Raw genomic sequence first — 50180 nt, 5'->3', positions numbered from 1 at the left:
GCCCGCGGACCCGACGAACTACCTCATCGTGCTGGTCGACGCGGTCGCGTCGAAGACGGGCGAGCTCGCGGACGACGTGGCCGAGGCGGACGCCGACCTCCAGGCGAACGTCGAGGAGTACCTCCGCGAGATGGCCGAGCAAACCTACGACCTGGAGTCTCGGCTCGAGGGACGGGACGACACCGTCTCGCTGGTGCTGGCGACGCTCGATTACGATCAGGTCCTCCTGACCAACCAGCTTCGGCGGCTGCGCGCCGAGCACGAGGAGGTGCTCCCGCCGGAGGCCGACGAGACGGTCGACGACCTGCTCGCGCTGTTGCGCCACTTCGCGGCCACCCGCGAGTACTTCAAGACGCTCTACTTCAGCCAGGAGTTCGCGGCGCTGTCGAAACACCTGATCTACGTCTCGCTACCGACGATCCTGCTCGTGTCGTTCGTGCTGCTCCACACCGGCGATTTCCCGGACACCCACACGGCGACGACCGTCGTCACCACGGTCTCGATGGCGCCGTTCATGCTGCTGTCGGCGTACGTCCTCCGCGTGGCGACCGTGACGCTCCGGACGCGGTCGACCGGCCGGTTCGCCTTCGAGCGCGACCGCCCCGACGACGTACTGGAACTCGACGGTCCAGACCGATAGCCGACGGTCGTGTCACGGCCCGCGGACGTATCGCGGCCGGCGACAGCTCCTTCGGCAGCTCGCGGCCGCGGGGGTGCCGGCGGCCCTGTGAGCGGGCCGCACACGAGGGGGCTCCCGAAACGGTTTAGGAGGATGCTCGCACACCTTCGGTATGCCGACGGATCCCGATACGGGGTACGACCCCTCGCTGGGTCGGAAGTTCGTTTTCGTCACCGGAGGTGTCATGTCCGGGCTCGGCAAGGGAATCACCGCCGCCAGCACCGGCCGACTCCTCGAGAACGCGGGCTTCGACGTGACGGCGGTCAAGATCGACCCCTACCTGAACGTCGACGCCGGAACGATGAACCCCTACGAGCACGGCGAGGTGTACGTCCTGAAGGACGGCGGCGAGGTCGACCTCGACCTGGGGAACTACGAGCGGTTCCTCGGCGTCGACATGACCTCCGACCACAACGTCACGACGGGCAAGACCTATCAACACGTCATCGAACGGGAGCGCGCCGGCGACTACCTGGGCAAGACGGTCCAGATCATCCCCCACGTCACCGACGACATCAAGCGTCGGATCCGCGAGGCCGCGGAGGGCTCCGACGTGTGCATCGTCGAGATCGGCGGAACGGTCGGGGACATCGAGTCGATGCCGTTCCTCGAGTCGCTCCGACAGTTCTCCCACGAGGAGGACGAGGGCGACGTGCTCTTCACCCACGTCACGCTCGTTCCCTACTCGCAAAACGGCGAGCAGAAGACCAAGCCTACCCAACACTCCGTCAAGGAGCTCCGAAGCATCGGCCTCCAGCCCGACATCCTCGTCGGGCGCGCGGACGACGAGCTGGACCCGGACGTGAAAGAGAAGATCGCGCTGTTCTGCGACGTGCCGACGGAGGCGGTCTTCTCGAACCCGGACGTGGAGGACGTCTACCACGTCCCGCTCGTCGTCGAGGACGAGGGCCTCGACGAGTACGTGATGGAGCGGCTGAACCTCGCCGACGAGGCGCTCCCGAAGGCGGAGCGGTCCACGCGGTGGCGCGAGCTGGTGACCCGCGACCGCGAGACGGAGATCGACGTGGCGCTGGTCGGCAAGTACGGGCTGGAGGACGCGTACATGTCGATCCACGAGGCGCTGAAACACGCCGGCATCCACACCGAGACCGAGGTGAACGTGCTGTGGGTCGACGCCGACGAGATGGCGGAGAAACACACCGAACGCCTCCAGCAGGCGGACGGCATCGTCGTTCCCGGCGGGTTCGGCTCCCGCGGCACGGAGGGGAAGATCGAGGCGATCCGGTACGCCCGCGAGCACGACGTTCCCCTGCTGGGGCTGTGTCTCGGCTTCCAGCTCTCCGTGGTCGAGCACGCGCGCAACGTCCTCGGGATGGAGGGCGCCCACTCCGCTGAGCTGGACGAGGAGACGCCGTACCCCGTCATCGACCTGCTGCCCGAGCAGTACGAGACGGAGGACATGGGCGGCACGATGCGGCTCGGCGCCCACGTGACCGACATCGACGAGGGAACGCTCGCCCACGAGGTGTACGGAGCCGACTCCTGTACGGAGCGGCACCGGCACCGCTACGAGGTGAACCCCGAGTACATCGACCAGCTCGAGACCGAGGGGCTGGTCTTCTCCGGCCGCGCGGACAACCGGATGGAGATCCTCGAACGCGAGGACCACCCCTTCTTCTTCGGCACGCAGGCGCACCCAGAGTTCCGGTCGCGGCCCGACCGCGCGAGCCCCCCGTTCGTGGCGTTCGTGGAGGCGGTCCTCGACATGGCGGAGACGAAACAGAACGGCAACGCGAGCGGACCAGTGGACGAACCCAACGAGGTATCCTTATAAATGGTTGACGCGGAGGCATTCATCGACGAGGCGGTCGCAGAGATACGCGAACAGATCGGCGACGCGAACGCGGTGATCGCGCTGTCGGGCGGGGTCGACTCCTCGGTCGCGGCGACGCTCGCCTACGAGGCGGTCGGCGACCAGCTCACCCCGGTGTACGTGGACACGGGCCTGATGCGGAAAGGCGAGACGGAGGAGATCCGCGAGACGTTCTCCTTCATGGAGTCGCTGCGGGTCATCGAGGCGGCGGACCGCTACTTCGACCGGCTGGCGGGCGTCACCGACCCCGAGGAGAAGCGGAAGGTCATCGGCGACCAGTTCATCAAGGAGTTCGAGCGCGAGGCGCGCGACCTGGACGCGGACGTGCTCGTGCAGGGGACCATCTACCCCGACCGCATCGAGTCGGAAGGGAACATCAAGTCCCACCACAACGTCGGCGGGCTCCCCGAGGTCGTCGACTTCGAGGCCATCGTCGAGCCGGTCCGCGACCTCTACAAGGACGAGGTCCGCGAGGTCGCCCGCGAACTCGGCCTCGAGGAGATAATCTCGGAGCGCATGCCGTTCCCCGGGCCGGGGCTCGCGGTCCGCGTCGTCGGCGAGGTGACCCGCGAGAAGGCCGACGTGGCCCGCGAGGCGTGTCACGTCGTCGAGGAGGAACTGGAGGAGTACGAGCCGTGGCAGGCGTTCGCGGCCGTGCTCGGCAAGGCGACCGGCGTGAAGGGCGACAACCGCGTCCACGGCTGGGTCGTGGCGGTCCGCTCCGTCGAGAGCCGCGACGGGATGACCGCCCGCGCACAGGAGATCGACTGGGCGACGCTCCAGCGCATCCAGAGCCGGATCACCGGCGAGAACGACAACGTGGCGCGCGTCCTCTACGACGTGACCCACAAACCGCCCGCGACCATCGAGTACGAGTGATGGCGGGAGCCACCACCCGCGCCGTCGTCGCCGGCCCCGACGAGCACGGCCTCGGCGACGCGCTCGAAGCCGAGGGCGCCGCCGTCACGCGCATCGAGGCCGAGGTCTCCGCGAGCGCGCTGGAGGAGGCGGGCATCGCGGACGCCGACCTGCTCGTCCTGACCGACGTGGAGGAGGCGACCGGCATCCCGGTCGCGAAGGAGCTAAACGCGGACGTGCGCGTGGTCACCTACGCCGACCGCTCGCTGCCGGAGTTCGTCGCCGCGGTCGCGGATCTGGCGGTCGATCCCGCCCTGCTCGACGCCGAGACGGTCGCCGAGGAGCTGCTGGCGGACGGCGACGCCTGATCGGGGGAGCGCGGTTGGGTGCCGTCGCAGTTCGGTGCGGTCGCAGTTCGGTGCGGTCGCAGTTCGGTGCGGTCGCAGTTCGAGGGATGTCCGTCTCTTCCGGAAGAAAGTATTTGAGACTGCAATAGGGAGTCCCGTCATGATCAGGCGGCTTCTCTCGGCGATTCTCGGGGCGATCGTCGTGCTTCCGCCGGTCGTTCTCGATCCGTGGAACTACGGATACGTCTGGGTCGCCGTCGGCGGCGCGGTCGTCGGGCTGGCGGTGGCTCAAAGCTGGTGGCAGTGGGAGCTTCGCACGCCTGCGGTCCTCGCGGCGCTCTGGCTCGTACTCGTATACTGGCACGTCCTCACCTGGCAGCCGCCGGAGTCGGGGCTCGGGGCGGGAGCGTTTCCCCCACAGCGCACGCTCGTCTACGCGTGGCCGGGCCTCCTCTTCGTCGGAGGTCTCGTCGCCGTGATGGAGCGGAACCTCCGACTGATGAATCGGAACGAGTGAGCGGTCCTTCCGCATCCGGTCAGCGACCACGTTCGTGGCCATCCGTTCGGTTTGGTTCATTTCGCGTCGCCGTCCGCGGAGGACGCCCGCGCGCAGCCGCCAGCCACCGAGGTTTTACGCGCCCGCCTCGTCGGTCACGAAGTGAACGAGAACGACGTGCTCGCGAGCTGGGCGGATCGCGCGGGCGAATACTCCCCCGACTACTACGCCCACTACGGCGCGGACGAGCGCAGCGAGCGCGTCCGCGCGCACCTCGCGGAGCGCGTCGACGCCGACGCCGCGGTCCTCGAAGTCGGCTGTAGCGCCGGCCGCCACCTCGAACACCTCCGCGAGGCCGGGTACGCGGACCTCCACGGCATCGAGATCAACGAGACCGCCTTCGACGTGATGGCCGACGAGTACCCCGACCTGTTCGCGGCCGGGACCTTCCACGCGGCCGCGGTCGAGGACGTGCTCCCGGACGTCGAGGACGACCGCTACGGCGCCGTCTTCTCGGTCGAGACGCTCCAGCACGTCCACCCCGACAACGCATGGGTGTTCGACGACCTCGTCCGCGTCGCGAAGGACCTGATCGTCACCGTCGAGATCGAAAAGGGCGAGGGGGGCGGACCGTCACCTTCGGCGGACACCGCGGACGACGCGAACGTCAACTACGTCGACGACGACGTGCCGCTCTACTACCGCGACTGGGCGTCGGTGCTCGGCGACCGCGGCTGCGAGCAGATCGCGGCCGAGACCGTCGGGAACGACACGCTGCGCGCGTTCGAGCCGCCGGCCGCCGACGACTGACCGACACGCTCACTCGGATCGTGCCTCGTCGTACCGCTGAACCAGCGCCCCGACGTACCAGAACTTCAGCAGGACGGACCCCAAGCCGCCGAGCGCCGCCCGAACCGGGTTCCCGCGGTAGGCGGCGAGGAACGCGTACGCCGTCACGGGGAGGTTGAGCAGGTTGAGGACGCTCGGATAAGCGGTCGCGAGGACCGGTTCCCCGCGCTCCTCGGTCCACCACCGCTCGGCGAGCACCACCCGCGTCATCCACGCGTCGTCGTCCGCCGGGGGCGAGAACAGGACCGGGTTGACGACGGTGAACCCGACCGCGGCGGCTGCCAGGTTCCAGTCCCGCCGATAGACCGCGTAGAGGAGCGCCGGGAGGACGAGGACCCGGCTCCAGCCGCTCTTCGGGTTCGAGTGCCGTTCCCAGAACGCGTCCGTCAGTTTCGCCACCGCTCCCATACGCGGTCATCGGGACCGGTTCACAAATAGCTGCGGCCGGCAGCGCCGACCGCCGGGCGACCGCGGCGGGAGCGCAGTCGGTCGCCGCTACTTCCCCCACTCGGCGACGCGCTTCGGGCGGTCCGAGACCGCCATCACGTCGAGGTCGTCGCCCGCGTGGTCGAGGGCTTCGAGCGCGGCCCTCGCGCTCGCGTGCGTCGAGAAGTAGGTGATCTCCTCCTCGACGGCCACCTCCAGCAGGTCGCGCTGACGGGAGACGATGAGGTCGAGCTCGCCGGCCTGCGCGGCCTCGATGAGGTCCGTCGCCTCGCTCAGCTCGAAGTGCTCCGCGTAGCCCTCGACGAGCGCCTCGCCCGCCTCGGTGTCGGGGTCGGGGAACTCCTCGGCGGAGAGGTCGACGACCGCGGTGCCAGACTCGGGGATTGGCTTGCCGGTCGCGTCCTGCGCCTTGCCGTACGCCTTGCCGAAGGAGGTCGCGGTGCCCATCACCTCGCCGGTGGACTTCATCTCCGGGCCGAGCCGCGGGTCCGAGCCCGGCAGGCGGTCGAACGGGAGCACGACCTCCTTCACGCTCAAGTGCTCGGGGATCTGCTCGTCGGCGTCGATGTCCGCGAGCGACTCGCCGGCCATCACGCGCGCGGCGAGCTTCGCGATGGGGACGCCCGTCGCCTTCGAGACGAACGGGACCGTGCGCGAGGAGCGCGGGTTCGCCTCCAGCACGTACACCTCGGCCTCCTCGGCCGGGTCGTGGACGCCCGTCACCGCGAGCTGGACGTTCAGCAGGCCGACCGTGTCGAGTGCGGTCGCGATGTCCTCGGTTACCTCGCGCACGCGGCCGAGGGTCTCCTCCGAGAGCGAGCGCGGCGGGATGACGCACGCGGAGTCGCCGGAGTGGACGCCCGCGCTCTCGACGTGCTCCATCACGCCGCCGAGCAGCACGTCCTCGCCGTCGGAGACGGCGTCCACGTCGAGCTCGACCGCGTCCGCGAGGAACTGGTCGACGAGGATGGGCTTGTCCGGCGAGACGCGCACCGCCTCGTCGATGTACGTCTCGAGCTCCTGGTCGTCCTCGACGACGCGCATCGCGCGCCCGCCGAGCACGTAGGAGGGGCGCACGAGGACGGGGTAGCCGACCTCGTGGGCCAGTTCCAGCGCCTCCTCGCGACTGGTCGCGGTGCCGCCGACGGGCTGGGCGATGCCCAGCTCGTCCATCAGGACGTTGAAGCGGTCGCGGTCCTCCGCCAGGTCCATCGCCTCGACGGAGGTCCCCATGACCTCGCAGTCGAGCCCGCGGCGGTCGAGTTCGGCCTCCAGCGGTTCGCCGACGTTGACGGAGGTCTGCCCGCCGAACTGGACCATCACGCCGTCCGCGCCCGTGGACTCGACCACGTCCGCGACCTCCTCGGCGGTGATCGGCTCGAAGAACAGGCCGTCCGAGGTGTCGTAGTCGGTCGAGACCGTCTCGGGGTTGTTGTTGATCACGTGCGCGTCGATGCCCATCTCGCGGAGCGCGCGGACGGCGTGGACCGCGCAGTAGTCGAACTCCACGCCCTGCCCGATGCGGATCGGGCCGCCGCCGACCACGACGACGCTCTCCACCTCGGGGTCGATGCGGAGCTCGTCGTGGTACGCCGAGCCCGCGCTCGCGCCGCCGTCGCCCGCGAGGTACTCCGGCAGCCGCGAGGAGTAGTAGTACGGGGTCGTCGCCTCGAACTCGCCGGCGCAGGTATCGACCTGCTTGTAGCTGCGGTCCGGCACCGTGGCCTCCACGTCGTCGACGGTCGTGGCCCCCTCGCTGCCCGCTCCGCCCTCGCCGCCGGCCGCCGCGGCCGCCGCGGTCGCCGCGCCGGTCGCCACCTCCGCGGCCGAGGACTCCCCGGTCGAGGCGCTCGCGGCGACCTCGGCGTCGGTGAACCCGGCCTCCGCGGCCGTCACAAGGTCGCCCTCCGCGGCCGCCTCGGAGGCGTCCGCGACGGTCTCGAACCGCTCGACGTACCACTCCTTGATCCCCGTCAGGTCGACCACCTCGTCGACCGAGAAACCGCGGTCGAACGCCTCGAAGATGGCGTACGGGCGGTCCGGCGTCGGCGTCTCCAGGTAGTCGGTCGCCAGCTCCTCGTCGCTCACCTCGTCCCACTCGACCGCGGGGTCGTACTCCGAGGAGCGCAGCGCCTTCAGCAGGCTCTCCTCGAAGGTGCGGCCGATGGACATCGCCTCGCCGGTCGACTTCATCGCGGTGCCCAGCTCGAAGTCCACGTCGTCGAACTTGTCGATGGGCCAGCGCGGCACCTTCGTGACGACGTAGTCGATGGCGGGCTCGAAGGCCGCGGTCGTCTCCCCGGTGATCTCGTTGTCGATCTCGTGGAGGCGCTTGCCGAGCGCGACCTTCGCGGTGACGCGGGCGATGGGGTAGCCGGTCGCCTTCGACGCGAGCGCGGAGGAGCGCGAGACGCGCGGGTTCACCTCGACGACGCGGTACTCGCCGCCCGGCGTGCCGTCGTCGCGCCACGCGAACTGGATGTTACAGCCGCCCTGAATGCCGAGTTCGCGGATGACGCCGAGCGCGGCGTCGCGCATCTCCTGGTGGCCGTCGTCGGGGATCACCTGCGACGGGGTCACGACCGTCGACTCGCCGGTGTGGATCCCCATCGGGTCGAGGTTCTCCATGTTGCAGATGATGATACAGGAGTCGTCGGCGTCCCGCATCACCTCGTACTCCAGCTCGACCCAGCCCGCGATGGACTCGGTGATCAGCACCTCGCCGTTCCGTGAGAGGCGCAGCCCCTTGCGGACGCGCTCGACGAGCTCGTCGAACTCCTCGACGACGCCGGAGCCGGAGCCGCCGAGCGTGTAGGTCGTCCGCGCGATGACGGGGAGGCCGCCGACCTCGTCGACCGCGGCCTGCACGCGCTCGCGGAACGCCGCCTCGTCGAAGTCGGTGACGGACTCGCCCTCGGAGAGCGAGATGGTCGTCGACGCGGGGACCGGCTGGCCGATGTTCTCCATCCGCTGGCGGAAGAGGTCGCGGTCCTCCGTCGCGTAGATGGTGTCCAGCGGCGTGCCCATGATCTCCACGTCGTGCTCCTCCAGAATGCCCTGCTCGGCGAGCTCGGCGGTGACGTTGAGTCCGGTCTGGCCGCCGAGACCGGCGATCACGCCGTCGGGCTGCTCCTCGCGGATGATCTCCGCGATGGCCTCGGGCGTGATGGGCTCAATGTAGACGCGGTCGGCCATCTCCGGGTCCGTCATGATCGTGGCGGGGTTGGAGTTGACCAGAACGACTCGGGCCCCCTCCTCCTGGAGGGCGCGACACGCCTGCGCGCCGGAGTAGTCGAACTCCGCGGCCTGTCCGATCTGGATCGGTCCGCTTCCGATGAGGAGGATCGTGCGGTCCTCGGACGCCGTACCGTCCTGAGACCCCTTCGAGTCGGTCATCACCTCTCCGTGGTGCGCACATCGTAATAAGGTCGGCGAAAGAGTGCGAATCTCGCAGGAAGATTTCGAATTTCGCAAGGTATGGCGTGACGTAGCACGCTCGACGCGGTATCGAGGCGACTGCGAGGCCGAACGCGGTGATCAGGCGTTGACCGCGGGCTCGTACCCTTCCCAGCGGAGGAGGTCGGCCGCGCGGTCGGCGTCCGCGAGGAGGACGCCCCGCGTCGCCGGGAGGTCGTCGGTCGCGAACTCGCGCGGGACCGCGAGCGTCCCCTCGGGAACGTCCTCACCCCCGGAGACCGGGATGTGGCTCCGGTCGACCTTCATCACGAGGGGGGCGTCGAGTCGCTCCACGCCCTCGCCGGTCGCGTAGAGCTGTTCGTTCACGCGCTCGTGGTCCTCTCGCCGAATGACGGCCCGGTCGCCGTCATGCGGTTGCACGTACAACTTGCCGAGGTAGTAGCCGCTTGAGAAGCGTTCAAACATGCTGTGCGTGTTAATCTCTCACACGACCAGACATAAGCCTTGCCGGCAATCCTTATGTCGACGCGCGAGTCGACCGGTTCCCTCGAGGCGGGAGGCCGCCACCTCTTTTATGCGCATGCCGGGCGAGTCGGCAAACGATGTACGACAACATCCTCCTGCCGACCGACGGAAGCGAGGGCGTCGAGCGTGCGACCGATCACGCCATCGAAACCGCCGAGCGCTACGACGCGGCGCTCCACGTGCTGTACGTCGTGGACAGCGACGTGGTGAACGCCTACTCCGGCGACGAGTTCGTCCACGAGTTCGAGGGCGTCGAGCAGACGCTGGAGGACACCGGGCTGGAGGCCGTCGGCGACATCGCCGAGCGCGCGGCGTCGGCCGGCGTCGACGAGGTCGTCACCGAGGTCGTCCACGGCGACCCGCACGAGGAGATCCTCCGCTACATCGGCGACGAGGACATCGATCTGACGGTGATGGGCTCGAAGGAGCGCTCCGGCGACTACCGACGGATGCTCGGCTCCGTCACGGAGCGCGTCGCTCGCGGGTCGAGCAGGCCGGTGACCATCGTCAAGACGAGCGTCGCGTAGCGCGGTCCGGAACGAACCCGCCGGAAGCGCCGGCGTTCAGAACACCGCCAGCGCGCCGCCGACGAGCAGGATGGTGACCACGAGGCGGCCGAGGCTCCCGAGGAACGTCGCGACCGCGAACTTCCGATAGTCGCGCTCCAGCACCGCGAACGCGTAGATGGAGATCGTGTCGGGGAAGAAGGGGACGCACAGCGCGAGCGCCAGTCCGGCGTAGCCGTACCGACGCGCGACCGTCACCGTCCGCTTCTGTGACCACTCGACCACGTCGAACCGCGACCGCTCCAGCCACCGGATCACCGGCCCCGCACGCTTGGCCTCCTGGCCGAGGTGGAACGCGAAGAGGCTCCCGAGCGCCTTGCCGGTCGCGCTCACGAGCATGATCAGCCCCAGCACCGCCCAGTAGGGGAGCCCCAGATCCAGCGGCGCCGCCAGCACCACCTCGCTCGGTCCGGGCAGCGCGAACGCGATCAGGAAGGAGTAGACGAAGATGACCCCGAGTCCGCCCCAACCGGTTGCCGACTCGACGGCGCTCTGTGAGACGGCGACGACCGTCGACCAGAGGTTCTCGAGCGCGGCCGCGGAGAGCAGGGAGTCGGCCGTCCCGGCGGCGAGGAGTCCGTCGAGGGTCGCGGTCGCCGGGGGACCGGAGAGCGCCGCTATCGTCGAGAGGGCGTCGAGCGTCGCGGTCGGGAGGAGGGTACCCACACCCATTCGTTCCGAGCTACCGGGCGCGCGCTGTTAAACTTGTTCGATACCCGTCCGGTACCGCAGCCCTCGGCGGTGGCCTCGGGATCAGGCGAGCCCACCGAGCACGTTCCCGACGGTGTACGCGACGAGTGCGGCCGCCATCCCGACGAGGAGCATCTCGGTACCGCCGGCGTACCACCGACGCGTCGTCACGAGGCTCCGGCTTGCGCCCACGAGGAAGAACGTCAGCGCGGTGAACGCCACCGAGAGCCGGAAGGCTCCCTCGACGCCGAGCGCATAGGGAACGAGCGGTGCCGCCCCGGCGACGACGAACGACAGAAACGTGACGGCAGCGGTCGCTCCAGGAGATTTCCCGTCCTCGAGCCCCTCGGCCGCGTTCTCGGCCCCCGCCGGCGTCTTCCCGGCAGCGTCCTGACGGGAGCGCCGATAGTCCAGCTCCGAGCGCCGGCTCAGGAAGTTGCTCATCCCCATGGAGAACCCGTCGGCGAGCAGGTTCGCGACGCCGAGCACCAACACGATGGCGGGAGAAAGCGACGCGCCGGCGACGCCGGAGACGACCGCGAACGTCGTCACGATCCCGTCGTTCGCGCCGTAGACGACCTCCGCGAGATACCGTCCGGAGGTGTCGGGGTCGTCGCCGAGGAGTTGCGCGATCATCACGAAGCCCGTCGCGCCTCGGGCACTTAACGCTCCCCTCGACTCGCACGCGCGGAACGACGGGGCGTCGGGACCGGGCCTACTCGTCGACCGCGACGGACTCGATCTCGACGTCGCGCTGCGGCTTGTCGCGGCGGTCGGTCGGGAGCGAGCCGATCTCCTCGACGACGTCCATGCCGTCGATGACCTGCCCGAAGACGGCGTGCTTGCCGTCGAGGTGCGGCGTCGCGTCCAGCGTGATGAAGAACTGCGAGCCGTTCGTGTTCGGGCCGGAGTTGGCCATCGAGAGGATCCCCGGACCGTCGTGGGTGAGGTCGTCGTGGAACTCGTCGTCGAACTGGTAGCCGGGGCCACCGCGGCCGGTCTCCTCGGGGTCGCCGCCCTGGATCATGAAGTCGTCGATGACGCGGTGGAAGACGATGCCCTCGTACAGCGAGTCGCCGCGGACCTCGCCGCTTTCGGGGTCCTCCCAGGTGTTCGTGTCGACCGCGGGCTCAGCGTCCGCGGCGGGGTCGTGACGCGCGAGGCCGAGGAAGTTCTCGACCGTGCGCGGCGCGCGGTCCTGGAACAGCTCGACCGTGATGTCGCCGTGGTTCGTCGACAGCGTGACCTGCGGATTGTCGGGGTTGGAAACCTCTCGTGCCATGAGCGACGGGAGGCGCGCCTGGCGGAAAACCCTACCCATCGTGACTCGCACGGTCGCTCGTCTCGCGGTTTCCACACCGACCCGACCGAACGCGCAGGCCTTTTGTCCGCTGACGGGCGATAGGCGGGAAATGGCTTCCACCGCGACGCTGACGGCCCTCGCGACCCTCACGGGGCTGGCCGTCGGCTTTCTGTTCGCCTTCCTCCGCGTACCGATCCCGGCCCCGCCGGAGCTGCCTGGGATCATGGGAATCGTCGGGATCTATCTGGGGTACAAGCTCGTCATGCGGCTGGACGTGGGGTTCGACCTGCTGGAATCGCTCGGGCTCTGATCGGCGGCGCGAACGGGGGTCCCGTTTCGGACCGCACCGACAGCGAACGGACACCCTCTTGTAGCCCCGCGGTCTCGAACGGACGGACATGTTGATCGCAGGCACCGTGGTCGCGGACGCGGACACGGTCATCGAGGACGGCGCGGTTGTGACGGAGGGGTCGCGGATCGCCGCCGTCGGGGAGCGGGCGTCCCTCGTCGAGACGTACCCGGACCACGAGCGGCGCGAGGTCGACATCGTCGCGCCGGGGCTGGTGGGCGGGCACGTCCACTCCGTGCAGTCGCTCGGGCGCGGGATCGCCGACGACACCGCCCTGCTCGACTGGCTGTTCGACGCGGTCCTCCCGATGGAGGCAGCGATGGACGCCGACGCGACGCGCGCGGCCGCGGAGTTGGGGTACCTGGAGTGTCTGGAGTCGGGCACCACGACCGTCCTCGACCACCTCTCGGTCCACCACGCCGAGGAGGCGTTTGAGGCCGCCGTCGAGACGGGGATCCGCGGTCGGCTCGGGAAGGTCCTGATGGACCACGACTCCCCCGAGGGGCTCGAACAGGACGCCGAGGCGGCGCTCGCGGAGAGCGAGGACCTGATCCGCGAGTACCACGGCGCGGCCGACGGGCGCGTGCGCTACGCGATGACGCCGCGGTTCGCGGTCTCCTGTACGGAGGCGTGCCTCCGCGGCTGCCGCGAGATCGCTGACCGGCACGACGGCGTCACGATCCACACCCACGCCAGCGAGAACGAGGACGAGATCGCGGTCGTCGAGCGCGACACCGGGATGCGCAACGTCCTGTGGCTCGACGAGGTCGGCCTGACCGGGCCGGACGTGACGCTCGCCCACTGCGTCCACACCGACGAGGCCGAGCGCGAGGTGCTCGCGGACACGGACACCGTCGTCACGCACTGTCCCTCCTCGAACATGAAACTCGCCTCGGGGATCGCGCCGGTGCAGGACTACCTCGACCGCGGGATCACGGTCGCGCTCGGCAACGACGGCCCGCCCTGTAACAACACGCTCGACCCATTCACCGAGATGCGGCAGGCGAGCCTGCTCGGGAAGGTCGACGCGCGGGAGCCGACCCGGCTTCCGGCTTCGACCGTCCTCCGGATGGCGACCGAGGCGGGCGCCCGCGCGGCCGGCTTCGAGCGCATCGGCGCGCTCCGCGAGGGGTACCGCGCCGACCTGATCGGCCTCACCACGGACCTGACGCGTGCGACGCCGCTTCACGACCCGCTCTCGCATCTGGTGTACGCCGCCCACGGCGACGACGTGACGTTCACGATGGTCGACGGCGAGGTCCGCTACGCGGACGGCGAGCACGTCGGCATCGACGCGGCCGCGGTCCGCGAGCGCGCGACCCGCCACGCCCGGCGCGTCGGCGAGGAAGCGGGCGTGCTCTGAGGGCGCCGCACCCGCTGCCGGTGATCCGGACCCCGGCCCCGCGACAGCAACCGATAAGGCCCGTTCGGCCGCCGATCGATACATGCAGGTAGACCTCGGCAACGCCCTCGGCACGACGCCCGGGCTCTCGGAGGGGACGCTCGACCGACTCGACGACCGCGTGGCCGACGCCCACGAGCGGATCGCGGCCGGGCGCGCGGACCGCGAGTTCGGCTACGCGAGCCTCGCGCTCCCGGAGACCGCGGACCCGGACGCGATCCGTGCCGCAGTCGAGCCGTTCGGCCGTCCCGCGGCCGTGATCAACGTCGGCATCGGCGGGAGCGCGCTCGGCGCGGCGACCCTCTCGAACGCGCTCGACTCGGAGACGGACGCCTACTTCCTCGACAACGTCGACCCGGAACACGTCGCGGACCTCCTCGCCGACCTCCCGCTCGAGGACGCCGTCGTCAACGTCGTCTCCAACTCCGGTACGACCGCGGAGACGCTGGCGAACTTCCTCGTCGTGCGCGAGGCGATGGCCGACGCGGGCGTCGACTGGACCGAGCGCACGTTCGTCACCACCGGCCCCGAGGGGAACCTCCGCCGACTGGCCGAGAGACACGACCTCCCGGCGCTGGACGTGCCCGCGGGCGTTCCCGGTCGGTTCTCCGCGCTCTCGACGGTCGGGCTCGCCTGCGCCGCACTCCAGGGCCACGACATCGAGGCGGTACTGGCCGGCGGCCGCGACGCGATGGGCGGGCTGTCGGGATCGCTGTTCGAGACCCCGGGATACGCCTACGGCGCGGCGACGTACGCGCTCGCGGAGCGCGGCGCGGCGACGAACGCGGTGATGCCCTACGCCGAGTCGCTGGAGACGTTCGCCGAGTGGTTCGCCCAGCTGTGGGCCGAGAGCCTCGGCAAGGACGGAGTCGGCCAGACCCCGGCCCGCGCGCTCGGTGCGACCGACCAGCACTCCCAACTCCAGCTCTACCGCGCCGGCCCGCCGGACAAGCTCGTGACGATGGTCCGGCCGCGCGAGCGCGCGGACCGCGCCATCCCCGAGACGGACCTCGAGGGACTCTCGTACCTCGGCGGCGCGTCGCTCGGCGACCTGCTCGACGCCGAGTTCGAGGCGACGGAGGCGAGCCTCGCGGCCGCGGACGTACCGAACGTCCGCGTGGAGGTCGACCGCGTCGACGAGCGCTCGCTGGGCGAACTGCTGTACGGGATGGAGGCCGCCTGCGTGCTCTACGGCGAACTGGCGAGCGTGGAGACGTTCACCCAGCCCGCGGTCGAGTGGGGGAAGAAGGCGGCCCGCGGCCTGCTGGGCGGCGGCGACTTCGCGGAGGCCGAAGCGGTCGCCGAGAAGCGTGAACTGCTGATCGGGGAGTAGTTCCGGAGCGCCTATACGCCGCCTCGCCCAACCGAGTGGCAATGACGCAGGCGGATGAGGGCCCCGACGCGGCCGCCGGGACGGCGTCGAGCGACGCCGCGGAGGACGCGCGAGTCGGTGGCCCGGAGTCGGAGGAACTCGTCACCGACCCCGCCGCGGCGGCGTTCCGGCTCGGGCAGGCCGTCCTCGTCGTGCTGGGGGCGTTCTTCGCCGCGGTCGCGGTGACCGGGTGGGGGACCGATGCGCTCGTCGGACTCGGCCTGCTGACGCCGGACACCTCGCTGTACACGGTCGCGGGGACCGTCCTGCAGTTCCTCGGGTTCGGGATCGGCGTCGCAGGCTTCCTCGCGCTCGTCGACGAACCCGGCCTGATCAGGGTCCGCGCGCTCGACCGCCGGGACGCACTGTTGACCGTCGGCGGGGTCGTCGTACTGCTCGCGCTCCAGTTCGTGCTGCTGTACGCGCTCCAGGTTCTCGGACTTTCCACCGGCGAGAATCAGGCGATGCTCCCCGGCCGCGAGGACCCCACCTACTTCCTCTACATGGTGGTCGTCTCGGTGCTCTTCGTCGGCCCGGCCGAGGAGCTGCTGTTCCGGGGCGTCGTGCAGGGGCTGCTCCGGCGGGCGTTCGCCGCGTGGCCGGCCATCCTCATCGCGGGCGCCTTCTTCGGGCTGATCCATGCCCCCGCAGTGCAGGGCGGGCAGGTCGAAACGCTGCTGTACGCCGTCGTCGCGACGCTGCTCGGCTGTCTGCTGGGGTACCTTTATGAACGCAGCGGCAACCTCGCCGTGCCGGCGATCGCACACGGACTCTACAACGCGACGCTGTTTGGGATCCAGTACGCGGCGGCCGTCGGGCTCTGAGTCAGTTCGCGGGGGGACCGACCCGTCAGGCACCCTCGACTAGCCGCTCCAGATGCTCCGGCGGGACGGCGCCGCTCGCGGCGTACCCGTCGTAGACCCACGTCGGGACGCCGGTGACGCCGGCGCGCTTCGACTCCTCGAAGGCCGCCGCCAGCCGGTCGTGCCACTCCTCGTCGGCGACCGCCTCGCGGATCTCCTCGGGGTCGAGGCCGGCGTCCGCGGCCACGTCCGCGATCACGTCGGGGTCGCCGATGTCGCGGCCGTCCTTCCAGAGGGCGTCCAGGAGCGCCTCGTCGAACGCCCGCCAGGACTCGGGATGGGTCTCGCGGACGTACAGCGACGCCTGTTGGGTGTTCCACGAGTCCACGTCCTTGCGGAGCTCCTGAGCCATCTCGGCGTCGTAGCGCTCCTGCAGCTTCCGGACGTTCTGGCGCGCCTGTTCGTAGTACTCGTCGTCCTTGCCGTCGGCGGCGGTCACGTCGACCTCGCCGTCGGGGCCGCGCTTTCGTCCGCGGAGGTCGAAGGGGTGCCACTCCAACTCGAGCGGCTCCTCGCGCTCCTCCTGATAGCGGTCGAATGCGATGCGACCGAGGTAACAGAACGGGCAGACGTAGTCGGAGTACACTTCGAGCGTGGTCTCGCTCATGTCTCGAAAAGGGGGCCGACGCCGGAAAAGGCGTTCGTGGTCGGCATCTCGCGTGCACGACCGCGAGACCGAACGGCCACGAGAGGCACGGGAAGCGACAAGCCCGTATCACCCGATCGAAGGCCGAAATCGGCGGGACCGAAGTTGGACCACGAAGGGTCGTGGCGGTCGCACAGCGACTGTCGCTCGTTCGGACCGCAGGACTGTTATACGACGGCGGCCCAGTTACAGGGAAGATGACGCCCTCCCCCGCCACGACCCGTCGGGCGGTGATAGCCGGCTCGCTCGCCGGACTCGGCACCGCGAGCGCTGGGTGTCTCGGTCGCGTACGCAACATCGCCGGGCGTGAGGGGAGCACACAGATGACCCTCGACGTGTACACGACGCCCGCGGACGCGGACCCGCACGGAATACGCGTCGCCCGCCACCTCGAGGAGCACCTGCGCGCGGTCGGCATCGCCACCCGTGTGAACACGATGGCGGAGGCGGACCTCTACCGTCGGGTCCTTATAAATCAGAGCTTCGACATTTACATCGGGCAGTTTCCCGCGCACCAACGGATCGATCCCGACGCGCTCTATCCCTTCTGTCACTCCGAGTTCAACCCGGAACCGGGGTGGCAGAACCCCTTCGGCATCACGGACCTCACCATCGACGACCTCCTCGAGGAGCAGCGCGGCGCGACGCCCGAGGACAGACCGGCCGTCGTCGACGACCTTCAGCGCGAGATCGCCCGTCAACAGCCGTTCGTGACGGTCGTGTTCCCGGACGCCCTCACCGCGGTCCAGCGAGGACGGTTCGAGGGATGGCGGCGTGACGAGCGAGTCTCGAAACCGATGCGGCTGCTCTCCCTCTCGCTATCGGGGGACGACGAAGGGGCGAGCGGGACGGGAGACGGCGAGACGACCGGGGACGATGGGTCGGAGCGGACCGAGGAGGCGACCGCGGAGACGACCACGGAGACGACCGCGGTGGACGGGCCCTCGGCGGACGCCACGCTCCGGCTCGTGACGACCGATCCCCGCGTCGCGGAGAACAGGAACCCGATCGCGGCGGAGTACCGCCGGGACGGCACGTACACCGAACTGCTGTACGACTCCCTGATCCGGACCCGCGGTGACGACCGGATCCCGTGGCTCGCGCGGGACGTGTCGTGGCTCGACGAGCAAACCGTGCGCGTTTCGCTCCGAGAAGCGACCTGGCACGACGGCGAACCCCTCACCGCCGCGGACGTGGCCTTCACCTACGCGTTCCTCTCGGACACCTCGATGGGGACCGCGGACGCGCCGATCCCCGCGCCGCGCTTCCGCGGCCGGTCGACGCTCGTCACAGGGGCCGAGGCCGTCGACGACCGGACCGTCGACGTGACGTTCGCGGACGCCCACCCCCAGGTCGGCCTGCGGGCGCTGACGGTTCCGATCCTGCCGGAGCACATCTGGAGCGAGCGGACGGAAGTCGCCGCCATCGCGGGGATCGAGGTCGACGAGCAGACGACTGACGCGCTCGTGTGGGACAACCCCGAACCGGTCGGGAGCGGTCCGCTCCGGTTCGTCGAAGCGTCGCCCGGCGATCGGGTCGTCTTCGCACGCAACGACGACCACTTCCTCGACCGCGGTCCCGAGGGGGTCCCGGCGGACCTGCGAGGGAAGCCGGCGTTCGACGAACTGCTGTTGAACCTCGTCCCGTCCGACATCGCGGCGGTCGAGCACGTCGCCGACCGCCGCGCCGACGCCACCGTCTCGAACCTCGGACCCGAGGCAGTGCCGCGGATCGGGCGCGAGGCCGACGCGACGCTTGTGAGCCGGCAGTCGTCCGCGTTCTACCACGTCGGGTTCAACGTCCGCAACGAGCCGCTGTCGAACCCGCGCTTCCGCCGCGCGGTCGCCGGCCTGATCGACAAGGCCCACGTCGTCGACGAGGCGTTTCAGGGGTACGCACAGCCCGCCGCCTCGCCGCTCGCGAACGCCGACGAGTGGCTCGCCGATGACCTCCGGTTCGACGGACGCGACCCGGAGACCCCCTTCTTCGGGACGGACGGCGCTCTCGACGTGGAGGCGGCCCGGGAGGCGTTCCGTGAAGCGGGGTATCGCTACGACGACGAGGGCGTGCTGCTCGTGAGGGAACCGTGATCGAGCGGTACGCGGTGCTGCTGTCGGTCGTGACCTACCTCGCGATCTCGACGGTCTCGCTGTGTCTGATCGTCGGCGTCGCGACCATCGGCCCGGGCCGGCTCTATCGGCTTCGACAGAACGCGTTACCCCGGATCCGAGAGCTCAAACCGCAGATCATCCTGCTTGTGTCGGTGCTCCTCGTCAGCGCGGTCGCCCGCGAACGGCTCCAGGTCGTCTCGCAGCTGTACGGACTCTACCTCACCGGCGCGATCTTCGCGTTCGAGGGGGAGTTCGTCGCGTGGCTACAGGCGACGTTCGCGACCCCGCTTCGCACCCTCTACTTCTCGTGGGTGTACGTCTACGGCTACGTGTTCCTGCTGGTGTTCCCGTTCGTCGCCTACGGCGTCCTCGAGGAGTCGACCACGCTCAAACGCCTGATGACGGCGTACGCGCTCAACTACGCCATCGGGTTGGTCTGTTACACCGTCGTCTACGCCCACGGGCCGCGCAACATTATGCCCGACATGGTCCAGCCGCTGCTTTTCACGTTCAATCCGGACGTGCTGGCGCTCACGAGCCAGATCAACGAGAACACGAACGTCTTTCCGTCGCTGCACACCTCCCTGTCGGTCACCGTCGGGCTGTTCGCGCTGTTGACACGTCGCGAGTACCCCGGATGGGCCGCGATCGCCACGCCGCTGGCGCTCTCGGTGGTGATCGCGACGATGTACCTCGGGATCCACTGGCTCGTGGACGTGATCGCGGGGATCGCGTTGGCGGTCGGCTGCGTGTTCGCCTCTTACCGGTTCATCTCGCCCGCGGCCGGCGAGACGACCGAGGACACGGCGTCGGCCGTGGAGTGACGGGCGGCGTCACGGGGTCGTCACAGTCGCGACGCCCGGTGATCACTCCGCGCCGACCGGCCCGAACTCGTCGACTGGCATCACGCTGTAGTCGACCGAGAGGGTGTCCTTCGTCGCGCGGATCCGGCCGACGAACGAGGAGATCTCCTCGAGTCGACCCTCCAGCACGAACAGCTCCATGCAGTAGTGGGTGCCGACGTGGCTGTGGAAGTTGGCCGCTACGAGCGACTCGTGTTCGTGGCGGAGGTGCATCATCCGCTCCTCGACGCTCGTCGTCTCGTAGTCGAAAAGCACCGTGACGACGGCCATCAGCTCGCGGTCCTCCAGCTTGGCGTCCTCGAACTCCCCGAGCAGGTTGCGGGAGGCCTCGCGGACCACCTCGCTGCGGCCCGTGTAGCCGTGGTCGTCCGCGAACCCGTCCAGTCGATCCAGCAGTTCCTCCGGCATCGAGACGCTGACGACGGTCATGTATTAACATTTACGTCGTATATTGTTAATCCTTGTGGTCTATACGCTCTCGAGACGCTATCTGTTCACAAGACCGCGGACGGAGGGACGTTGTCGGCGACGATTGCCGGACGAGTCCGGGAGGAAACCTTGAAACCGGTGCTCGCCGACGTGAACAGTATGTCACGCCGCACGCAGATGGACATGAGTCGCCGGACGTACCTGCAGATCACCGGCGCGTCGGCCGCGACCGGACTGACCGCCACCGCCGGCTGTATCGGCGGGGGCTCCGCCGGAACGATCACGCCGGGGACCGCCCCCGGGTTCGCCCCGTTCGAGATGAAGCAGGACGGCGAGCTCGTCGGGTTCGACGTGGACCTCATCGAGGCGGTCGTCGCGGAGACCGACTACGAGCTGGGCTCGTGGGAGGAGTTCGAGTTCGACTCGCTCATCCCCGCGCTGACGAACGACCGGATCGACGTGATCGCGGCCGCGATGACGATCACCGAGGACAGACAGGAGACCATCTCCTTCTCGGACCCCTACTGGCAGTCCGACCAGTCCGTGCTGGTCGCCGAGGGCGGCGACTTCCAGCCCGAAGGGTGGGAGGACTTCGACGGCCGCACCGTCGGCGCGCAGTCCGGGACGACCGGCGCCGACCAAGTGCAGTCGAACCTCATCGATCCCGGGATCATCTCCGAGGACGACTACTCCTCGTACGACAACTACGTGTTCGCGGTCGAGGACCTCGAGAACGGCAACATCGACGCGGTCGTCATCGACCTGCCCGTCGCCGAGACGTTCGCGTCCCAGCGCGACGTGGAAGTGGCGTTCGTCGAGGAGACCGGCGAGGAGTTCGGCTTCGGCGTCCGGCAGGACGACGACGACGTGCGCGAGGCGCTCAACAGCGGGCTCGCGACCGTTCGCGAGGACGGCACCTACGAGGAGATCACCAACCGCTGGTTCGGACAGGAGTAGGCGATGAGCGCCACGTCGACGCTCGCGCTCGTCGCGGCCGACAGCCCCGCGTCCGTCGGAGCTGTCGCGACCGCCCTCACGGCGCTTGTGGACGGCGGCGCGGCGCCGCTGCAGATCGGCGAACTCGAGGACTGGGCGTTCGTGTTCAGAAACGCGGACTACCTCATCGGCGGCGCGCTGATGACGGTCGGGCTGACGGTCGCGTCGATCCTGCTCGGCTTCCTCGTCGGCTTCCCGGCGGGCGCGGTCGAGACGTACGGGGAGGGGCTCCCGAAGCGGCTCGTCGAGAGCGTCGGCGTCGTCCTGCGCGGGACGCCGATCGTGGTGATCCTCGTGTTCATGTACTTCGTGCTGGGAGTGCCGTCGATCGACCTCGGCGTGGTAACGCTCTCGGGCGCGGTGATGTCGGGGATCCTCGGGCTCGGGCTCCGCAGCGCGGCCTACCAGTCGCAGATCTTCCGCGCGACGCTCGGCAGCGTCGACGACGGCCAGCTGGAGGCGGCACGCGCCGTCGGCATGTCGCAGCTCGAGGCGATCCGCCACGTCGCCGTGCCGCAGGCGCTCCGCCGCTCCGTGCCCGGGTTCCAGAACGAGTTCACCATCGTCCTGAAGGACACGAGCATCGTCTTCGCCATCGGACTGGCCGAGCTGCTGACGCGCAGCTACGACCTGTTCGTCGAGCGGACGACCGCGGTGCTCGAAGTCATCATCTTCATCAGTGCCATCTACTTCGTCCTCACGTTCACGACGAACCGCGCGCTCGACTACCTCGGCGAGTATTACGCGATCCCCGGAGGTGAGTCGGCGTGAGCGACGCTGACTCGAACCCGGACGCCGACGCGAACGCCGATGCCGACGCGAACGACGCCGCCGAGTCCGGCGACCGCGACTACCTCCGCGTCGCGGACATCTCGAAGTGGTACGGCGACGAGCAGGTGCTCGACGACGTCTCCTTCGAGATGGACCGCGGCGACGTAACCGTCCTGATCGGCCCCTCGGGGTCGGGGAAATCGACCATGCTGCGCTGTGTCAATCGGCTCGCGGAGGCACAGGAGGGCGAAATCTTCCTCGACGGCGAGGAGGTGACTGCGCCCGACGTGGACGTCGACGAGCTCCGGCGGGAGGTCGGGATGGTGTTCCAGGACTTCAACCTGTTCGCGCACCTCACCGCGCTCGATAACGTCGCGCTCGGCCCCCGCCGAGTGCTCGACCTTTCCGAGGCGGAGGCGGACGAGCGCGCGCACGCCCAGCTCGAGCGCGTCGGACTCGCCGACCAGACCGACTCCTACCCCGCGGAGCTGTCCGGGGGACAGAAACAGCGCGTCGGCATCGCCCGCGCGCTGGCGATGGAGCCGAAGCTGATGCTGTTCGACGAACCCACGAGCGCGCTCGACCCCGAACTCATCGGGGAGGTGCTGGAGGTGATGCACGACCTGGTCGCGGACGGGATGACGATGCTCGTGGTGACCCACGAGATGAGCTTCGCGCGCGCGGTCGCCGACGAGATCGTCTTCCTCGACGAGGGCCGCGTCGTGGAGCGTGGCCCCCCCGAACAGCTGTTCGATAACCCCGAGAAGGAGCGGACCGCCCGCTTCCTCGACCGCATCGCGAGCCACGACTGATGGCCGACTCCACCCGCCCCGCGAACGTGAGCGACCCGGGGGAGGCGATCCCCTCCGCGGGGCGTCTCCTCTTCGTCGCCGCGGGCGTCGTCTTCTGGGGCTGGCTGCTCGCGACCTGGGTGAACCGCTGGCTCGGCGGGCCCGTGGTCCCCGTCGGCGAGCCGTTCGTCGCGCCCGGGACCGTCGAGAGCGCGCTCGCCGCCCTCCCCCTGCTGTCGGCGTACGCCACCGACCTGGCCTTCGTGACGCGCATCTCGCCGGAGATCGCCCGCGGCATCTGGCTCACGGTCGTAATCACGGTCGTCAGCCTCGCCGTGGGGTTCTTCATCGCCGTCCCGCTGGCGGTCGCGCGCGTCTACGGCCGGCTCACGGCGTACGTCTCGCTCGTCTACACCGAGCTGCTGCGCGGGACGCCGCTTTTGGCCCAGCTGTTCGTGCTCCACTTCGGGCTGAACATGGGTCAGTACGTCCCGGTCGCGCTCTCGGACGTGTTCGCGCGCAACGTCGTCTGGGTCGCCATCCTCGGGTTCGTGCTCAACGGCGCCGCCTACCAGGCCGAGTACATCCGGGGCGCCATCGAGAGCGTCGAGGAGGGCCAGCTCACGGCCGGCCGCGCCATCGGCCTCTCGAAGGTCGAGACGATCTACTACGTGGTGCTCCCGCAGGGGCTGCGCTACGCGATCCCCTCGTGGACCAACGAGTTCGTCTACCTGATCAAGTACTCCTCGCTGGCGGCGTTTATCACCGTCCCCGAGCTCTACTACCGCGCGTTCGAGATCGCCTCGGACACGTTCCGGTACCCGATGATCTTCGCGGTGACCGGCCTCGCGTACCTCTGTCTGGTGTTGACGGCCACCGAGCTGATGGCCCGCGTCGAGGACCTGGTCGCGATCCCCGGCGTCGGCGGCGACAGAGAGCGGTAAGGAGTTCGACGGCGGTGGCCGAGCCGGTTGGGGGCGTTCGGGCCGACTCTGGCGTTCGGGCCGGCTGACGCCCACGCGATCGGGCCGCACTCGTCACCACACCCCGTAGAACGTGCCGAGAACTGCCGTGGAACGGTGTCAGTAGCTCGGCGACTCCTCGACCTCGCCGTCCCGCGCGTTGACGACGCGCGCCAGCGTGAACAGCGCGTCCGAGAGTCGGTTGAGGTAGGTGACGACCTCCTCGTTCGTCTCCTCCGTCCGCGCGAGCGCGACCGCGCGCCGCTCCGCCCGCCGCGTCACCGCGCGGGCGTGATGCAGCGCGGCGCCCCCCTCGCCCCCACCGGGGAGAACGAACGACCGGAGCGGCTCCAGCTCCTCGTCGAAGCCGTCGATCCAGTCCTCGAGCCGTTCGGTGTGTTCCGGGCGCACGCGCGGGTCGTCCTCGTCCGGGTCGGGGTTCGCGAGGTCCGCCTGGACGATGTGGAGGTGGTTCTGCACCGCCTCGAGCACCTCGTCCACGTCGTCGTAGCCGGTCGGGCGAACCGTTCCGAGGAGCGCGTTCGCCTCGTCGACGGTGCCGTAGGCTTCGATCCGCGGGTCCGTCTTGGAGACCCGCTCCATCGTCCGCAGGTCCGTCTCGCCGGCGTCCCCGCGGCCGGTGTAGATCGTCATGCCAGCGTGCGCTCCACGTACTCCACGATGTTGGCGCTCTCGCACATCGTCACGCCGCGGTCGCCGTCCACGAGAACCGGCACGCCCCGCTGCCCGCTCACGCGGCGGACCTCGTCGCGCTCGGAGTGAAGCGCCTCGACCCACTCGGTGTCGTAGTCGACGCCCGCCGCCTCGAGCGCGTCGTGGACCTTCTCGCACCAGGGACAGCCGTCCAGCGCGTACAGAGTGATCGCCATGCCTGACGTTGGGCCAGCGTCGGCATGAAGGTTGGCCACGGGCGCGACCGACGGGACGAACCTAGTGCCGTCAGGGCTCTCCGCCGCCCAGCTCGCGTCGACGCTCCTTGTACCTGTCCGGAAGGAGGTCGACCGCGGTCACCTCCTCCAGGGCCTCGTCCTCCATCCGGCGGTACTCGGACCGGTTCGCGGGCGGCTGGTACGTCTCGAGCGCGTCGAGGACCGCGGTCGCGGGGATCGTCGACCCCTCGTCGGTGCCGTTCGCGGCCAGGTGGTTCCAGACGGCCTCCTTGGCGACCCGCTCCAGCTCGGCGCCGGTGTACCCCTCGGTTCGCTCCACGAGCTCCGCCCAGTCGCGCTCCTCGAGCGCCGGCGTCGCCTCCCGCCGCCCGAAGTTCACCTCCAGGATGGCGCGCCGCGCCTCGGCGTCCGGGCGGAGGAACGGGATCGTCAGGTCGAACCGCCCGGCCCGCTTGAGGGCGGGATCGATCTTGTGCGGCTCGTTGCTGGCGCCGATCCAGATCACCTCGCCCTCCAGCTCCGGGTCGGACATGAACTGCAGGATGCGCGCGAACAGGCGCTGGTCGACGCCGCTGCCGGTCCCGTCCCCGCGCTGGCCGAGGCTCTGGTCGATCTCGTCCATGAACACGACGACCGGCTTCAGCGAGCGGATCAGCTCCAGCGCCCGCGAGAGGTTCCGCTCGGACTCGCCGACCCACATCGAACGGATGTCGCCGAACTCGGCGAAGTTGACGCCGCAGGCGTTCGCGAACGCGCGGGCGACCATCGTCTTCCCGGTGCCGGGCGGACCCAGGAACAGCAGACCGTTCGGGAGCGAGCGCCGGACCATCTCGGAGTCGCCGGCCTCGTCCAGCAGCTCGGAGATCGTCAGCAGCTTCCGGCGGACCGGCTCCAGCCCGCCGACGGCCGCGAACGCCTCCTGCGGGTCCGTCGACGGGTCGGGCTCCGTGACCTGCAACAGCCCCCCGCTCTCCTCGGAGAGCAGGTCCCGCTTCGCCTCCGTCACGTACTCCATCGTCAGCTCCCCGTCCCGTTCGGATCGGGCCTGTAAGACGAGGTTCTCGAGGCCGACCCTGTCGAGGCCCGACGTCCTGTTCGCCAGCGTCGCGAGCTTCTCGTCGATGCGGTCGCCGAACTCGTCGCTGAACCGGACCGGTTCGGCGGCCGCGTCGATGCGCACGCCGGGCATGTGGTCGACGCGCGACCCCGTGAAGAGCGTCGTCAGGAACTTCAGCCGGGCTTCGGCCGTCTCGGGACGCGGGACCTCGATCGTGTCGACGTGGCTGGTTCCGGACCGGAGGTCGTCGTTGAGGGAGTCGGTCCCGTCGGCCAACAGGACCACCTGGTTCTCGCTCCGGAACATCTCCGGGGATTGCGCCCACCGCTGTATCGCGTCCGTCAGGACGTTCCGGTTGACGTTCGTGGAGTCGGGCGGGACCAGCAGCTGCAGGTTGTCCACGATGACCGAGACGCCGCCGTCGTAGCCCGCCCCGAGCAGCCGCTCGATGACCTGCAGGTCGCGGTCGAGCGCCTCCTGCGCGCTCCGGGCTCTCCCGTCCCGGAGGTCGAGGTCGTCCTCCTCCTCCAGCACCTCGAACGGCGTCGGGTCGTCGGCCGGCGTCCCGTCGCCCCTGATCGGGTCGGAGAAGCCGTTCGAGAGGGAGTAGCGAACGACCCAGTCCTTCCGCGCGGCCGCGCTCCGCTCCAGCCGGTCGATGACCGGCGTGAACCCGCGGTGCGGAGAGAACGCGTAGTCGTGGACGTTGCCGACGAGCATGAACACGCGGGCGACGTCCGCCCGCTCGTGTTGGTGGAGTTCGGCCAGCCACTCGGGGTCGGTTCCCAGGAACCCCTCGTCCATCCACAGCCGCTGGAGGTCGGGGTTCCCGTCCATGAGGAAGCTGTCCAGCCAGTCGGGCGGGCTCCCGTCGCCCCCGTCGTGATCGCCGCGGAGCCAGGGCGGGGCCTCCCCCCGCGGGAAGTTCTCCTCGGCGCGGTCGCCCGAGAGAACGCCGAACCGATCGTCCAGATCCCGAACGAAGCGCTCCGCCCAGTCGGGGAGGGCGGAAAACTCGACGCCGTCGGCGGGCTCACTCATAGTACTCCTCCACGTCGGCCTCGATCTCCCGTATCGAGTCGGCGTACTGGTCCGCGAACCGCCCGGACCCGACGGCGTCGAGCCGCGACTCGTAGTACCGCCTGATGAACGCCAGGTACTCCTCGTGGTGTCTGTGGAACTCCGACTCCGCGACCGCCGCGTCGTGTCGCTGTTGGGCCGCTCCGCGGGCGCGTGGTTCGATCCGGCCCAGCACCGCCTGGTCCTCGCGGCTTTGCTGGGAGCGGTGTTGTTGGGCCAGCCTGTCGTCGCCGATCGCCTTCGTCGTCCCGTCGATGGACCGCTGGATCGACTCCAGCTCCTCGACGGTCGACCGGAGCGTCGACAGACGGTCCTCGAGGTCGGACTCGCGCTCGCGGGCCGCGTCCAGCACGCGCTCCCACTCGGACTCCCGTCGGTCGGTGAGCGCGCCGATGCGCTGCTCGCGCTGTTGCGCGAACGCGATCGCGCCCTCGATGTCCGAGAACGACCCCGAGACGGCGACCGAGGCGTCCTCCAGGTTCGCGCGCTTCCGCTCCAGACGCTGTCGCAGGTCCGCGGCCGTCTGCTCTCCCTCCCGAGCGTCCGTCCGATACCCCTCGCAAATCTCCCGGAGCGACTCGCGTTCCGCCTCGAGGAGCTCGGTCCGCGTCCGCTGGTCCCGATCCGGCGCGTCGATCGCCTCCAGCGAGGACAGCTCCTCGTCGACCTCGGATAACCGGTCGTCGAGCGCGGACGCGCGCCGGTCGTCGGCCTCGGCCAGCCGCTCCAGATACGCGACGTTCCGCTCGATCCACGCGAGCTCCTCCGCGATCCCCGCCTCCACGTCGGTCCCGAGGTCCAGGCGACGCAGATACGCACCCAGCTGCTGGTGGTAGCTGGGCGCCTCCTCCACGAGGCGTTGGACCCGACGGTCCTCCTGCTGGAGTTCGACGAGCGTGTCCAGGGAGTCGATCCGGCGCTCCAGGACCTCGATCAGGCCGTCCCTGAGCGTCCGGCCGGCTGACAGCAGCTGTCGGCGGAACTCGGCCTCCCGCCGTTTGTACTGGACTCGCTCCTCGCGCCGGTCGGCCTCGCGGCGCTCCCGCTGGTCGGCCCGGCGTTCGCTCTCGCTCGCCCGAGCGCGCGCTCGGTCGGCCGTCTCCCGCGCGCGAACGGTTTGGTAGTACCCGCTTCGCACGAGCGCGTCCCTGGCCGCCGACCCGAGGGGGTTGGACGCGTCACGCATCAGCTGCGAGAGGTGTTCGCGCGCCTCGTCGTGGCCGAGCGTCTCCAGCGCCGCGACCGCTTCCCGCGCTCCCGCCGGGTCGCTTTCGCCGGCGTCCGCGGCCACCTCGGCGACCGGGTCGGCCGCCGCGAGGATCACCTCGTCCGAGACCGCATCCAGCGCGGCCTCGACGACCGGATCGTCGGGCTCACGGTCGGCCAGAAGCGTCGTCAGCCGCTCCGCGAGGTCCTCCGGCCGGGACCGTATCAGCTCCGCCACGGCGGTGGAGACGGTCGCCTCGTCGGCCGTCCCGCCCTCGCCGATCTCCTGGAAGAGCGCCCGTATCTCCGCGTCCGTCGCCGCCACCTCGTCGTCGGTGACGTACCGGACGCGGTCGCGGTAGCGAACGTCCGGCCGCTCCTCGATCTCCGCGTCGAGGCCGGTGAGGACCGAACAGAGCGCGCGGACCGCCTCCTGCCGTTCGGGACCCGTCTCCTCCGCGGCGACATCGATCAGCACGTCGACCACCGCTCGGACGCCGGTGACGCCGTCGAGGGTCTCGATGACGTGTTCGATCGACTGTCGGTACTGGGGGAGGTCGCGCAACCGGTCGACTTCCCGTCCGAGCGCCTCCACCGCGACCTCCGAGAGGGCGATCTCGTTCCGGAGCCGGCCGGGGAGCTGTTCGCGGTCGGCGCGCTGGTAGGCGTCGAGCGCCTCGACCGCCTCGGTCAGCGCGAACTCGTCGTCGCCCGGAAGCTCCGCCGACCACGCCTTCAGGTTCCGCAGCGCCGTCATCATCACCGACTGGTCCTTGCTGTTCCGCAGCGGAACCAGGTGGTACAGCAGGACATCGAAGTCGGTCTCCGAGAGCGACCCGTCGCCGAGCAGCCGGAGCGAGCTCTTGACCTCCTCCGGCGGCGCCGTCTCCGAGAGCAGCTGGTTCAGGGACCGCTGCTGGTTGAAGTTCGTGACGACATCCGCCGTCGGCGAGTCGTCGGTCGGGGCGCTCCGGTAGAGGTCCTTGAGGGCGTTCCTGACGCGAGGGGGATAGCTCCCGCCGCGCCGGGAGCGCTCGGCCTCGGCGACGATCGCCGAGAACAGGTGCGGCTCGGACGACCGGTGGTTCCGCACCCAGCCGACGACCGCGGACAGAAAGCTCACGGCCTGTCTCGGCGGATCGGACGCTCCCGCGAGGTTCACGAAGAGGACCTCCAGAAGCAGTCGCCGGTCGTCGGCGCGCATCTCCCGGAACCGGCGCCGGAGGGTGCGCTTGCAGAGCCGGCGAACGTCCCGGTCGTCGTCCCAGAGCCCCAACACCAGCGCGCGCGTGACGCGCCGGTCTCCCGGCGGCGCGTCCGCCAGCGTCTGCGCGTCCGCGTTCCGCTGTGCCGCGTCCCCCCGTCCCGCACTGAGCCGGCGAACGGCGGACGACACCGCCGACGCGCCGCTCATGTGTCCCCCTCCCTGTTCTTCTCGTCGCGCTGCCGGCGATCGGCTGGCTCGCGTTCCGCCGGGCGCTCCTCGTCGTCGGCCGCCGCCTCGGGCGCCCCCTCGCGGAAGCCGACCGGGAAGACGTCCTCGCCGATCGGGAAGCGGTCAGAGTGAAGCTCGAACCAGCCCTTCTCGGTGTACGGGACCGGCGTCTCGGGCTCGACCGCCGACTGCTGTTCGGCCTCCCCGACCGCTTCGTCGGCCTCGTCGACGGTCACGGGGTCGGAGAGGTGGTAGTCGTTTCGCGCCGGGAGGTCGGGGTCGCCGTGGACCGACTCACCTTCCGAGACGGCCGGCGGCGGTCCGGCCGCCTCGCCGGCGTCGAAGTCGGCCTCGGCCCCCCGTGCCGACTCCTGTCTGTCCGTCGTCCGCGCGACATCGCTCCGGGTCTCCTCGACGTCGGCCGCGGTTCCCTCCCAGGTCTCCTCGATGCGGTCCGTCGACCCCTCGATCTCCCGCTGGAGCGACTTCGAGTCGTTCAGAAGGCTCTCCGTCCCGTTCAACAGCTCGTCCCAGTTCGACCGGTTCCGCTCCGCGTCGCCGGCGCGGCGGGGGCGCTGCCTCATCGCTCCTCACCGCCCTCGACTCGCTCGGCGGCGCGGTCCGCCAGTTCGGGGTCGACATCCGCGACCCTGTCCGCCTCGACGGCCCGTCTGAAGACGCTGTCCAGCCGCCACGCGGTCTCGTTGCGGCGGTACTGGTGTTTCCGCGCTCGCTCCGCCGACTCGACCGCCGCCACGTCGGCCTCCGGGACCTCCGCCCTCGTCCGCTCGCCGAGGTCCGCAAGGTCGTCGTGGTCGGCGTCGAGCCGAGCCGCGAGCTCCCTGACGTGCTCGGCCTGGCGCGCTCGCCGGTCGACCGCCTCGGACTGCGTCTCGGCGAGGGACCGGAGCGTCCCCCGGAGCGAGTCGGCGCGCGACCGAGCCGTCTCGCCCCGCTCCTGCAGCGTGGCCTCCCGCGACCGGGCGGACTGTCGCACGCCGTTTAACTCGCCGACGATGTCGTCGACCCGCGCCTGGACGCGGTCGTACTCCTCCCTGATCTCGCGGAGCTCCGACTGTCGCTCCTCGAGTTCGCGCCGGTACCCGTCGATTCGCTGGAGCGATTCCTCGAGGTCGCTCTCGAGGCCCCGATGGTCATCGCGGAGCCGTCGCAGCTCGTCCTCGAGGTCCGAAATGTCGCCGTTCAGCCGCCGCAGGTCGGATTTCCGGTTCGAGAGCTCCGTCTCGGCGTCGTTCTGCTTCCCCTCCAGCTTCTCGATCTCCCGGTTGATCTCGCCCATCTTCCGTTCCCACTCGTCGTGTCTCCGCTCGTACTGCTCCCGCCAGTTCTCCCCGGAAAAGTCCCGCGGTGACGGCTCCTTGCCGTCCAGCTGTCGGAACTCCCGCTGGAGCGACCCGACCTCCTGTTCCAGACTGGGGATTATGTCGTGTTGCAGCTCCTGAATCCGGTTTTCGACGTCATCCTTCTCCCGTCGCGCGCTGTCCAAGTCCCCCTCAGCCGCGTCGATGTCGCTCTCGACCGACGTGATCTCGCGCTCGATCCGTTTCGCCTCGTCACGCTCCGTCTGCACCTCGCCACGGAGGGAGTCGATCCGGCCGACGAGCTCGCGGATCGCTTCCTCGAGCTCCTTCAGCCGGTCGAACAGCGGCGCCAGCTTCAGCATCCGCGTCGCCCCCTGCGACCGGAACGTCGACAGGTTGTCGACGCTCTTCGACGCGGCCTCGGCCGCCTCCAGTCCGGCCCGCTTTCGCTCGTCCTCCGTCGACGTTCGCTCCTCGGTCCGGTCGCGTATCTCGCGGTCGATGTCCGTCGCCGTGGACATCGCGTCGAAGCGGGTCTCGATCCGGTCGGCGGTGGTGCGGCGCTGTGACTCGCGCTCGACCTCCGACTCGTAGCCGGCGTCGACGAGCGTCTCACGGGCCGCACGTCGTAGTTCCTCGTCGTCCGCGTCGAACGCCGGGTCCAGCAGGACATCCACGATCTCCCGCGACTCGAGCCGGTCCAGCGCGTCGACGAGCCGGAGCCGTTTGTCCGCGTCGCCCTCGGCGGCGTCCCAGAGGTCGGCCGCGACGTCGACGAACTCGACGAGCCGGTGGTCGGCCGCGGCCTCGAGTTTGGCGTCGGCGACGGCGCTTTCCCCGACGTCCTCGACATCGATCTCCCACAGGAGCCGCTGGATCTCGGGCGGCCGAACCGAGAGCCACGCGCTCGCCGCGTGCGCGCTGACGGCCTCGGAGTAGGAGGAGGACTCGACGATCGTCTGCAGCGTGGACCGGACCGTCTCGTCGACGCCGAGCTCCGCCTCGGTGAAGAACACGCCCCGCATGTGGTCGGTCTGAGCCGGAGTCTCCGTCTCCTGCCGGGGCTCCAAGCCGACGAGGACCGACTCGAGGACGTCGATGCCCGCGTGCACCGTCTCGTCCTCGTGAGCGTCCCGGAGGAGGAACGAGCAGATGTCGTCCGCGCAGCCACGGAGGCCGGAGACGTGCTCCAGCGTCTCGAAGGCCGAGACCACGACCTCCTGCCGGCTCTCGATGCGCGGCAGCTCACGCAGCCACTCGACGATGGCGGGACCGACGTACCCGGACATCACGATGCCCGTGACCATCGAGGGCGGCAGCTCGTCGAGGTCGCCGGCGAGGTCGTCCTCGAGCAGTTCGATGGCTTCCTCCGCCGTGCGCCGGTCGTCGAGCTGTTTCGCCCACTTCTCGTAGGTGTCGAGCGCCGCCTTCTCGACCGCCGCGTCGTAGTGGTTCCGAAGCGGATAGAGGACGTCGACGACCATCCGCGTCGGAACGTCCGCGAGCGGTTCGTCACCGAGCGTCCGCAGCAGCGAGATCCGCGAGTCCGCGCCGAGGTTCGGGTCGACGAGCCGCTGCTGGATGTCCCGTTCGCGGAACGCCGCGACGCGTTCGTCGGACCGGCGGTCCCCGATCTCCGCGAGTCGCCGGAACTCCTCTTCGGCGGCCGAGATGCCCTTGGAGGAGGTGTCGTACCGCAGCAGCGACTGGACCTCGTCCAGGAACGAGATGAACACCTCGGGGTTCCGGTGGCGGAGCCCGTACGCCCGGTCGCCGAGCGCGCGGACGCCCTCCTCGGACTCGATCCCCGCCGCGGTCCGCGTGCCCAGGTTCCTGACGAGCCGTCGCAGCCACCGGGACTGCTCGTCGGCTTCCAGTTCCGACAGCGCCTCCAGCAGCCCCGCCCAGTCGAACTCCTCGTCGAGCGACGCGAGGCCGTCATCGGTCGTCGTCGCCACCGCCACGAGGTGCCGCGGCCGGAGCTCCCCGGGGTTGACCCCCGACTCCCCCTCGCGGTTCGAGAGGAACCGCTCCAGCTGTCCCGGGTCGGCCTGCCCTCGGTCGCTCATAGGAAGGCGACGGCGAGGACCCCCGCGGCGGTGACGGCCAGGAGCGCGACCTTCGCGTACTCCAGCGCGGCGGGCGTCTGGGTCGCCTCGAGCTCGGCGACCGTGGTCTGCAGCTCGTCGACGCTCGAGGCGAGGTCCTGGTTCGAGTTCCGGATCGCCTCCGAGACCTCGTCCTGGACGGTTCGGTTCCGTTCGGCCTGTTGCCGGATCTGGTCGAGGACCTCGGAGGACTGGCGCTCGAACTCGGAGGCCGCCTCCTCCATCGGCGTCGCGATGCCGTCCAGCTTCTGGATCGCCTGCGACTGCCGCTGGTTCAGGTCCGAGAGGGTCTCGCTGACCTCCTCGAGGCCGGCCAGGGTCTCGGGCACGTCCTGCGCGAGCATCTCGCGCGTCTCCGCCTCCTTCTGGATGGTCTCGTTCAGCTGCTCCACCGTCCGCCGCATCGCCTCGGAGTTCTCCTGGAGCTGCTCCAGGCGGGACTTGAGCGCCTCGGAGTTCTCCCGCTGGGTGATCGTGTGCTCGGTCTGCCACTCCTCGAGGCCCTCCATGGACTCCTCGTACACCTCCTCGACGCGCCGGTGCTGGGCGGCCCACTCGGTGAGGATGTCCGTCGTCTCGTCGAGCAGCTGCTGCTGTTCCTGCCGCCAGGTCTCGACGTTGTTCGCGACGCGCTCGACGGGCTCGGCGGCGTCGTCGAGCGTCTCCCCCCACTGCCGGAGCCCCTCGAAGTCATCGACGGTGCCGATCGCGGCGGAGAACCCGCCGACCGCCTCGTCCATCCGGTCGAAGACCGCCTCGAAGTCGTCGCCGATCTCGTTGAGCTCCTGTTGGGACTCCTCGAGCTTGTCGACCTGCTCGGTCACCGCCTGGTCGACCGACGCCTCGATGCGGTCCGCGTTGTCGTCTAACGCCCCCTTCATCTCGTCCTCGAGGGACTCGAGCTGTGCCTGCTCCTGCTGTTGGGAGCGGTAGAGGACCGCCCCGAGACCGCCGGTTCCGATCAGGATCGATGCGACGATGAGTAGGTTTCCAGTAGTTACCATGATCAGTGTGCCTCCGCGATGCCCGCGCGCCGGGCCTCTCGTTCGAGCTCCGTCAGCAGCTGTCGTCCGCCCCGTCTGAGGTCGGACTCAGCCAGGTTCCGTTCGAAGCCATCCGTGTCGACGCCGGCCTCGCTCAGTTCGTCGATGAACCGCTCGGCGTGGAGCGAGACCAGGATCTCGACGAGCCCCTCCACGACGTCGAGCCGCTCCTCGAGGTCCGGGTGCTCCGTGCGAACCCGGTCCGCCACCTTCCGCACGACGCCGAGGTTCAACAGGAGCTGTAGCTCCGAGGTGTCGATGGGCGCCGCCAGCAGTCGCTCCGTGACGTCGACCGCGGTCTGCCCGTCGACCGCGGCGTCGTCCTCCTGAACGTACTGCATCAACCTCGACAGCCGGCCGTAGAACCGGCGGTCCCTGTTCGACAGCGCCGCGTCGTCCTCGAGGAACGACTCGAGCCGCTCCCACCGACCGAGGCCGGCGAGCGACTCGACGTACGCCGTCGCCACGGCCTCGGCACCGTCCGCCGACGCGTCGGTGAAGACGCCGTCGGTGGACTCCGCGACCTCGACCACCCGTCTGGCGTTGTTGCGTCGGCTGCCGATCCGCATCAGGAACCGGGCCGCTCGGACCTCCTGGCCGAACTCCTCCTCGAGCCGTTCGACGTACTCCTCGGCGGTCTCGAGGTCGCCGACCCGGAGCCTGTTCTCGACCGCGTTTCGGCACACGTCCGCGTCGGGGTGGTCCTCCAGCAGCGCCGCCCAGACGTCGAACGCGTCGTGCCAGCGCTCGTCCGTTTCGGCCGCCCTGGCGGCCATCATCCCGGTCTCCCGGTCGCTCTCGCCGGAAACGTAGGTGTCGGCGTCGTACGCGGTCAACACGTCGGTCGCGATCTCCCGACGGCCCGCCGCCTCCGCCGCCTCGAACAGGTCCGGACCGACGTCGAACAGCTCCGCCGCCGGGAAGAGGTACGTCCGGTAGAGCTCGAGCGCGTCCTCGCGGCCGGTGTCGGTCCCGCACAGCAACGCCTCGATCGAGGCGGCGATCAGGCGACCGTTGTCGGCCGCCGGGTCGGGTTCGCACTCGCGGAGCCATCGCTCGACCGCGAGGACGATCTCCGGGTAGCACTCCGCTCGGCGGCCGAACTCCACGAGCGACTCCAGCCGGTCGACCCCCTGCTCCGGCGCCCAGCGGTTCAGGCTGCCCCGGAGATGTCGTCGAAACCGCCCCTCGAGTCCCAGGTCGTCCGCGACCGCGAGCAGCGGGACCGGCGTCCGAAGCGACGGCCCGGCGTCCAGCGCCTCGGCCACCAGGTCGGCAGCCGCGTCGGACCGCTCGCGTTCCCGCAACGCCCTCGCGACGGGGACGACCGGCACCGACTCCACGTCCAGCGTCGAGAGCCGAACGAGCTGGTCGTCGGTCAGCGGGGCGCTCGCACCGTGGATCGCCACCGTCCGCAACAGCAGCCGGCGCCACTCCGACCGACCCATACAGAACTCGAAATGGTCCGCATCGAGGTCGCCGGACGCGTCGTCGCGGCCGGCCGCCAGACACCAGTCGAGGAGGTCGTCGTGGGGGCTCCGCGGAACGTCGACCTCGGGGAGGTCCTCGGCCCCGAGGCGGAACTCGACGATCAGTCTCGCCGCCTCCACGAGGCCCGACGCGTAGCCACCGCCACGATAGTCGACGCGGAGGAACCGATCGACGGCCTGAACGACCGCCGGCCGGTCCGGCGATTCCGAGTCCGACCTGCGCTGCCGGTCCAGTCGAGTCAGCCGATCCAGCGCGGTCGCGTACTCCCGAGACCCCTCGACTGGAGGCGGCTCCAGATCCACACCACCGTCGGCTCGGACCGCCCCGCGACCAGACGCGTCACCCGATCGTCTGACAGGGGCGTGATTTTTGTCATCTGATGACACACGACGCACACCGGGTCGGACTCACTTATATCCAGCGTCATATTATATCTGACATCATTCGACGGTTCCGAAGCGGGACCCACCGACTGCTGCCGGACGCACGCTGAGTCAGGCGCGTCATCCCCTCCGCACGCGGCTCTCCGCCACCCAAACACCCAATTGGGCGGCCCGGGTACGGCGCCCCATGCCCGACCCCATCCCGCTCGATGCGTACCACGACCTCCGCATGCCGAACGACGTGGCGGTCTCGCCGGACGGCGAGCGCGTCGCGTTCGTGGCGGACGAGATGCACCCCGACCCGGACGAGCGCCACAGCGCGCTGTACGTCGCGCCCGCGGACGGCTCGCGTGACCCCCACCGCCTCTCGCGTGCGTCGGACGCTCGCGCCCCCGCGTGGTCCCCCGACGGCGAGCGGCTGGCCTTCCTCGCGGCACGCGAGGCGGACCTCGACCGCGGCCGCGGACGCGGCGAGGACGTGGACGAAATGACGGACGAGGAGCAGCACGCCGAAGAGGAGGCGAACGGCGACGAGAACGACGACGAGAACGACGACGAGAACGACGACGACGAGAACGGCGGCCCGAACGGCGACGACGAGAACGGCGGCCCGAACGGCGACGACGAGCCGAAGCCGCAGGTGTGGACCTTCGACCTCGCGCTCGGCGGTGACGCCCGGCAGGTGACCGACCGCGAGGAGGGCGTCCGCGAGTTCGACTGGGGTCCCGACGGCGAGCGGATCGTTGTCTCCGCGCGCGATCCCACCGACGAGGAGCGCGAGTACCTCGACGCCCGCGAGGAGGGCGGTCCGGTCGAGACGGAGCGCCTCCAGCACAAGTTCGACGGCGTGGGCTTCACCGACACCGTCACCACCTACCTGTTCGTCGTCGACGCCGCGACCGGCGAGGCGACCAGACTCGACGACGCCTACGGCGCGGGCTCCTCGGAGCCGATCATGGGCCTCCAGCCGGCGTGGGGCTCGAACGACCGGATCGCGTACGTCTCCGTCGACCGGGAGGACCCGCCGGGCGAGGCGACCGACCCCGACGACACCCTCGCCGCCGACGTGTACACCATCGCGCCCGACGGGACCGACAGGCGGCGGCTCACCGACGGGACGCTGCGCTGCTCGAGCCCCGAGTGGTCCCCCTCGGGCGACCGGGTGGCGTTCGCCGGCGGCAACCCGACGAACTGGTACCAGCCGACGGAGGTGTACGTCGCCGCGGACGACGCTGACGCGGCCGACGGCCACCGTGAACCGACCTCCGTCTCCGGATCGCTCGACCGCACGGTCGCACGGTTCGGGGCGCCGCGGTGGCGCGACGCGGACACGCTGGTCTGCCCGGTCGCTGACGAGGGCTGGACCCGGCTCGTCGAGTTGCACGCCGACCGCGACGACCCGACGCGCGTCTTCGACTCGCAGGGCCGCGACCGCACCCTCGGCCGGTTCGACATGACCGGCGGCACGGTCGCCTGTACCCTCTCCAGCCCGCAGGGCGGCTCCGACGTGTACGCGGTCGACGCGGACGCGCTCGCGGATGCCGAGGAGGCGGACCTCCGGCGGCTCTCGCTGCTCAACGAGTCGTTCCTCACCGCCCACGAGCAGCCGACGAGCGAGCGGATCACCTTCGAGAACTCGGACGGCGAGTCGGTCGAGGCGGTCGTCTACCGACCGCCCGACTTCGACCCCGACGACCCCGAGCCGGCCCCGACGGTCGCGGCGATCCACGGCGGCCCGATGTCCTACGACGCGCCGACGTTCCACTTCCCGCACGCCTACTGGTGCTCGCGGGGATACGTCGTGATCCGCGTCAACTACCGCGGTTCCACCTCCTACGGCAGCGAGTTCGCGGAGGCGCTCAACGGCTCCCGCGGCGAACTGGAGTCCGACGACGTGATCTCCGGCGTCGAGCACCTCGTCGACCGCGGCTACGCCGACCCCGACCGGCTGTTCGTCACCGGGTTCTCCTACGGCGGGATCACGACCGCCCACATCGTCACGCGGACGGACCTGTTCGCCGCGGCCGCGCCCGAACACGGCATCTACGACCTCTACTCCACGTTCGGCACGGACGACAACCACAACTGGCACCAGTGGGAGTTCGGGCTCCCGTGGGAGAACGTCGACGCCTACCGCGATCACTCCTCGATCACGGACGCGGGCGAGATCGACACCCCCCTCCTGATCACCGCCGGCGGGAAGGACTGGCGCTGTCCCCCCTCGCAGGCCGAACAGCTCTACGTGAGCGTGAAGAAGCAGGGCGTCCCCGCACGGCTCGTCGTCTACCCCGAGGAACACCACAACGTCGGCGACCCCGAGCGCGCGACTCACCGCGTCCGCGAGCTGACCGAGTGGTTCGAGCGCCATGATCCCGCAGTCGAGACGGCGGACGGCGAGAGCGAAGCGGATACGTAGGTCGTCCCCGCCTCCATCCGTTCAGAGGTCGTGATACGCCTCGATCGCCGACCGGAGATCGTCGGGGATCGGCATCGAGTCGCCGGACTCGTCGACGATCACCTGCACGGTCTCGGCCTCCGCCGCGACGCCCTTCTCCGTCCTGATCTCGTAGGACATCGGAATCGACGAACGACCGAGCTCCGGCACGTCGAGCGAGACGGTCACCGACCCCTCCTCCAGCGTGACCGGCGCCCGGAAGTCGACCGACAGCGTCGCCAGCACGCTCGGGATCCCGTCGAGGCCGCGGTCGGTCACCTCCCTGAAGTAGTCCGTCCGCGCCTGCTCCGTGTAGGTGGCGTACACCGCGTTGTTGACGTGGCCCATCGCGTCGATGTCCCGGAACCGAACGCCGATCTCGGTCGTGAAGGCGGTCATGCTCGCTCACTCGCGGAGGCGCCCCATGTAGTCACCGGAGCCGGCCGGGGCGGCCGGAGGAACCCGAGCCGGGCCGCCGGTCAGCGGAACAGCCGCTCGCGGAGGGACCGCGAGGTGGGGCGCTCCGCGAGCAGGACCGACGCGTCGAGGTTCTCGAGCACCGAGAGCGCGAGGGAGCCCTGCACGACGCGCGAGAGCAAGCCCTGTTCGGTCGCCCCGACGACGACGAGGGTCCGGTCGGCCGCGGCCCTTCTGATCGCCGACTCGACCGCTCCCGTCTCGACGCGGATCTCGGCGTCGTCGAGGCCGTGCTCGGCGGCCCACTCGCCGAGGAACACCCGGCCCGTCTCGCGGTCCTCCGCGACGTACAGCAGCGTGACGTTCGCGCCGACCGCGTCCCGGAGCGCGCGGGCGACCTCCGCGGACAGGTCGGAGGAGTAGCCGCCCGCGGTCGGGAGCAGCACCTCGCTCGGGTCGAACGACCGCTCGTTGAGCACGAGCACGTCACACGGGAGGCTCTGCGCGAGCTCGTCGAGCGTCCCCTCCGCGCGCCCGCCGGCCAGCCGCGCGCCGCCGTAGCCCATGATGAGGGTGTCGGCCTCGTGATCGCGCGCGGCGTCGAACACCTCCGCCACGCCCTGGTGGGAGAGGATCGTCCGCGTTTCGACGGGGATGTCGAACCGTTCGGCGTCCTCCCTAGCGTCGGCCAGTAGGCGCTCGGACTCGTCCATTACGCCCTGCCTGCGTTCGGCGGCGGCCGCCAGCGACGTCTGGTCGGGGACCTGCACGACGTGCGTCGCGAACACGGTCCCCCCCTTCGCCTTCGCGAGCGCGCCGGCGAGCGTCATCAGCGCCCCCTCGGTTCGGGGGTTCGAGAGCGCGACCATCACCGTCGGGCCCGTATCCCGGTCCGGCGTGGTTGCGGTCGGCTCCTCGCTCGGTCCGCCCTCCGAGACGTGGCGACCGAGCAGTCCTCGACCCTCCGTGTGACGGCGTGCGTAGACGGCGTACCACAGCACGGAGCCGACGACGAAGGCGGCCGAGAGGGCCAGCTCGCGGAAGCCGACGAACGCGAGCAGCCCGAGCGAGAGCACCATCCCGAGGATCGGCGTCAGCGGGTAGAACGGGACCGTGAAGTCCGGGTCGTACTCGGGCGCGTCCGTCTCCCGGAAGACGATCAGGGCGGCGTTCATCAGCGCGTACACGACGAGGTGGAGCACGCTCGCCGCCTTCGACAGGATCTCGAGGTCCTGCCCGAGCAGCGCGATGAACACGAGGATCATCGCGCCCGTCACGACGATCGACCGGTACGGCGTTGCGAACTTCGGGTGGATGTCGTTGAGCCAGTCGGTGACGATACCGTCCCGCCCCATCGCGAAGTTGATCCGCGCGGAGGCGAGGATAGAGGCGTTGGCGCTCGAGGCAGTCGCCAACAGCGCCCCGACGGTGACGATCCCCACGGCGAGTCCCGTGTACTCGCCCGTGAATGCGACCTCCGTCGCCTGGGTCAGCGGCGCGCTGGTGCTGAGTTCGGACCACGGGACGACGCCGAGCATGACCGATACGAGCACGGCGTAGATCACGGTCACGATGGCCACGCTTCCGATGACGGCGATGGGGAGATTTCTGCCCGGATTCTTCAACTCTTCGGCCACCGTGGCGATCTTCGCGTAGCCGAGAAACGAGACGAACACGAGAGCGGTTCCGGGGAGAATGGCCCCGTAGCCCATCGGTGCGACGCCGTCGGTCCCGAGCAGCGTCGCCGTGTCGAACGCGAGCCATCCGCGGACCGCGAACAGCGTGAGTATCCCCAGAAGCAGCGTCACGATGACGGTCTGCACCCCGCCGGTCTCCTTCGCGCCGACGTAGTTCACGAGGACGAACGCGGCGCCCGCGAACAGTGCGCCGACCTGCACGTCGGTGAGGAACAGCACGCTCGGCATCGGAGCCAGCGTGGCGAGGTACTGCCCGAAGCCGATGCTGTAGAACGCGGAGGCGAACGCAAGCCCCATCCAGTCGCCCATACCGGCTATCGAGCCGAACAGCGGACCAAGCGCCCGATTCACGTAGTAGTAGCCGCCACCGGCCTTCGGCATCGCCGTACCGAGCTCGGAGACGGAGAAGGCGTTGACCATCGCGACGAGCCCGCCGACCACGAACGAGACCACGACCACCGGACCGGCCGCCTGCGCGGCCACCCCGGGGAGTACGAAGATCCCCGCGCCGATCATCGTCCCGATCCCGATGGTCATCGCGGAGACCAGCCCCAAGTCCTTCGCGAGTTCCTCGTCGCTCACGCGAGTCCCTCCGGATCGAACATGTGGTGGTGTCGAGTTCGGAACACGCTATTCCCCCTCGACCTCCGGAAGCGATATCACCGGCACCTCAGGGTCCGTGACGAGCTTTATCGCAGTGTCGCCGGCGATGAACTGGACGAGTCGGCTCCCGCCCCGCGGACGGACAGCGATCACGGTCGCACCGACGGACGCGGCCTCGTCGAAGATGGTCTCGACGACATCCGTTCCGAACGCCGTCCGCGTGTCCACGGGGACCTCGCCGGCGAGCCGGGTCTCGACGACCGCCAGACACGCGGCCGCGTCCTCGCGTCGCTTGTCCAGCGGCGCCTTGTCGACTGTCCCGCCGCCCTTCTCGATCACGTGAAGGGCGGTGACGCGCTGGACGCGGTCGAGATGCGGACGGAGTGCATCGCACGTCGCCCGCGCGTCCGCCTCGGTCACGACCGGCAACAGGACGTGGTCGAGAAGAGCCACCTCAGAACACCCCTCCGACGGTTCGGCCCGACTGTTCCTCCGGGGGAGTGCGACGACCGAGACCCCGGCGATCCGGACGTGGAACGGTGGTCGCACGCCTCCGGTCGCGTCCTCTGGCATCGGTGCGTCTCATGTCGCGAGCGTCGGGGACGACAAATATAACTATTCCGATGAGATTGCGTGATCCGTAGAATAGATCATATATATTTCGGAATGAGTAATCACCATGCGAGTGTTCGACCGCATCGCCGCTCCGCGCCGAGCGGCGGGATAAAGTGGGTGTCCGTGGTACGGCTCGTATGGACTACCGGCTCGACGAGATCGACCGGCGCATCATCTACGAGCTGATGCGCGACGCCCGAACCACGTCCGCGCCGACGATCGCCGAGGAGGTGAACGTCTCGGCCGGGACGATCCGGAACCGGATCGACCAGCTCGAGGAGCACGGGATCATCCGCGGCTACACGGCGGGGATCGACTTCGAGCGCGCGGAGGGCCACCTAACCACCCTCTACGTCTGTAACGCGCCCGTCTCGGAGCGCAAGGCGCTGGCCCACGAAGCGCTCGCCGTCCCTGGAGTGATAAACGTCCGGGAGCTGATGACCGGTCGTCGGAATCTCCACATCCTGGCGGTGGGTGGAAACACCGAGTCGCTCCGACGGATCACCCGCGCCCTCTCGAAGCTCGGGATCGAGATCGAAGACGAGACGCTAGTCGAAAGCGAGACCGACGGGGCCTACGCGCCGTTCGGCCCCGACGACGAACCGCCGACCGCCGACGCCACCGACTTCATCAGCCTCGCGGGCGACGCGAACGTCGTCGACGTGACGGTTCCGGAGGACGCGCCCATCGTCGGACTCACGCTCGAGGCGGCCGTTCAGGACGGGCTCCTCGACGACGACGCCCTTATCATCGCCATCGAGCGCGGCGATCGCGTCCTCACGCCGCACGGGACGACCACCGTCCAGCCGGACGACATCGTCACCGTCCTCTCGCGAAGCGGCGACACGGCGTCCGTCCTCGAAACGTTCGTCGCCGAGGAACGGACCGCCGCGGAGGAGTGATGAGGACCGGCCCATCGATCTTACTTCGTAGAGCTCACCGAGCTACCCCCCTCCAGAAAAACGGCCATAGGAGTATTGTGTATCGCCATATATGATTTATAGAATGCCGATCGTCAGCTTTTCGGGACGCGGCCGGCACCGAACCGAACCAACATCTTCAATTTCCCGCCGCGTCCACGTTCGCGTATGAGCCTCGAAGCGGAGGTCGACTGTCCCAACTGCGAGGAAACGCGCTCGTTCTACCGGTCGGCGGCGATGAACCTCCACCTCGGCGAGAAGACGAAGTGGCGCTGTCCGGAGTGCGGCTACGGGTTCGTGCGGATCAACGGCATCAGCACGCTCCCCGCGTAGCGGCGGTCCCCTTCTTCGACGCCTCGACCCCGGGAGTGACGGCGCCGAACCGGGAGTCTGCGGACCGAACGCGGACGGCTAGGTCTCACACCCGTCAAAGCGGCAGAGCTCCGTTTTTCTCGTTCGAGCACACGCGCGAGCGGGCGACGCACCACACGGTCGCCGCGACATCGACGATCGGTCGTAGACAACTTCCACCTCTCGACGACCGCGGCACGCGTCTCGACGACGGGGCGCTACGTGAGCGGGCAGCCTGATGCCGCCTCCCGTGCGCCCCGGCTCAACCGTTCCTCTCGCGCCGTCGATCGGACCCGATTTCGGAGGACCTCCGACGAACTCGCCGAAAATTGTCCGGATACACCGACGGGCACCGATCGGATAAACTTCATAGTGCGATACAGAATTTGGGGCTGGCGCTCGATCCGTCGACAGAAGGTCCGGTCGGAGAAGCTCCGCAGGAGGTGTGAGGTCCTCTACGACTCGCGGACGACGTTGGCCTCGAGGACGCCGACGCCGTCGACTTCGGCGCGGACCGTGTCTCCGCCCTCGATGACGCCCGCGCCCGGCGTGCCGGTGCTGATCAGGTCACCGGGTTCCAGCGTCATCACGTCGGAGTGGAACGAGACGAGTTCCGGCGGCGAGAACAGCATCCGGTCGAGCGTGTTCTCGGCGATCACCTCGTCGTTGATCACCGTGCGGACGGTCGTCTCGGACAGGCGGTCGAGGCTCGCGGGCGCGGAGATCCACGGGCCGACGACGAGGAAGGAGTCGAAGCTCTTCGCGCGCGTGAGGAACCGGGGGTTGCGCTGGAGGATGTCCTCCGCGGTCATGTCGATCACGGGGACGAACCCCGCGACCACGTCCGCGAAGTCGGCCTCGTCGACGCCCTTGCAGGTGCGGCCGATGACGACGCCGAGTTCCGCCTCGGCGGTGACGCGGTCGGAGACGTCCCGCGGCGGGAGTCGGATCGGACCACCGGGGGCGGTGACCGTCGTTGCGGGTTTCATGAAGCTCGCCGGCTCCTCGGGCCGGATCTCGTCCAGGTCCGCCGCGTGGTCGGCATAGTTGAGCCCGATCCCCCACAGCTTTCCGGGGTCGAACGGCGCCGCGAACCGGACGTGTTCCGCCGGTCGGGGCCTCGCGGGGAGCGACGCGAGCGGCGGCAGGTCACCGGTCGCGGCGGCCGCGAGGGCGTCGGTCGTCGTCGCGTCCGCGGGGTAGTCGGCCGCGGAGAGCGGAACGAACCCCTCGGCGTTTCCGAGGAGGGGCCGCCCCTCGACCGAACGCGCGAGTCGGTATGTCTCGCTCGCCATCACTCCTCCCGGTCGGTCCAGAACTCGAAGCCGCGGCCGGGCGCGAACACGTCCAGCCCGACCGCGCGCTCGTCGCCCGCGTTCTCGACGCGGTGGGACTCCCACGCGTCGAGGTGGACGGAGTCGTAGGCGGCGAGCGTGACGGTCTCCTTCTCGGTGTGCAGGGTGAGTTCGCCCTCCAGACAGACACAGACCTGCTCGTTCTCGTGGTCGTGCATCGGCGAGGAGTGGCCCGGCGGCTTCTCGAACCACTCGAAGGTGAATCGGTCGCTGCCCGCGAGCGCGGCCCGCTGCCAGCCGTCGTCGGGTTCGTACGTCTCCGCGTCGTCGAAGGGAACGTGATCCATGCCGGGTGCTGGCGTGTGGCGACAAAAGCGGTTGCGGTCGTCCCGCCGCGTCACCGGTTTCGCGCGGATAAATCGGTCGCTGCGATAGCGAATCGGCGGGCAGTGCGAGGAGACGGGACTTACGGCGGTCCCGCAGGAGGTAGATAAATGGCCGCGAACGACGAAATCGGCAGTTTAGAGGTTCGCGTTGCCGGCGCCGCCGTCGATGACGACGGACTGCCCGGTGATGAAGCCGGACTTCGGCGAGGAGAGGAACGCGACCGTGTTCCCGAGCTCGATGGGGTCGCCGATTCGGTCGAGGGGGTTGTTCGCCCACTCCTGTAGCCCCTCCTCGTAGGAGTCGTACTCGCCGCGCTCGACGGCGGCGTTCACGAGGTCCTCGATGCGGCTCGTCTCGTGGGGGCCCGGAAGCACGGCGTTGGCGCGTACGTCGGGCGCGAGCTCCTGCGAGAGCGTCTTCTCCAGTCCGATGACGCTCATCCGGACGGAGTTCGAGAGCACGAGCCCGTCGATGGCCTCCTTCACGGAGCGGGAGGTGATGTTGACGATGGTCCCGCCGTCGCCTTCCTGTAGGGGTTCGGCCGCCGCGCGGGTGAGGCGGACGACGCTCATCACGAGCAGTTCGTAGGCGTGCTCCCAGTCCTCGTCGTCGGTCTCGAGGAACGGCCCCGAGGGGGGACCGCCCGCGGAGGTGACGAGGTGGTCGAGGCGGCCGAACTCCGCGAGCGTCTCGTCGACGAGCCGCTGGATGTCGTCCTCGTCGGTGAGGTCGCCCTGGACGGGGTGAACGGTCGCGTCGCCGGCGGCCTCCTTGCGGAGTTCCGCGGCGGCCTCCGCGAGCCGGTCCTCGTCCCGGCCGTTGACGACGACGTTGACGCCTTCGCGGACGAGCGCCTGCGCGGAGGCGAAGCCGAGTCCGCTGCTCGATGCGGTCGTGAGCGCGACGTTCCCGTCGATCTGTAGGTCCATACGGCGTCATTCGCCGCGTGTGGCATAACCGTTGTCGCTGGGGCCGGCCGCCGCCGCGTTCCGAACGCTTTTGTGTGGCGCTGGCGCCCGCAGTCGATCTCTCGGCGAAAGGCTTTGGCCGACCGGGCGAAATCCCCGACCATGGTGAGCCACGATGGTCGGTGAGGCCCGCGATCCGGAGACGGACGAGGGGCCGCTCTCGGGCGTGACGGTGCTCGACGCCTCGCGCGTGCTGGTGGGGCCGTTCTGTACATTGCAGCTCGGCGACCTCGGCGCGGACGTGATCAAGGTCGAGCGACCGGGGTCGGGCGACCAGACGCGGGACTGGTACCCCCCGACGTTCGACGCGGCCGACGGGCGGGCGGGAGCCGACGCGGACGATCCCGGCGAGAGCGCCTACTACGTGAGCGTCAACCGGAACAAGCGCTCCGTCGAGTTGAACCTCGCGAGCGAGGCGGGCCGCGAGGTGTTCCGCGACCTCGCGAGCGAGGCGGACGTGCTCGTGGAGAACTTCCGCGTCGGCAAGATGGCCGACTGGGGCCTCGACTACCCCGACCTCACGGCGGAGAACCCTGGCCTCGTCTACTGCGGCATCTCGGGGTACGGCGAGTGGGGGCCCGACCGCGACAAGCCCGCCTACGACATCATGATGCAGGCGCGGGGCGGCCTGATGTCGATCACGGGCGTGGAGGGCGGCGCGCCCGTCCGGGTGGGCGTCGCGCTCGCGGACGTCGGCGCGGGGATGTACGCCACGCAGGCGATCCTCGCGGCGCTTCTGGAGCGCGAGCTGGGCGACGGGACGGGACAGAAGGTGGACGTAAGCCTGCTGGACGGGCAGGCGGCGTGGATGAGCTACATGGCGACCAACTACTTCGCCTCCGGCGACCCGCCGGGGCGAATGGGGAGCAAGCACCCGACCATCGCTCCCTACCAGGCGTTCGAGACCGCGGACGGCTACGTCGTGGTCGCGTGCACGTCGAACGCCTTCTGGGAGCGGCTCTGCGAGGCCCTGGACCGGCCGGACCTGCTGGCCGACGAGCGCTTCGCGACGAACGCGGACCGCGTGCGGAACCGCGAGGCGCTCGACGCTGCGCTCGACGCGGCGTTCGCGGAGTGGACGACCGCCGAGGCGGTGGAGACGCTGGAGGCGCACGACGTGCCCGCGAGCCACGTCCGGGACATGGCGGAGCTGTTCGCGGACCCCCAGATCGAGGCGCGGGAGATGCGCGTGGAGATGGAGCACCCGACCGCGGGCACCGTGACGATGCCCGGCTCACCGATGAAGTTCTCGCGGACGCCCGCGACCTACCGTCAGCATCCCCCGCTGTTGGGCGAGCACACCGAGACGGTCCTCCGGGAGTTCGGCTACCGGGACGCCGACCTCGCGGACCTCCGCGAGCGCGGGGCGATCCCCGAGGAGTAGCAGGATTTTCTGTCCGCCCTTCCGGGAAGGCGGCGGCGACCCGCCACAAGGAATATATCTGTTGCCGACCAGAGGACAGGTATGAGCAAGCATTTCGAAGACGCGCGGTACTACCTCGGGCGAGCGGTCGAGCACGCGAAGGCGGGCGTCAAGGAGGAGTTGGAACCGATCGAGGCCCGCGTCCGCGACATCGTGGGCGACGAGGAGGAGCCGGAGCCCTCCCGCGTGGACGCGATCAAGGCCGACCTGAAGGAGCTCGAGCAGCGCGCGGAGGGCGAGGCCCGCGAGGCGGTCGCGAGCGCCCGCGAGAAACTCGACGGCTACCGCGGCCGCGGCGAGTCCGCGGACGCGGACGCGAAGTAGCGCGCGACCGTAGCCCCGTGGCGACCCGCCCGCGCCTCATTCCCGGGACGCGGCCGCCGCGTCGGGGCCGTAGCGCTCGTCCACCCCGCGGATGTCGAACGGGACCTCGTTCTCGCGGAGGAGGGTTCTGAACCGGCGGACGCCCTCCGCCGCGTCGACCGCCTCCGCCCGGTAGTGGCGGATCGGGTGCCGGATCCACGACGGTTCCCAGTGGGCGTACACGTCGGTCGTGTCGCGGTCGGGGCCGACGTACAGCGCGAGGTGAAGCTGGTGGTCGCTCCACAGCGCGCCCTCGGGGTACCACGCCCAACTCGCCTCGGTCACCTCCGGGTCCGTGGCGTACGCGCGGTACTTCAGCGAGGAGAGCAGGTTGCGGACGAAGCCGAGGCGGTGGAGCAGCGCCTCGACCTCCTCGTGCGGCATCGCGAGCGTGCAGGCGTACTGGTCCCGCGGCGTCTCCCGCTCCGCGTAGAGGCCGACGAGCGACAGCGGCGCGTGGAGCAGGCCCGCGACCGCCTGCCGCGCCCGCTCCGCGAACTCCAACTCGTGGGTCATGCGTGACCGATGGACGGCCGCGCCCTTCAGTCCCCCGCGAGAAGTAACCCTTAAGTCTCGGCCTCGGGTACGAATGCATGCGCGGGTTGGTGGTCTAGCCCGGTTATGACGGCTCCTTCACACGGAGCAGGCCGGCGGTTCGAATCCGCCCCAACCCACTTCTTTCGCTCCTGTGATTGACAGCGGAGCAGATGCTGCGTTTTTGTTTACACGACCGCGGACTGGGTTGACTGGCAGGGAGACAAGGTTCGGGTGCCTGCGGTCGAGGATGGATGAACTCCGAAGACGGAACACGCAGTGCGGACGATCCCAGTGAAAGACGTGGACACGCTCCGGTTGTTCAGGCAGTTCTTCAAGTGGAACGGCGAAATCGGCGTGACGCGGCAGACGGTCGGGAACCGAGTGCGAGCGGTCGCGGAGGACACCGAGTTGGACAAGAAGGTGATGCCGCATATTCTTCGGCACACCTACGGGACTCTCATCGCCCATCGTAGAGCGTCACCACAGTACATTCGGCAAACGATGGGGCATGCGGATCTATCGAGCGCGAATGACTATCTGCAGTACGCGGGAACGCAGTTGGATGCGGAGGCAGAGGAGTTGTGGTAGCGTTTGAATTCCTTCAAATGGTTGTGAAGCAATGTCCCAAGGGTCTATATGATTCCTCGCTAAACTCACTCTACAGGGGAATACACATGCCCAAAGTTTCGGGAGGCGGGATAGATCCCTCCGGCCCACGAGATCCGCTCAATCCTCTTGGTCCGTTGAAGTCCCAGATTCAGCACTTCGAGGCGATGTTCGAAGTTATCTTTGACGACTATGAAGGGTTCATCGACGAGCTTTACCGAAACGTCCAGCAAATGCCCCCAGAACAGCGATTCACCGAATCAGCAGACGAAGTCAAAGAGATGGTGCAATCGCAGTTCGGGAGTATTGACGCACTCGTCAGCCAGTTCCCATTCGACGAGGATACACTCAATATCTTTCTCAAGAAGGCTATCTCCAGCCTTATTAAGCAGGTTTTAGAAGGGGTATACGTTGTTCGGAATCCCGAGGGACACCTGATTGTGGCAGCAAGCCTCCAGGCAATCCTGAACGCGGTAAACCGTGCGCTTCACGAGGACAACTACGACGGTGAAGTCCTGAGCTCAGCTGTCCTCGCTTTGTACGCACGGTTCTACAACCTGGTCAAGTACGAGAACGGAGATGTCTCCGAAGAGGCGGTCGTTCGCGATGTCGCAAGGGGGCTCCATTACACTCACGAGGCCTTCGGCGAATCGTATTTCCGTCCGCACCCTGACGAGATCGATTTCGAGTTGCTGCGAGAAGAGATAGTCCGGTATGGTGCTGTCTCCGCGTACAAGCATCTCGATATCTCGGTCACTCGCGGTGCAGAGTTGGCTAACGTGAGCCACAACGAATTCCGCGAGTTGCTCGATAGACACGGTGTCCGTCCTAACCTCGGCCCAGACTCTCTCGAAGATCTCCACGAATCTTCTCTCATCGATGAGTAGGCCGGATCGAATCGTTCTCGATAACAGTATCCTATCTGCATTGCAGAATGCGGGATGGTTCACGTCACTCCAATTTTGGTATCCAGAATCAATGCTCATCGTGCCACAGCGGATCTGGGAGAGCGAGTTCGAACCATACCACTCGCGGTCGGAGCTTCCGTTCTGGATGATGATCCAAGTCGCCGATCTCAATGCTCTCGATGTTGATCTCCCAGGTCAAATCGGGGAAGCAGACTGGAGCTGTATTCGGCTCGCCGAACATGGAGACGATAACGCGCTTTTGGTCACAAACGATCGGCGGCTCAAGCAAACAGCAGAGAATCGCGGGACATCCGTACAGTGGGGAACACGATTTGCCCTCGACACGTACCAGCTATGCGGGATTTCTGAACAAGAGTTCGATTCAGGGGTAGAGGACTACCTGGATGACGTTCCGCTAAGCTCGAATCTGAAAGATGATGTGAGGAATACGGACAAGATCTAGCAGGAACATAAGTTCACGGCCGAGAATAAAGGTTCTCTGGAGACCAGACACGCGGTTCGGACGATCCCGGTGAAAGGCAGGTGCCAAGAGGGCACAGTGAATGTGATAATCCACCGCCAAGTATAATAGATAATTGACTAAAGGACCGCTAATGAAAAGTCGAGAATATAAGGGAGTGTGGTGGACCGAGGAAAAGCCAAATGACCAATATATGGGAAACATGACTTTCGATCCAGAGAAAGGTATTTATCTGGACTTGCTGGGAGATCTAAGTGATTCTTTCATCAGTTCAGGATCAGCGGAGACCTTCAACAAGATCTTCGGCCTGAATGAGAATGGGGATCATATCACCTTGTTAAATTGCGTTCGAGACAGTTCTTCTAGAGGGATGACAGAAGTGCGTTCGTCCACTTATATGTGCACCTATCTGATGGAGGGAGCGATTTTCCAAAATAAGAACCCCGCTTTCAACAAAATCGATATTTCTTTTTACGGTATGAATTGGTGGGTAGGTGGGCCGACACCCCGTCCAACACAAGAAGCTATGGAAGGGTTAGCAGGGGCAGAGGATTATAATAAAATGGCTTTGGA

General features: G+C 68.9%; 48 protein-coding genes, 1 tRNA gene and 1 pseudogene. 27 read left to right on the top strand and 23 right to left on the bottom strand.

Annotated features, from left to right (window positions below; genetic code table 11):
* The 6 genes and pseudogenes from AN233_RS00280 to AN233_RS00255 all read left to right on the top strand — a co-directional run.
* Window positions 1-640, top strand: a pseudogene (locus AN233_RS00280) (hypothetical protein); the annotation flags it as partial.
* A gap of 151 nt (window positions 641-791) precedes the next feature.
* Window positions 792-2474 (top strand): CTP synthase, encoded by a 1683-nt coding sequence (locus AN233_RS00275; protein WP_058364877.1) that lies wholly within the window; start codon window positions 792-794, stop codon window positions 2472-2474.
* On the top strand, window positions 2475-3392 hold the full coding sequence (gene guaA / locus AN233_RS00270) for a glutamine-hydrolyzing GMP synthase (protein ID WP_058364876.1): 918 nt from the start codon (window positions 2475-2477) through the stop codon (window positions 3390-3392).
* Window positions 3392-3739 carry a DUF7126 family protein gene (locus AN233_RS00265; protein ID WP_058364875.1) on the top strand — a complete coding sequence of 116 codons (348 nt, stop codon included), beginning with the start codon at window positions 3392-3394 and terminating at the stop codon, window positions 3737-3739. Before guaA ends, AN233_RS00265 begins: the two co-directional genes overlap by 1 nt.
* Window positions 3740-3878: 139 nt before the next feature.
* On the top strand, window positions 3879-4235 hold the full coding sequence (locus AN233_RS00260; RefSeq protein WP_058364874.1) for a hypothetical protein: 357 nt from the start codon (window positions 3879-3881) through the stop codon (window positions 4233-4235).
* A gap of 141 nt (window positions 4236-4376) precedes the next feature.
* Complete coding sequence (locus tag AN233_RS00255; RefSeq protein WP_058364873.1) at window positions 4377-5024, top strand: class I SAM-dependent methyltransferase; 648 nt, start codon at window positions 4377-4379, stop codon at window positions 5022-5024.
* Between the two features lie 9 nt (window positions 5025-5033).
* Here AN233_RS00255 and AN233_RS00250 read toward each other — a convergent pair whose 3' ends face one another.
* The 3 genes from AN233_RS00250 to AN233_RS00240 form a co-directional block, all read right to left on the bottom strand.
* The gene (locus AN233_RS00250; protein ID WP_058364872.1) at window positions 5034-5471 is read right to left on the bottom strand and encodes a DUF6653 family protein; all 438 of its coding nucleotides are present in this window, start codon (window positions 5469-5471) and stop codon (window positions 5034-5036) included.
* 87 nt (window positions 5472-5558) lie between these two features.
* On the bottom strand, window positions 5559-8906 hold the full coding sequence (gene carB / locus AN233_RS00245) for a carbamoyl-phosphate synthase large subunit (RefSeq protein WP_058364871.1): 3348 nt from the start codon (window positions 8904-8906) through the stop codon (window positions 5559-5561).
* A 141-nt stretch (window positions 8907-9047) separates the two neighbouring features.
* On the bottom strand, window positions 9048-9392 hold the full coding sequence (locus AN233_RS00240) for a DUF5802 family protein (RefSeq protein ID WP_058364870.1): 345 nt from the start codon (window positions 9390-9392) through the stop codon (window positions 9048-9050).
* 137 nt (window positions 9393-9529) lie between these two features.
* Here AN233_RS00240 and AN233_RS00235 point away from each other — a divergent pair, with 137 nt between their 5' ends.
* Window positions 9530-9979 (top strand): universal stress protein, encoded by a 450-nt coding sequence (locus AN233_RS00235; RefSeq protein WP_058364869.1) that lies wholly within the window; start codon window positions 9530-9532, stop codon window positions 9977-9979.
* A gap of 36 nt (window positions 9980-10015) precedes the next feature.
* Here the strand turns inward: AN233_RS00235 and AN233_RS00230 are convergent, their stop codons facing one another.
* The 3 genes from AN233_RS00230 to AN233_RS00220 form a co-directional block, all read right to left on the bottom strand.
* Complete coding sequence (locus AN233_RS00230) at window positions 10016-10690, bottom strand: YqaA family protein (RefSeq protein ID WP_080508258.1); 675 nt, start codon at window positions 10688-10690, stop codon at window positions 10016-10018.
* Between the two features lie 81 nt (window positions 10691-10771).
* The gene (locus AN233_RS00225) at window positions 10772-11344 is read right to left on the bottom strand and encodes a VIT1/CCC1 transporter family protein (RefSeq protein ID WP_058364868.1); all 573 of its coding nucleotides are present in this window, start codon (window positions 11342-11344) and stop codon (window positions 10772-10774) included.
* Between the two features lie 79 nt (window positions 11345-11423).
* Complete coding sequence (locus AN233_RS00220; protein ID WP_058364867.1) at window positions 11424-11990, bottom strand: peptidylprolyl isomerase; 567 nt, start codon at window positions 11988-11990, stop codon at window positions 11424-11426.
* A gap of 130 nt (window positions 11991-12120) precedes the next feature.
* Here AN233_RS00220 and AN233_RS00215 point away from each other — a divergent pair, with 130 nt between their 5' ends.
* The 4 genes from AN233_RS00215 to AN233_RS00200 all read left to right on the top strand — a co-directional run bounded on the left by AN233_RS00215 (window position 12121) and on the right by AN233_RS00200 (window position 15958).
* On the top strand, window positions 12121-12321 hold the full coding sequence (locus AN233_RS00215) for a XapX domain-containing protein (RefSeq protein ID WP_058364866.1): 201 nt from the start codon (window positions 12121-12123) through the stop codon (window positions 12319-12321).
* Window positions 12322-12409: 88 nt separating this feature from the next.
* Window positions 12410-13723, top strand: a complete 1314-nt coding sequence (locus AN233_RS00210; RefSeq protein WP_058364865.1) for a 5'-deoxyadenosine deaminase — start codon at window positions 12410-12412, stop codon at window positions 13721-13723.
* 82 nt (window positions 13724-13805) lie between these two features.
* On the top strand, window positions 13806-15095 hold the full coding sequence (locus AN233_RS00205) for a hypothetical protein (protein WP_058364864.1): 1290 nt from the start codon (window positions 13806-13808) through the stop codon (window positions 15093-15095).
* A gap of 41 nt (window positions 15096-15136) precedes the next feature.
* A complete protein-coding gene (locus AN233_RS00200) occupies window positions 15137-15958 on the top strand; it encodes a CPBP family intramembrane glutamic endopeptidase (protein WP_058364863.1) in 822 nt (273 codons plus the stop codon).
* A 25-nt stretch (window positions 15959-15983) separates the two neighbouring features.
* Here AN233_RS00200 and AN233_RS00195 read toward each other — a convergent pair whose 3' ends face one another.
* Window positions 15984-16604, bottom strand: a complete 621-nt coding sequence (locus AN233_RS00195; protein WP_058364862.1) for a DsbA family oxidoreductase — start codon at window positions 16602-16604, stop codon at window positions 15984-15986.
* 236 nt (window positions 16605-16840) lie between these two features.
* Here AN233_RS00195 and AN233_RS00190 point away from each other — a divergent pair, with 236 nt between their 5' ends.
* Both AN233_RS00190 and AN233_RS00185 read left to right on the top strand, forming a co-directional pair.
* Complete coding sequence (locus tag AN233_RS00190) at window positions 16841-18733, top strand: ABC transporter substrate-binding protein (RefSeq protein WP_058364861.1); 1893 nt, start codon at window positions 16841-16843, stop codon at window positions 18731-18733.
* On the top strand, window positions 18730-19578 hold the full coding sequence (locus tag AN233_RS00185; protein ID WP_245625911.1) for a phosphatase PAP2 family protein: 849 nt from the start codon (window positions 18730-18732) through the stop codon (window positions 19576-19578). Before AN233_RS00190 ends, AN233_RS00185 begins: the two co-directional genes overlap by 4 nt.
* Before the next feature lie 42 nt (window positions 19579-19620).
* On the opposite strand, the gene AN233_RS00180 is transcribed toward AN233_RS00185, so the two are convergent.
* A complete protein-coding gene (locus AN233_RS00180) occupies window positions 19621-20046 on the bottom strand; it encodes a CopG family ribbon-helix-helix protein (protein ID WP_058364860.1) in 426 nt (141 codons plus the stop codon).
* A gap of 159 nt (window positions 20047-20205) precedes the next feature.
* On the opposite strand from AN233_RS00180, the gene AN233_RS00175 reads away from it, so the two are divergent.
* From AN233_RS00175 to AN233_RS00160, 4 genes are all read left to right on the top strand, one after another.
* Entirely contained in the window at window positions 20206-21003 is a 798-nt protein-coding gene (locus AN233_RS00175; protein WP_058364859.1) for a basic amino acid ABC transporter substrate-binding protein, read from the top strand.
* Window positions 21004-21006: 3 nt separating this feature from the next.
* Complete coding sequence (locus tag AN233_RS00170; RefSeq protein WP_058364858.1) at window positions 21007-21813, top strand: amino acid ABC transporter permease; 807 nt, start codon at window positions 21007-21009, stop codon at window positions 21811-21813.
* Between the two features lie 98 nt (window positions 21814-21911).
* On the top strand, window positions 21912-22625 hold the full coding sequence (locus tag AN233_RS00165; protein WP_058364885.1) for an amino acid ABC transporter ATP-binding protein: 714 nt from the start codon (window positions 21912-21914) through the stop codon (window positions 22623-22625).
* Window positions 22625-23548 (top strand): amino acid ABC transporter permease, encoded by a 924-nt coding sequence (locus AN233_RS00160; RefSeq protein WP_058364857.1) that lies wholly within the window; start codon window positions 22625-22627, stop codon window positions 23546-23548. Before AN233_RS00165 ends, AN233_RS00160 begins: the two co-directional genes overlap by 1 nt.
* 138 nt (window positions 23549-23686) lie before the next feature.
* Here the strand turns inward: AN233_RS00160 and AN233_RS00155 are convergent, their stop codons facing one another.
* From AN233_RS00155 to AN233_RS00120, 8 genes are all read right to left on the bottom strand, one after another.
* Complete coding sequence (locus AN233_RS00155) at window positions 23687-24220, bottom strand: cob(I)yrinic acid a,c-diamide adenosyltransferase (RefSeq protein ID WP_058364856.1); 534 nt, start codon at window positions 24218-24220, stop codon at window positions 23687-23689.
* Window positions 24217-24456 (bottom strand): glutaredoxin family protein, encoded by a 240-nt coding sequence (locus AN233_RS00150; protein ID WP_058364855.1) that lies wholly within the window; start codon window positions 24454-24456, stop codon window positions 24217-24219. Before AN233_RS00150 ends, AN233_RS00155 begins: the two co-directional genes overlap by 4 nt.
* Window positions 24457-24526: 70 nt before the next feature.
* The gene (locus tag AN233_RS00145) at window positions 24527-26575 is read right to left on the bottom strand and encodes an ATP-binding protein (protein WP_058364854.1); all 2049 of its coding nucleotides are present in this window, start codon (window positions 26573-26575) and stop codon (window positions 24527-24529) included.
* On the bottom strand, window positions 26568-29234 hold the full coding sequence (locus tag AN233_RS00140) for a hypothetical protein (RefSeq protein WP_058364853.1): 2667 nt from the start codon (window positions 29232-29234) through the stop codon (window positions 26568-26570). The genes AN233_RS00145 and AN233_RS00140 overlap by 8 nt, the downstream gene beginning before the upstream one ends.
* Window positions 29231-29839: a hypothetical protein gene (locus tag AN233_RS00135; RefSeq protein ID WP_058364852.1), complete on the bottom strand. Its 609-nt coding sequence runs from the start codon at window positions 29837-29839 to the stop codon at window positions 29231-29233. Before AN233_RS00135 ends, AN233_RS00140 begins: the two co-directional genes overlap by 4 nt.
* Window positions 29836-32646, bottom strand: coding sequence for a hypothetical protein (locus tag AN233_RS00130; RefSeq protein WP_058364851.1), 2811 nt, complete (start codon window positions 32644-32646; stop codon window positions 29836-29838). The genes AN233_RS00135 and AN233_RS00130 overlap by 4 nt, the downstream gene beginning before the upstream one ends.
* The gene (locus AN233_RS00125) at window positions 32643-33689 is read right to left on the bottom strand and encodes a hypothetical protein (protein WP_058364850.1); all 1047 of its coding nucleotides are present in this window, start codon (window positions 33687-33689) and stop codon (window positions 32643-32645) included. The genes AN233_RS00130 and AN233_RS00125 overlap by 4 nt, the downstream gene beginning before the upstream one ends.
* Before the next feature lie 2 nt (window positions 33690-33691).
* The gene (locus tag AN233_RS00120) at window positions 33692-35521 is read right to left on the bottom strand and encodes a hypothetical protein (RefSeq protein ID WP_058364849.1); all 1830 of its coding nucleotides are present in this window, start codon (window positions 35519-35521) and stop codon (window positions 33692-33694) included.
* 268 nt (window positions 35522-35789) lie between these two features.
* Here AN233_RS00120 and AN233_RS00115 point away from each other — a divergent pair, with 268 nt between their 5' ends.
* Window positions 35790-38018, top strand: a complete 2229-nt coding sequence (locus AN233_RS00115) for a S9 family peptidase (protein WP_058364848.1) — start codon at window positions 35790-35792, stop codon at window positions 38016-38018.
* Between the two features lie 21 nt (window positions 38019-38039).
* On the opposite strand, the gene AN233_RS00110 is transcribed toward AN233_RS00115, so the two are convergent.
* From AN233_RS00110 to AN233_RS00100, 3 genes are all read right to left on the bottom strand, one after another.
* Window positions 38040-38435 (bottom strand): acyl-CoA thioesterase, encoded by a 396-nt coding sequence (locus AN233_RS00110; protein WP_058364847.1) that lies wholly within the window; start codon window positions 38433-38435, stop codon window positions 38040-38042.
* 80 nt (window positions 38436-38515) lie between these two features.
* Complete coding sequence (locus AN233_RS00105) at window positions 38516-40732, bottom strand: amino acid permease (protein WP_058364846.1); 2217 nt, start codon at window positions 40730-40732, stop codon at window positions 38516-38518.
* A 48-nt stretch (window positions 40733-40780) separates the two neighbouring features.
* Window positions 40781-41206 (bottom strand): universal stress protein, encoded by a 426-nt coding sequence (locus AN233_RS00100; RefSeq protein WP_058364884.1) that lies wholly within the window; start codon window positions 41204-41206, stop codon window positions 40781-40783.
* Between the two features lie 299 nt (window positions 41207-41505).
* On the opposite strand from AN233_RS00100, the gene AN233_RS00095 reads away from it, so the two are divergent.
* Window positions 41506-42270 (top strand): Lrp/AsnC family transcriptional regulator, encoded by a 765-nt coding sequence (locus AN233_RS00095; RefSeq protein ID WP_058364845.1) that lies wholly within the window; start codon window positions 41506-41508, stop codon window positions 42268-42270.
* A 186-nt stretch (window positions 42271-42456) separates the two neighbouring features.
* Window positions 42457-42621 (top strand): DUF7838 family putative zinc beta-ribbon protein, encoded by a 165-nt coding sequence (locus AN233_RS17015; protein ID WP_176696591.1) that lies wholly within the window; start codon window positions 42457-42459, stop codon window positions 42619-42621.
* 473 nt (window positions 42622-43094) lie between these two features.
* Here AN233_RS17015 and AN233_RS00090 read toward each other — a convergent pair whose 3' ends face one another.
* From AN233_RS00090 to AN233_RS00080, 3 genes are all read right to left on the bottom strand, one after another.
* Window positions 43095-43934, bottom strand: coding sequence for a fumarylacetoacetate hydrolase family protein (locus AN233_RS00090; protein ID WP_058364844.1), 840 nt, complete (start codon window positions 43932-43934; stop codon window positions 43095-43097).
* The gene (locus AN233_RS00085; RefSeq protein WP_058364843.1) at window positions 43934-44281 is read right to left on the bottom strand and encodes a cupin domain-containing protein; all 348 of its coding nucleotides are present in this window, start codon (window positions 44279-44281) and stop codon (window positions 43934-43936) included. Before AN233_RS00085 ends, AN233_RS00090 begins: the two co-directional genes overlap by 1 nt.
* Window positions 44282-44455: 174 nt before the next feature.
* Window positions 44456-45250, bottom strand: a complete 795-nt coding sequence (locus tag AN233_RS00080; RefSeq protein WP_058364842.1) for an SDR family oxidoreductase — start codon at window positions 45248-45250, stop codon at window positions 44456-44458.
* A gap of 154 nt (window positions 45251-45404) precedes the next feature.
* On the opposite strand from AN233_RS00080, the gene AN233_RS00075 reads away from it, so the two are divergent.
* Together AN233_RS00075 and AN233_RS00070 are read left to right on the top strand one after the other, a co-directional pair.
* Window positions 45405-46673 carry a CaiB/BaiF CoA transferase family protein gene (locus tag AN233_RS00075; RefSeq protein ID WP_058364841.1) on the top strand — a complete coding sequence of 423 codons (1269 nt, stop codon included), beginning with the start codon at window positions 45405-45407 and terminating at the stop codon, window positions 46671-46673.
* A gap of 81 nt (window positions 46674-46754) precedes the next feature.
* Window positions 46755-47036: a DUF7553 family protein gene (locus AN233_RS00070; RefSeq protein WP_058364840.1), complete on the top strand. Its 282-nt coding sequence runs from the start codon at window positions 46755-46757 to the stop codon at window positions 47034-47036.
* Window positions 47037-47072: 36 nt separating this feature from the next.
* On the opposite strand, the gene AN233_RS00065 is transcribed toward AN233_RS00070, so the two are convergent.
* The gene (locus AN233_RS00065) at window positions 47073-47591 is read right to left on the bottom strand and encodes a hypothetical protein (protein ID WP_058364839.1); all 519 of its coding nucleotides are present in this window, start codon (window positions 47589-47591) and stop codon (window positions 47073-47075) included.
* Between the two features lie 83 nt (window positions 47592-47674).
* On the opposite strand from AN233_RS00065, the gene AN233_RS00060 reads away from it, so the two are divergent.
* The 5 genes from AN233_RS00060 to AN233_RS16640 form a co-directional block, all read left to right on the top strand.
* Window positions 47675-47749 (top strand) — tRNA-Val (locus tag AN233_RS00060).
* A gap of 154 nt (window positions 47750-47903) precedes the next feature.
* Window positions 47904-48200 (top strand): tyrosine-type recombinase/integrase, encoded by a 297-nt coding sequence (locus tag AN233_RS00055; protein ID WP_176696590.1) that lies wholly within the window; start codon window positions 47904-47906, stop codon window positions 48198-48200.
* A complete protein-coding gene (locus AN233_RS00050; RefSeq protein WP_125919939.1) occupies window positions 48194-49105 on the top strand; it encodes a UPF0175 family protein in 912 nt (303 codons plus the stop codon). The genes AN233_RS00055 and AN233_RS00050 overlap by 7 nt, the downstream gene beginning before the upstream one ends.
* 91 nt (window positions 49106-49196) lie before the next feature.
* Window positions 49197-49589: a hypothetical protein gene (locus AN233_RS00045; RefSeq protein WP_058364836.1), complete on the top strand. Its 393-nt coding sequence runs from the start codon at window positions 49197-49199 to the stop codon at window positions 49587-49589.
* A 151-nt stretch (window positions 49590-49740) separates the two neighbouring features.
* Window positions 49741-50180, top strand: a 440-nt coding sequence (locus tag AN233_RS16640; protein ID WP_141654114.1) for an ApeA N-terminal domain 1-containing protein, incomplete at its 3' end; no start/stop codon positions are given.

Source organism: Haloparvum sedimenti (genome assembly GCF_001462205.1).
Classification (GTDB): domain Archaea; phylum Halobacteriota; class Halobacteria; order Halobacteriales; family Haloferacaceae; genus Haloparvum; species Haloparvum sedimenti.
The sequence above is the reverse complement of the archived record's forward strand: the minus strand, read 5'-3'. Positions and strand labels throughout refer to the sequence as shown.

What these genes read in the sequence shown, in the direction of transcription:
- AN233_RS00095 (WP_058364845.1), top strand. Translation starts at nt 41,506, where the DNA reads ATGGACTACCGGCTCGACGAGATCGACCGGCGCATCATCTACGAGCTG.
- AN233_RS00195 (WP_058364862.1), bottom strand. Translation starts at nt 16,604, where the DNA reads ATGAGCGAGACCACGCTCGAAGTGTACTCCGACTACGTCTGCCCGTTC.
- AN233_RS00090 (WP_058364844.1), bottom strand. Translation starts at nt 43,934, where the DNA reads ATGGCGAGCGAGACATACCGACTCGCGCGTTCGGTCGAGGGGCGGCCC.
- AN233_RS00170 (WP_058364858.1), top strand. Translation starts at nt 21,007, where the DNA reads ATGAGCGCCACGTCGACGCTCGCGCTCGTCGCGGCCGACAGCCCCGCG.
- AN233_RS00215 (WP_058364866.1), top strand. Translation starts at nt 12,121, where the DNA reads ATGGCTTCCACCGCGACGCTGACGGCCCTCGCGACCCTCACGGGGCTG.
- AN233_RS00130 (WP_058364851.1), bottom strand. Translation starts at nt 32,646, where the DNA reads ATGAGCGACCGAGGGCAGGCCGACCCGGGACAGCTGGAGCGGTTCCTC.
- AN233_RS00160 (WP_058364857.1), top strand. Translation starts at nt 22,625, where the DNA reads ATGGCCGACTCCACCCGCCCCGCGAACGTGAGCGACCCGGGGGAGGCG.
- AN233_RS00085 (WP_058364843.1), bottom strand. Translation starts at nt 44,281, where the DNA reads ATGGATCACGTTCCCTTCGACGACGCGGAGACGTACGAACCCGACGAC.
- guaA (WP_058364876.1), top strand. Translation starts at nt 2,475, where the DNA reads ATGGTTGACGCGGAGGCATTCATCGACGAGGCGGTCGCAGAGATACGC.
- AN233_RS00180 (WP_058364860.1), bottom strand. Translation starts at nt 20,046, where the DNA reads ATGACCGTCGTCAGCGTCTCGATGCCGGAGGAACTGCTGGATCGACTG.
- AN233_RS00190 (WP_058364861.1), top strand. Translation starts at nt 16,841, where the DNA reads ATGACGCCCTCCCCCGCCACGACCCGTCGGGCGGTGATAGCCGGCTCG.
- AN233_RS00155 (WP_058364856.1), bottom strand. Translation starts at nt 24,220, where the DNA reads ATGACGATCTACACCGGCCGCGGGGACGCCGGCGAGACGGACCTGCGG.
- carB (WP_058364871.1), bottom strand. Translation starts at nt 8,906, where the DNA reads ATGACCGACTCGAAGGGGTCTCAGGACGGTACGGCGTCCGAGGACCGC.
- AN233_RS00140 (WP_058364853.1), bottom strand. Translation starts at nt 29,234, where the DNA reads ATGAGCGGCGCGTCGGCGGTGTCGTCCGCCGTTCGCCGGCTCAGTGCG.
- AN233_RS00110 (WP_058364847.1), bottom strand. Translation starts at nt 38,435, where the DNA reads ATGACCGCCTTCACGACCGAGATCGGCGTTCGGTTCCGGGACATCGAC.
- AN233_RS00260 (WP_058364874.1), top strand. Translation starts at nt 3,879, where the DNA reads ATGATCAGGCGGCTTCTCTCGGCGATTCTCGGGGCGATCGTCGTGCTT.
- AN233_RS00045 (WP_058364836.1), top strand. Translation starts at nt 49,197, where the DNA reads ATGCTCATCGTGCCACAGCGGATCTGGGAGAGCGAGTTCGAACCATAC.
- AN233_RS00115 (WP_058364848.1), top strand. Translation starts at nt 35,790, where the DNA reads ATGCCCGACCCCATCCCGCTCGATGCGTACCACGACCTCCGCATGCCG.
- AN233_RS00065 (WP_058364839.1), bottom strand. Translation starts at nt 47,591, where the DNA reads ATGACCCACGAGTTGGAGTTCGCGGAGCGGGCGCGGCAGGCGGTCGCG.
- AN233_RS00230 (WP_080508258.1), bottom strand. Translation starts at nt 10,690, where the DNA reads ATGGGTGTGGGTACCCTCCTCCCGACCGCGACGCTCGACGCCCTCTCG.
- AN233_RS00080 (WP_058364842.1), bottom strand. Translation starts at nt 45,250, where the DNA reads ATGGACCTACAGATCGACGGGAACGTCGCGCTCACGACCGCATCGAGC.
- AN233_RS00275 (WP_058364877.1), top strand. Translation starts at nt 792, where the DNA reads ATGCCGACGGATCCCGATACGGGGTACGACCCCTCGCTGGGTCGGAAG.
- AN233_RS00265 (WP_058364875.1), top strand. Translation starts at nt 3,392, where the DNA reads ATGGCGGGAGCCACCACCCGCGCCGTCGTCGCCGGCCCCGACGAGCAC.
- AN233_RS00125 (WP_058364850.1), bottom strand. Translation starts at nt 33,689, where the DNA reads ATGGTAACTACTGGAAACCTACTCATCGTCGCATCGATCCTGATCGGA.
- AN233_RS00200 (WP_058364863.1), top strand. Translation starts at nt 15,137, where the DNA reads ATGACGCAGGCGGATGAGGGCCCCGACGCGGCCGCCGGGACGGCGTCG.
- AN233_RS00070 (WP_058364840.1), top strand. Translation starts at nt 46,755, where the DNA reads ATGAGCAAGCATTTCGAAGACGCGCGGTACTACCTCGGGCGAGCGGTC.
- AN233_RS00175 (WP_058364859.1), top strand. Translation starts at nt 20,206, where the DNA reads ATGTCACGCCGCACGCAGATGGACATGAGTCGCCGGACGTACCTGCAG.
- AN233_RS00220 (WP_058364867.1), bottom strand. Translation starts at nt 11,990, where the DNA reads ATGGCACGAGAGGTTTCCAACCCCGACAATCCGCAGGTCACGCTGTCG.
- AN233_RS00205 (WP_058364864.1), top strand. Translation starts at nt 13,806, where the DNA reads ATGCAGGTAGACCTCGGCAACGCCCTCGGCACGACGCCCGGGCTCTCG.
- AN233_RS00210 (WP_058364865.1), top strand. Translation starts at nt 12,410, where the DNA reads ATGTTGATCGCAGGCACCGTGGTCGCGGACGCGGACACGGTCATCGAG.
- AN233_RS00075 (WP_058364841.1), top strand. Translation starts at nt 45,405, where the DNA reads ATGGTCGGTGAGGCCCGCGATCCGGAGACGGACGAGGGGCCGCTCTCG.
- AN233_RS00240 (WP_058364870.1), bottom strand. Translation starts at nt 9,392, where the DNA reads ATGTTTGAACGCTTCTCAAGCGGCTACTACCTCGGCAAGTTGTACGTG.
- AN233_RS00235 (WP_058364869.1), top strand. Translation starts at nt 9,530, where the DNA reads ATGTACGACAACATCCTCCTGCCGACCGACGGAAGCGAGGGCGTCGAG.
- AN233_RS00150 (WP_058364855.1), bottom strand. Translation starts at nt 24,456, where the DNA reads ATGGCGATCACTCTGTACGCGCTGGACGGCTGTCCCTGGTGCGAGAAG.
- AN233_RS00250 (WP_058364872.1), bottom strand. Translation starts at nt 5,471, where the DNA reads ATGGGAGCGGTGGCGAAACTGACGGACGCGTTCTGGGAACGGCACTCG.
- AN233_RS00145 (WP_058364854.1), bottom strand. Translation starts at nt 26,575, where the DNA reads ATGAGTGAGCCCGCCGACGGCGTCGAGTTTTCCGCCCTCCCCGACTGG.
- AN233_RS00135 (WP_058364852.1), bottom strand. Translation starts at nt 29,839, where the DNA reads ATGAGGCAGCGCCCCCGCCGCGCCGGCGACGCGGAGCGGAACCGGTCG.
- AN233_RS17015 (WP_176696591.1), top strand. Translation starts at nt 42,457, where the DNA reads ATGAGCCTCGAAGCGGAGGTCGACTGTCCCAACTGCGAGGAAACGCGC.
- AN233_RS00225 (WP_058364868.1), bottom strand. Translation starts at nt 11,344, where the DNA reads ATGATCGCGCAACTCCTCGGCGACGACCCCGACACCTCCGGACGGTAT.